This is a genomic window from Paraburkholderia sp. Ac-20342, assembly GCF_017104985.1.
Classification (GTDB): domain Bacteria; phylum Pseudomonadota; class Gammaproteobacteria; order Burkholderiales; family Burkholderiaceae; genus Paraburkholderia.
The window spans coordinates 1-51,721 of sequence record NZ_JAAGPQ010000062.1; the positions used below are offsets into that span (position 1 = coordinate 1).

40 protein-coding genes, 5 tRNA genes and 3 pseudogenes are annotated in these 51,721 nt (G+C 63.0%); 20 read left to right on the forward strand and 28 right to left on the reverse strand.

Features of this window, described 5'->3' with window-relative positions; all coding sequences use genetic code 11:
• On the reverse strand, nt 1–617 hold a 617-nt coding region (gene tsaB / locus G3N58_RS22920), incomplete at its 3' end, for a tRNA (adenosine(37)-N6)-threonylcarbamoyltransferase complex dimerization subunit type 1 TsaB (RefSeq protein WP_206000297.1).
• Nucleotides 618–903: 286 nt separating this feature from the next.
• Between tsaB and G3N58_RS22925 the strand changes: the two genes are divergently transcribed.
• From G3N58_RS22925 to aceA, 3 genes are all read left to right on the forward strand, one after another.
• Nucleotides 904–1,173 carry an acyl-CoA-binding protein gene (locus G3N58_RS22925; RefSeq protein WP_167045161.1) on the forward strand — a complete coding sequence of 90 codons (270 nt, stop codon included), beginning with the start codon at nt 904–906 and terminating at the stop codon, nt 1,171–1,173.
• Between the two features lie 519 nt (nt 1,174–1,692).
• A complete protein-coding gene (locus G3N58_RS22930; protein ID WP_206000298.1) occupies nt 1,693–3,315 on the forward strand; it encodes a DEAD/DEAH box helicase in 1,623 nt (540 codons plus the stop codon).
• Between the two features lie 466 nt (nt 3,316–3,781).
• Nucleotides 3,782–5,086: an isocitrate lyase gene (gene aceA / locus G3N58_RS22935; protein ID WP_205193076.1), complete on the forward strand. Its 1,305-nt coding sequence runs from the start codon at nt 3,782–3,784 to the stop codon at nt 5,084–5,086.
• A gap of 383 nt (nt 5,087–5,469) precedes the next feature.
• Here aceA and G3N58_RS22940 read toward each other — a convergent pair whose 3' ends face one another.
• Complete coding sequence (locus tag G3N58_RS22940; protein ID WP_167282585.1) at nt 5,470–5,904, reverse strand: universal stress protein; 435 nt, start codon at nt 5,902–5,904, stop codon at nt 5,470–5,472.
• A gap of 216 nt (nt 5,905–6,120) precedes the next feature.
• A complete protein-coding gene (locus G3N58_RS22945; RefSeq protein ID WP_206000299.1) occupies nt 6,121–7,023 on the reverse strand; it encodes a LysR family transcriptional regulator in 903 nt (300 codons plus the stop codon).
• 159 nt (nt 7,024–7,182) lie between these two features.
• Between G3N58_RS22945 and G3N58_RS22950 the strand changes: the two genes are divergently transcribed.
• Together G3N58_RS22950 and aceB are read left to right on the forward strand one after the other, a co-directional pair.
• Nucleotides 7,183–8,058 carry a (S)-2-haloacid dehalogenase gene (locus G3N58_RS22950; protein ID WP_206000300.1) on the forward strand — a complete coding sequence of 292 codons (876 nt, stop codon included), beginning with the start codon at nt 7,183–7,185 and terminating at the stop codon, nt 8,056–8,058.
• Between the two features lie 105 nt (nt 8,059–8,163).
• Nucleotides 8,164–9,756 (forward strand): malate synthase A, encoded by a 1,593-nt coding sequence (gene aceB, locus G3N58_RS22955; RefSeq protein ID WP_206000301.1) that lies wholly within the window; start codon nt 8,164–8,166, stop codon nt 9,754–9,756.
• Between the two features lie 82 nt (nt 9,757–9,838).
• On the opposite strand, the gene G3N58_RS22960 is transcribed toward aceB, so the two are convergent.
• Both G3N58_RS22960 and G3N58_RS22965 read right to left on the reverse strand, forming a co-directional pair.
• Nucleotides 9,839–10,045, reverse strand: a complete 207-nt coding sequence (locus G3N58_RS22960; RefSeq protein WP_206000302.1) for a hypothetical protein — start codon at nt 10,043–10,045, stop codon at nt 9,839–9,841.
• 37 nt (nt 10,046–10,082) lie between these two features.
• Complete coding sequence (locus G3N58_RS22965; protein ID WP_167045146.1) at nt 10,083–10,484, reverse strand: gamma-glutamylcyclotransferase family protein; 402 nt, start codon at nt 10,482–10,484, stop codon at nt 10,083–10,085.
• A 406-nt stretch (nt 10,485–10,890) separates the two neighbouring features.
• Here G3N58_RS22965 and G3N58_RS22970 point away from each other — a divergent pair, with 406 nt between their 5' ends.
• The gene (locus tag G3N58_RS22970; RefSeq protein WP_206000303.1) at nt 10,891–11,790 is read left to right on the forward strand and encodes a helix-turn-helix transcriptional regulator; all 900 of its coding nucleotides are present in this window, start codon (nt 10,891–10,893) and stop codon (nt 11,788–11,790) included.
• A 161-nt stretch (nt 11,791–11,951) separates the two neighbouring features.
• Here the strand turns inward: G3N58_RS22970 and G3N58_RS22975 are convergent, their stop codons facing one another.
• On the reverse strand, nt 11,952–12,416 hold the full coding sequence (locus tag G3N58_RS22975) for a GNAT family N-acetyltransferase (RefSeq protein ID WP_167045142.1): 465 nt from the start codon (nt 12,414–12,416) through the stop codon (nt 11,952–11,954).
• Between the two features lie 285 nt (nt 12,417–12,701).
• Nucleotides 12,702–13,844, reverse strand: a complete 1,143-nt coding sequence (locus G3N58_RS22980) for a PepSY-associated TM helix domain-containing protein (protein ID WP_206000304.1) — start codon at nt 13,842–13,844, stop codon at nt 12,702–12,704.
• A gap of 958 nt (nt 13,845–14,802) precedes the next feature.
• Between G3N58_RS22980 and G3N58_RS22985 the strand changes: the two genes are divergently transcribed.
• Nucleotides 14,803–16,914 carry a TonB-dependent siderophore receptor gene (locus G3N58_RS22985; protein WP_241017214.1) on the forward strand — a complete coding sequence of 704 codons (2,112 nt, stop codon included), beginning with the start codon at nt 14,803–14,805 and terminating at the stop codon, nt 16,912–16,914.
• Between the two features lie 87 nt (nt 16,915–17,001).
• On the opposite strand, the gene G3N58_RS22990 is transcribed toward G3N58_RS22985, so the two are convergent.
• A complete protein-coding gene (locus G3N58_RS22990) occupies nt 17,002–17,904 on the reverse strand; it encodes a LysR family transcriptional regulator (protein WP_205989108.1) in 903 nt (300 codons plus the stop codon).
• Nucleotides 17,905–18,263: 359 nt separating this feature from the next.
• Between G3N58_RS22990 and G3N58_RS22995 the strand changes: the two genes are divergently transcribed.
• The gene (locus tag G3N58_RS22995) at nt 18,264–19,187 is read left to right on the forward strand and encodes a LysR family transcriptional regulator (RefSeq protein WP_167282713.1); all 924 of its coding nucleotides are present in this window, start codon (nt 18,264–18,266) and stop codon (nt 19,185–19,187) included.
• Between the two features lie 34 nt (nt 19,188–19,221).
• Here the strand turns inward: G3N58_RS22995 and G3N58_RS23000 are convergent.
• From G3N58_RS23000 to G3N58_RS23030, 7 genes and pseudogenes are all read right to left on the reverse strand, one after another.
• Nucleotides 19,222–20,670 (reverse strand): annotated as a pseudogene (locus G3N58_RS23000) (alginate export family protein).
• Between the two features lie 131 nt (nt 20,671–20,801).
• Nucleotides 20,802–21,497: a YoaK family protein gene (locus tag G3N58_RS23005; protein WP_205989109.1), complete on the reverse strand. Its 696-nt coding sequence runs from the start codon at nt 21,495–21,497 to the stop codon at nt 20,802–20,804.
• The gene (locus G3N58_RS23010; protein ID WP_206000306.1) at nt 21,494–22,408 is read right to left on the reverse strand and encodes a glyoxalase; all 915 of its coding nucleotides are present in this window, start codon (nt 22,406–22,408) and stop codon (nt 21,494–21,496) included. The genes G3N58_RS23005 and G3N58_RS23010 overlap by 4 nt, the downstream gene beginning before the upstream one ends.
• Before the next feature lie 40 nt (nt 22,409–22,448).
• On the reverse strand, nt 22,449–22,892 hold the full coding sequence (locus G3N58_RS23015; RefSeq protein ID WP_167282569.1) for a DoxX family protein: 444 nt from the start codon (nt 22,890–22,892) through the stop codon (nt 22,449–22,451).
• Between the two features lies 1 nt (nt 22,893).
• The gene (locus tag G3N58_RS23020) at nt 22,894–24,783 is read right to left on the reverse strand and encodes an amidohydrolase (RefSeq protein ID WP_206000307.1); all 1,890 of its coding nucleotides are present in this window, start codon (nt 24,781–24,783) and stop codon (nt 22,894–22,896) included.
• Between the two features lie 28 nt (nt 24,784–24,811).
• Nucleotides 24,812–24,979, reverse strand: coding sequence for a DUF1427 family protein (locus G3N58_RS23025; RefSeq protein ID WP_205989112.1), 168 nt, complete (start codon nt 24,977–24,979; stop codon nt 24,812–24,814).
• A 4-nt stretch (nt 24,980–24,983) separates the two neighbouring features.
• Complete coding sequence (locus tag G3N58_RS23030; RefSeq protein ID WP_167045117.1) at nt 24,984–25,670, reverse strand: hydrolase; 687 nt, start codon at nt 25,668–25,670, stop codon at nt 24,984–24,986.
• A 315-nt stretch (nt 25,671–25,985) separates the two neighbouring features.
• On the opposite strand from G3N58_RS23030, the gene G3N58_RS23035 reads away from it, so the two are divergent.
• Nucleotides 25,986–26,261, forward strand: a complete 276-nt coding sequence (locus G3N58_RS23035; protein ID WP_167282565.1) for a XapX domain-containing protein — start codon at nt 25,986–25,988, stop codon at nt 26,259–26,261.
• 131 nt (nt 26,262–26,392) lie between these two features.
• Here the strand turns inward: G3N58_RS23035 and G3N58_RS23040 are convergent, their stop codons facing one another.
• Entirely contained in the window at nt 26,393–27,010 is a 618-nt protein-coding gene (locus G3N58_RS23040) for a TetR/AcrR family transcriptional regulator (protein WP_240159111.1), read from the reverse strand.
• A 157-nt stretch (nt 27,011–27,167) separates the two neighbouring features.
• Here G3N58_RS23040 and G3N58_RS23045 point away from each other — a divergent pair, with 157 nt between their 5' ends.
• Nucleotides 27,168–27,938 (forward strand): alpha/beta hydrolase, encoded by a 771-nt coding sequence (locus G3N58_RS23045; RefSeq protein ID WP_205989122.1) that lies wholly within the window; start codon nt 27,168–27,170, stop codon nt 27,936–27,938.
• 364 nt (nt 27,939–28,302) lie between these two features.
• Here G3N58_RS23045 and G3N58_RS23050 read toward each other — a convergent pair.
• The 6 genes from G3N58_RS23050 to gltX form a co-directional block, all read right to left on the reverse strand.
• Nucleotides 28,303–28,379 (reverse strand) — tRNA-Asp (locus tag G3N58_RS23050).
• Between the two features lie 91 nt (nt 28,380–28,470).
• Nucleotides 28,471–28,546, reverse strand: a tRNA-Glu gene (locus tag G3N58_RS23055).
• 60 nt (nt 28,547–28,606) lie between these two features.
• A tRNA-Asp gene (locus G3N58_RS23060) sits at nt 28,607–28,683 on the reverse strand.
• A 91-nt stretch (nt 28,684–28,774) separates the two neighbouring features.
• Nucleotides 28,775–28,850, reverse strand: a tRNA-Glu gene (locus G3N58_RS23065).
• A 170-nt stretch (nt 28,851–29,020) separates the two neighbouring features.
• A tRNA-Ala gene (locus G3N58_RS23070) sits at nt 29,021–29,096 on the reverse strand.
• A 133-nt stretch (nt 29,097–29,229) separates the two neighbouring features.
• Nucleotides 29,230–30,639: a glutamate--tRNA ligase gene (gene gltX, locus G3N58_RS23075; protein ID WP_167045106.1), complete on the reverse strand. Its 1,410-nt coding sequence runs from the start codon at nt 30,637–30,639 to the stop codon at nt 29,230–29,232.
• A gap of 680 nt (nt 30,640–31,319) precedes the next feature.
• Here gltX and G3N58_RS23080 point away from each other — a divergent pair.
• Nucleotides 31,320–32,264, forward strand: a complete 945-nt coding sequence (locus G3N58_RS23080; RefSeq protein WP_167045103.1) for a patatin-like phospholipase family protein — start codon at nt 31,320–31,322, stop codon at nt 32,262–32,264.
• Nucleotides 32,265–32,426: 162 nt separating this feature from the next.
• Here the strand turns inward: G3N58_RS23080 and G3N58_RS23085 are convergent, their stop codons facing one another.
• The 6 genes from G3N58_RS23085 to G3N58_RS23110 form a co-directional block, all read right to left on the reverse strand.
• Nucleotides 32,427–33,098 carry a C40 family peptidase gene (locus tag G3N58_RS23085; RefSeq protein WP_167045100.1) on the reverse strand — a complete coding sequence of 224 codons (672 nt, stop codon included), beginning with the start codon at nt 33,096–33,098 and terminating at the stop codon, nt 32,427–32,429.
• Between the two features lie 137 nt (nt 33,099–33,235).
• Complete coding sequence (locus G3N58_RS23090; RefSeq protein ID WP_206000308.1) at nt 33,236–34,876, reverse strand: dipeptide ABC transporter ATP-binding protein; 1,641 nt, start codon at nt 34,874–34,876, stop codon at nt 33,236–33,238.
• Nucleotides 34,873–35,979, reverse strand: coding sequence for an ABC transporter permease (locus G3N58_RS23095; RefSeq protein ID WP_206000309.1), 1,107 nt, complete (start codon nt 35,977–35,979; stop codon nt 34,873–34,875). Before G3N58_RS23095 ends, G3N58_RS23090 begins: the two co-directional genes overlap by 4 nt.
• Complete coding sequence (locus G3N58_RS23100; RefSeq protein ID WP_167045091.1) at nt 35,979–37,016, reverse strand: ABC transporter permease subunit; 1,038 nt, start codon at nt 37,014–37,016, stop codon at nt 35,979–35,981. The genes G3N58_RS23095 and G3N58_RS23100 overlap by 1 nt, the downstream gene beginning before the upstream one ends.
• Before the next feature lie 98 nt (nt 37,017–37,114).
• Nucleotides 37,115–39,010 (reverse strand): extracellular solute-binding protein, encoded by a 1,896-nt coding sequence (locus G3N58_RS23105; protein WP_240162719.1) that lies wholly within the window; start codon nt 39,008–39,010, stop codon nt 37,115–37,117.
• Nucleotides 39,011–39,346: 336 nt separating this feature from the next.
• Complete coding sequence (locus G3N58_RS23110) at nt 39,347–39,691, reverse strand: hypothetical protein (RefSeq protein WP_205989115.1); 345 nt, start codon at nt 39,689–39,691, stop codon at nt 39,347–39,349.
• Here G3N58_RS23110 and G3N58_RS23115 point away from each other — a divergent pair.
• The 9 genes and pseudogenes from G3N58_RS23115 to G3N58_RS23155 all read left to right on the forward strand — a co-directional run.
• Nucleotides 39,691–39,942 (forward strand): hypothetical protein, encoded by a 252-nt coding sequence (locus tag G3N58_RS23115; RefSeq protein ID WP_206000310.1) that lies wholly within the window; start codon nt 39,691–39,693, stop codon nt 39,940–39,942. The genes G3N58_RS23110 and G3N58_RS23115 overlap by 1 nt on opposite strands.
• A 232-nt stretch (nt 39,943–40,174) precedes the next feature.
• A complete protein-coding gene (locus tag G3N58_RS23120) occupies nt 40,175–41,461 on the forward strand; it encodes an MFS transporter (RefSeq protein WP_167045082.1) in 1,287 nt (428 codons plus the stop codon).
• Between the two features lie 18 nt (nt 41,462–41,479).
• A complete protein-coding gene (locus tag G3N58_RS23125; protein WP_206000311.1) occupies nt 41,480–43,936 on the forward strand; it encodes a glycoside hydrolase family 31 protein in 2,457 nt (818 codons plus the stop codon).
• A gap of 199 nt (nt 43,937–44,135) precedes the next feature.
• Complete coding sequence (locus tag G3N58_RS23130) at nt 44,136–45,320, forward strand: porin (RefSeq protein ID WP_206000312.1); 1,185 nt, start codon at nt 44,136–44,138, stop codon at nt 45,318–45,320.
• Between the two features lie 388 nt (nt 45,321–45,708).
• Nucleotides 45,709–46,154, forward strand: a pseudogene (locus G3N58_RS23135) (type VI secretion system tube protein Hcp).
• Nucleotides 46,155–46,163: 9 nt separating this feature from the next.
• Nucleotides 46,164–46,484: a DUF3592 domain-containing protein gene (locus tag G3N58_RS23140; protein WP_206000313.1), complete on the forward strand. Its 321-nt coding sequence runs from the start codon at nt 46,164–46,166 to the stop codon at nt 46,482–46,484.
• 218 nt (nt 46,485–46,702) lie between these two features.
• On the forward strand, nt 46,703–47,128 hold the full coding sequence (locus G3N58_RS23145; RefSeq protein ID WP_206000314.1) for a hypothetical protein: 426 nt from the start codon (nt 46,703–46,705) through the stop codon (nt 47,126–47,128).
• A gap of 955 nt (nt 47,129–48,083) precedes the next feature.
• Complete coding sequence (locus G3N58_RS23150; RefSeq protein WP_241017213.1) at nt 48,084–50,978, forward strand: bifunctional YncE family protein/alkaline phosphatase family protein; 2,895 nt, start codon at nt 48,084–48,086, stop codon at nt 50,976–50,978.
• Between the two features lie 265 nt (nt 50,979–51,243).
• Nucleotides 51,244–51,721 (forward strand): annotated as a pseudogene (locus tag G3N58_RS23155) (hypothetical protein); the annotation flags it as partial.

The window sequence follows — 51,721 nt, forward strand, 5'->3', positions numbered from 1 at the left end:
AGCGGCAACGCATGCGGCAGCGCCTCGCCGTCGACCGTCCGTGCGGCGACCACGGCCGGCAGCCGCGCACCGAACGCCGCAGCCGCGTTGCCGGCGAGCGTGAACGGCGCGTCGGGCAGCACGAGCCGCTCGGGCGCATCGAGCGATGCCGTCTGCACGACGCGCCATTCGTGTTGCGCGTCATCCCACGCGTAGTCGGCCCAGTAAATTTCGTCCATGCGCGCGTCGAGCGCGGCGAGCACGCGCGTCACCGAAGGATCGCGCAGACGCGCGCTTTCGGCGCACGCGAGCAGGGTGCCGATCGGCACGACCGGCAGATTCAGGCCGAACGCGAGGCCTTGTGCGACGCCGGTCGCGGTACGCAGACCGGTGAACGAGCCGGGACCGGCACCGAACGCGATCGCGTCGCAGTCCGCGAGCGCGAGGCCGGCTTCGGCGAACAGCTCGCGGATCGCGGGAAGCAGCCGCGTGCTGGAGACCGCGCCGGTCCGTTCGTGGCGCACCCAGACGCGGGGTTCGGCAGTGGGCCGGCCAGTGGTATCGACGCTCGCGGACACGAGCACCGCCGAACAGAATTCGGTCGAAGTATCGAGGGCAAGGAGCACTGTTTGAGTCATGGACCGTATTGTAATCGGCGCCGTGCACGGGGATGGTGGTTTGCGGCCTCGCGGCGCACGCGGGCCGGGTGGTCGCGTGGCCGCCGCTGCTCGCTACCCGCCACCCGCCGCTTGGTGTCGCTTGGTGCCCCTTGCCCCGTTGCCCCTCGGTATCGCCCTCGCGCGCCTTGCTGCCGCTTGCCGCCCCCCGCCGCCGTTTGGAATAAGCCCTCGGCCCCGCGGCCGCACTCAATTGTTATGATTTTCGGCCGATCCCATCCACGCCCGCCCAGCGGGCCACACGACCATGACCGACATCGATACCCAGTTCGCCCAGGCCCAGCAAGACGTCAAGCAGTTGCCCGAGCGCCCCGGCAATCTCACGCTGCTGCGTCTTTATGCGCTCTTCAAGCAGGCCAGCGAAGGCGACGTGCACGGCGACAAGCCGGGCTTCACCGACATCGTCGGCAAATACAAGTACGACGCATGGGCCGCGCTCCAGGGCACCGCGCAGGACGCTGCGAAGCAGCAATACGTCGAGCTCGTCGAATCGCTGAAGAGCGGCGCGGCGGCCTGACACACCAGCGGCCTCAACGAGAGCCGCGAAATCGCCGCAACAAGGCCGCCCGACCGGGAAAAACGGCCTCGCGGCGATTCCCGAACCGCGAACGCCACGCCCGGCCGACTCACCCGCCCTACCCGTTCCGGCACACTTTTCCGATCAGACGATTCCGAATAGTGGCGCAGTGCAGCAAATACCTATATAATGCGGCCTGCACTTCATCGCTAGTGCTGCTTTCCCGAGCGGCTCTGGCGACGCAGCGCCTCGTAGCGTTTAGCTCCAATCCAGTTTAGAACCTGTCCCCTCCTGCCTGGCCCTCTACGGGCGTCAAGTCCAAGGCTGGCGGCACGCCATGTCGGCATGTCGCATCCGATACAGCTTCTAACGAAAAGCTCGCCTTCATTGCTGCGAGCTGCCCCCGTTTTTCGATTTGCTCGCTGCTTCTTTGCTCGCTGAATCCGACGACTTGGGTATGCCGATTGGCGTTGACGTTTTAACTCCCTGAATTTCCCAGGATCGTTTTCAAGGATTCACATGACTTCGAGCAATTCCTCCGCCAGCCCGTTGAACGCCATCGCCGACGAAGCACTCGGTCTCACCCCCGAGGCTCCCGTCGCGGCCGCTCCGGCTGACGCCAAACCGACCTTCGCGTCGCTCGGCCTGTCCGCGGAAGTCGTCTCCGCGCTGACCGCCGCCGGCTACGAGCACCCGACGCCGGTGCAGCAGCGCGCGGTGCCGGCCGGCATCGCCGGCCGCGATCTGCTGGTGTCGAGCCCGACCGGCTCGGGCAAGACCGCCGCCTTCATGCTGCCCGCCATCGAGCGTTTCGCGCAGCTGCAAAAGACCCAGGCGAACCAGCCGCGCGAACCGCGCCCGGCCGACGGTGGCCGCGGCCGCCGTCCGCAGCCGGTCGCGCGTCCGACCATGCTGGTGCTGACCCCGACCCGCGAACTCGCGATGCAGGTCACGACCGCCGCCGCCACCTACGGCAAGCACCTCAAGCGCCTGCGCACCGTCAGCATTCTCGGCGGCGTCGCCTACGGCCAGCAGCTGATGCTGCTCGCCAAGAACCCCGAAATTCTCGTCGCCACGCCGGGCCGTCTGATCGACCACCTCGAGCGCGGTCGCATCGATCTGTCGCAACTGCAGATCCTCGTGCTCGACGAAGCCGACCGCATGCTCGACATGGGCTTCATCGACGACATCGACACGATCGTCGCCGAAACGCCGGCCACGCGTCAGACCATGCTGTTCTCGGCCACGCTCGACGGCAAGATCGGCTCGCTGACCGGCCGTCTGCTGAAAGACCCGGAGCGCATCGAGATCGTCCAGCGCATGGAACAGCGCACCAACATCGCGCAAACCGTCCACTACGTCGACGACCGCGATCACAAGGACCGTCTGCTCGACCATCTGCTGCGCGCCGAAGGCCTCGACCAGGCCATCGTCTTCACGGCCACCAAGATGGACGCTGATCAGCTCGCGGGCCGTCTGGCCGACGCCGGTTTCGAATCGGCCGCGCTGCACGGCGACCTGCCGCAAGGCGCGCGTAACCGCACGATCCGCGCGCTGCGCGAGCGCCGCGTGCGCGTGCTGGTGGCGACCGACGTCGCCGCTCGCGGTATCGACATCCCCGGCATCACGCACGTGTTCAACTACGACCTGCCGAAGTTCGCCGAAGACTACGTGCACCGTATCGGCCGTACCGGCCGCGCGGGCCGCTCGGGCGTCGCGGTGAGCCTCGTGCATCATGCGGAACAGGGTGCGCTGAAGCGCATCGAGCGCTTCGTGCGCACGCCGCTGCCGGTCAACGTCGTCGAAGGCTTCGAGCCGCGCAAGGCGCCGCCTTCGGGCAACGGCCGTCCTGGCTTCGGCGGCCGCGGCCGTCCGGGCGGCAACGGCCGGCGCTTCGGCAACGGTTCGGGCAAGCCCGGCGGTTACGGCAACGGCGGCTCGCGCAACGGTAACGGCAATGGCAATAGCAACGGCAACAGCTGGGGCAACCGGTCGGCCGGCGGCGGTTCGCGTGACGGCTACAACAACGGCGGCTCGCGCGAAGGCTACGGCGGTTCGCGCGACGGCGGCTACAACGGCTCGCGTGACGGCTACGGCGCGCGTCGCAACGACGGTCCGCGTACGGCGCGCCGTGGCGGCTAAACAGGCGGGCTGAGCGTCGTTGATCGCGGCGCGGCGTGTTTCGAAAGAACCCGCCCGCGTTTGCCGTTCAGGACACGCAGCAGGACCCGGACAGCGCCCCGCTGTCCGTCGGTCCGGAAAAACCGGTGCTCAGGCACCGGTTTTTTTTCGTCTATCGCTCGCCACCGAAAATTTCACGATATGAAAAAATTTTTTGTGTCGTAAAAAATCATGTTGCAAGGCACAAGACGGCCTATTGCAATAGGGGAAATATCGTTTCTCAATACGAAATTACAAGTTCAATGCATTGATTTTATTGAAAAATAAATATTGGAAAAACGCTTTGTGGCGCCTGTTGCGCGACCTTCGATTTGCCTAGACTCTTATATAAGACTTCACGAACCAGAACGCCCAGCCGGGCCCGACGCTTCGAGAAGACAGAGTCACCCATCCCCCATAACAGGCCTAGAAGGAGCACATCATGACCATGACCCGCGAACAGCAAGTGCAGCAACTCAAGCAGCAATGGGAAACCGATCCGCGCTGGAAGGGCGTCAAGCGCACCTACTCGGCCGAAGACGTGGTGCGTCTGCGCGGCTCGGTGCAGGTCGAGCACACGCTCGCGAAGCGCGGCGCGGAAAAGCTGTGGGCCGCCGTGAACAACGAGCCGTTCGTCAACTCGCTCGGCGCGCTGACCGGCAACCAGGCGATGCAGCAGGTCAAGGCGGGCCTCAAAGCGATCTATCTGTCGGGCTGGCAGGTGGCGGGCGATGCGAACGTGGCCGGCGAAATGTACCCGGACCAGTCGCTGTATCCGGCCAACTCGGTGCCGCTCGTCGTGAAGCGCATCAACAACACGCTGACGCGCGCCGACCAGATCCAGTGGTCGGAAGGCAAGAACCCCGGCGATGAAGGCTACGTCGATTACTTCGCGCCGATCGTGGCCGACGCGGAAGCCGGCTTCGGCGGCGTGCTGAACGCGTTCGAACTGATGAAGGCGATGATCGAAGCGGGCGCCTCGGGCGTGCACTTCGAAGACCAGCTCGCTTCGGTCAAGAAGTGCGGCCACATGGGCGGCAAGGTGCTCGTGCCGACCCGAGAAGCCGTCGCCAAGCTGACCGCCGCGCGTCTCGCCGCCGACGTCTCGGGCACGCCGACCGTGCTGCTCGCCCGCACCGACGCGGAAGCCGCCGACCTCGTGACCTCGGACATCGACGACAACGACCGCCCGTTCCTGACCGGCGAGCGCACCGTCGAAGGCTTCTACCGCACGCGGCCGGGTCTCGAACAGGCGATCTCGCGCGGCCTCGCCTACGCGCCGTACGCCGACATGATCTGGTGCGAAACCGGCAAGCCGGACCTCGAGTTCGCGAAGAAATTCGCCGACGCGATCCACAAGGAGTACCCGGACCAGCTGCTGTCGTACAACTGCTCGCCGTCGTTCAACTGGAAGAAGAACCTCGACGATGCGACGATCGCGAAGTTCCAGCGCGAACTCGGCGCGATGGGCTACAAGTTCCAGTTCATCACGCTGGCCGGCTTCCACGCGCTGAACTACTCGATGTTCAACCTCGCGCACGGCTATGCCCGCAACCAGATGACCGCCTTCGTCGAAATGCAGCAGGCGGAATTCGCGGCGGCCGAAAAGGGCTTTACGGCCGTGAAGCACCAGCGCGAAGTCGGCACCGGCTACTTCGACGCGGTGACGCAGACGGTCGAGCGCGAAGCCTCGACGACCGCGCTGCACGGTTCGACCGAAAACGAGCAGTTCTTCGACAAGAAGGTGGCCTGAGGCTCACCCGCCGCGAAGTCGAAGTAGCGGACCACGCGGACCGGGCGGTGTCGCCGGTCCCATGCGTGGCCCGGGAATGATCCGGGAATGGCCCTGGAATCGCAGCAACGATCGGCAAACGGCAGGCGGCAGGCGGCAGGCGGCTCCGTCAGAGAGCCGTCGCCAGAGGGAGGGACCGCGACGCCGGGGGCCGACAGTCGAGCCGAAGCCGGCCCGCAACCGGCTCCCGGCGGCCGGGGCACAACAAGACAGAAAAATTCCGCAGGAAAAAATCTCGCAGCAGGGGGAAATCCGCACAGCGCATCGTGCGGCAACAAGAAGCGCGCCGGCCTTATCGCTGGCGCGCTTTTTTTTCGACGCCGGCACAACGTTCAACGCGATATTCAGCGATACACGATCACCGGAATCTTCGTGTGCGTGAGCACCCGTTGCGTTTCGCTGCCGATCAGCAGGCTGCCGAGCCCGCGCCGCCCGTGCGAGGCCATGAAGATCACGTCGCAGCCGCCCTGCTCGGCCGCCTCGATGATGCCGAGGTAAGGCGCCGGATGCACGCTCGTGCGGCTGTCGACGTGTACGCCGACCCGGTGCGCGGCCAGTTCCACCTCGCGCAGATGCACCTGCGCCTCGCGCTCGCTGCGCTGCAAAAACTCGCCCGGCGGCTCGACCGCGATGTCGGAGAACGGCGAGTACGGATATTGCGGCAGACATGCGTACGCGGTGATGCGCGCGCCGACGGCCTGCGCGAGATCGATCGCGCCCGCTATCGCCTTGCGTGACAGATCCGAACCATCGGTCGGAACCAGGATGTGCCTGAACATGATGCCCTCCGTCGCCGGCTGCGCGCAGCGCGGCGTCAGCGTTCAACGAAGCCCGCCGGGCAGGCTGTTCGAATGATTGTAGTGCGTGCCGATACGGGCGGAGACCGGCCAAGGGTCTGTCCCGATGCCGGGACCGGCGGGCGCTTGCGCGTCGGTCTCCGCGATTGGTCTCGGCAGTGGGTCTCGGCAGTGGGTCTCCGCTGTCCGTCCCCGCCTTCAGTCCCAGTAACCGGGCTCGCCGTACGTATGCTTGAGAAAGTCCAGAAACAGCCGCACCCGCAGCAGCAGATGGCGGCGCTGCGGAAACACTGCGTGGATGCCGATCGGCGGCGCGGCGAATTCGTCGAGCACGGTGACGAGCCGGCCGGCCGCGAGTTCGTCGCCGACCTCCCACCACGAGCGCCACGCGAGCCCATGGCCGGCGAGACACCATTCGTGCAGCACCGCGCCGTCCGAGCATTCCATTGTGCCGGACACCTTGATCGACACCACCTTGCCGTCCTGCTGGAACATCCAGCCGCGCTGCTGGTTCGCGCTCGCGCCGAACGCGAGGCAGTTGTGGCGTGCGAGATCGGCGAGGCTATGCGGTGCGCCGCGCCGGCTCAGATACGCGGGCGCGGCGACGCACACGCGCCGGTTTTCGGCGAGCTTCAGCGAGACCAGCGAGGAATCGGGCAATTCGCCGAGCCGCACCGCGCAGTCGAAGCCCTCGTTGACGAGATCGACGAGGCGGTCGGACAGATCGAGTGTGATCGACACGTCCGGATGCGCGACCGTGAACGCGGGCACGAGCGGCGCGACATGGCGGCGCCCGAAGCCGGCCGGCGCCGACAGCCGCAGATGGCCGCTCGCCTTCACACCGCCCGCCGACACGCTCGCCTCGGCGTTCTGCATGTCGTGAATGATGCGCTGACAGTCTTCGAGAAAAGCCGAGCCTTCGAAGGTCAGCGTGAGCTTGCGCGTCGTGCGCACGAGCAGCTTGACGCCGAGGCGCTCTTCGAGCGCATCGATGCGCCGACCGATGATCGCGGGCGCGACGCCCTCGGCGAGCGCCGCCGCGGACAGGCTGCCCTTGGCCGCGACGGTGACGAAAGTCTCGATCTGCTTGAAACGGTCCATGAACGGTGCGCGCCGCGAGCAGGAGCAAGGGGCGGAAATAGGGCGATGGGCGTCAGATTAGGTATATAAAAGTAAAAGATCAAGTGATCTTTAGCCTATTTTTTAGCACCTAAGGTCACCAATACAATCGATCCCGACCTCTGACAGGAGCGCACGGCAATGTCGGCCACAACGACACCTTTCCCGCGAGCAGTGATCTTCGACGCCTATGGCACGCTTTTCGACGTGCATTCGGTGATCGCCGCCGCCGAGCAGTTGTTCCCCAGCCACGGCAATGCGCTCTCGCAGTTGTGGCGCCAGAAGCAGATCGAATACACGCAACTGCGCACACTCGCCGCGCGCATCGACGCTCCCGGCGAACACTACCGCCCGTTCTGGGATATCACGCTCGACGCCCTGCGCTTCGCCGCGAAAAAACTGCAGCTCACGCTCGGGCGCGTGGCCGAAAAGCGTCTGATGGACGAATACGCGTGCCTGTCCGCCTTTCCCGATGCGGTGCCGGTGCTGCGCGCGTTGCGCGAGGCGGCGTCGAACCCGAACCCGAGTCTGAACCCAGATCAGAACCCAGCCCCAAGCTCCGCGAGCACCACAGCCGCGGCAACCACGCCTCATGTCGGGCTCGCGATCCTCTCGAACGGCAATCCGCAGATGCTCGACATCGCGGTCAAGAGCGCGGGCATGAGCGCGCTCTTCGATCACGTGCTGTCCGTCGACGCCGTGCGCGCCTACAAGCCCTCGCCCGCCGCCTATGCGCTCGGCCCGGCCGCGTTCGGCGTGGCCGCGCGCGAGATCGTGTTCGTCTCGTCGAACGGCTGGGACGTGGCCGGCGCGACGTGGTTCGGTTTCACGACGTTCTGGCTCAACCGGCAGAACGCGCCGCTCGAAGAACTCGGCGTCACGCCGCATGGCACGGGCAGCAGCATGAACGATCTGCTGGCGTTCCTGCGAGCGCCTGATTCGCCCTCGCCCCATATCGGCCAGCCTGAAAAACCGCGCGGCGGCGGCACCCGCAAGCGCGCCGGCCCGCGCGCCTGACGAGCGCCCGCGCGGCGATCCGGCCAGCGCCATCCACTCACTGCTTTTCAACCTCCGCCTTTCCGCAATCCGACTTTCTGCAATCTGACCGACCAAGGAGAAAACATGACGAATTCGCTGTCGCTGCCGCAAGGCATGGAAATCACCGGCGAGATCAAGCCCGGTTTCGAAGCGATCCTCACACGCGAAGCGCTGGAACTCGTCGCCGCGCTGCATCGCACGTTCGAGCCGAGCCGCCAGCAGTTGCTGCAGGCGCGCGTCGAACGCACGCGGCGGCTCGACGCGGGCGAGCGGCCCGACTTCCTCGCCGCCACGCAGAGCGTGCGCGACGGCGACTGGCAGATCGCGCCGCTGCCGCAAGACCTGCAATGCCGCCGCGTCGAGATCACGGGGCCGGTCGAGCGCAAGATGATCATCAACGCGCTGAACTCCGGCGCGGATTCCTACATGACCGACTTCGAGGATTCGAATGCGCCCAGCTGGGACAACCAGATCACCGGCCATATCAATCTGAAGGACGCGGTGCGCCGCACGATCTCGCTCGAACAGAACGGCAAGTCCTATAAGCTCAGCGAGCGGACCGCGACGCTGATCGTGCGTCCGCGCGGCTGGCATCTCGACGAGAAGCACGTGAAGGTCGACGGCAAGCGCGTGTCGGGCGGCATCTTCGATTTCGCGCTGTACATGGTCCACAACGCGAAGGAGCTGGTCGCGCGCGGCTCGGGTCCGTACTTCTATCTGCCGAAGATGGAGAGCCATCTCGAAGCGCGTCTGTGGAACGACCTCTTCGTCGCCGCGCAGGAAGCGGTCGGCGTGCCGCGCGGCACGATCCGCGCGACGGTGCTGATCGAGACGATCCTCGCCACGTTCGAAATGGACGAGATCCTGTACGAGCTGCGCGAACATAGCTCGGGCCTCAACGCGGGCCGCTGGGACTACATCTTCTCGGCGATCAAGAAGTTCAAGAGCGACCGCGACTTCTGTCTCGCCGACCGCTCGCAGATCACGATGACCTCGCCGTTCATGCGCGCCTACGCACTGCTGTTGCTGAAGACCTGCCATCGGCGCAACGCGCCGGCGATCGGCGGCATGAGCGCGCTGATTCCGATCAAGAACGATCCGGCCGCGAACGAAAAAGCAATGGGCGGCGTGCGCTCGGACAAGGCTCGCGATGCCGGCGACGGCTACGACGGCGGCTGGGTCGCGCATCCGGGCCTCGTGCCGGTCGCGATGGAAGAGTTCGTCAAGGTGCTCGGCGACCGGCCGAACCAGATCGGCAAGCAGCGCGACGACGTGCTCGTCAGCGCCGCCGATCTGCTCGACTTCCGCCCGGAAACGCCGATCACCGAGGCGGGTCTGCGCAACAACATCAACGTCGGCATTCACTACCTCGGTTCGTGGCTCGCGGGCAATGGCTGCGTGCCGATCCACAACCTCATGGAAGACGCGGCAACCGCCGAGATTTCGCGCTCGCAGGTGTGGCAGTGGATTCGCTCGCCGAAGGGCACGCTCGACGATGGCCGCAAGGTGACGGTCGAACTCGTGCGTGAGCTGTCGGCGCAGGAGCTCGACAAGGTGAAGCAGACGGTGGGCGGCGACACGCAGCCGTATGAGCGCGCGGCGCAGATTTTCGAGCAGATGTCGACGGCGGAGCAGTTCACCGACTTTCTGACGTTGCCGCTTTACGAGGAGATTTGAGGCTGCGGGTCGGGTGGCCGGGTTGATGTACGGTTCGATGCGCGGTTCGATGTACATCTGGCCCGGACGATCGCCCGATCTGTTACGACTCGATAGATAAAAGAATGGCGCGCCACGCGGTCAGCGGCGCGCCATTTTCCATGGTGCTTTGCACATCTCGTTTCGGGCCATGCTTTTTGCCGTGCGTCTTGCCATGTTTCGTGCCGTACTTCGCGCTCCGTCTCTCGCGTGCCGCCTTTGCGCGGACCCACCACGCGGACGCGATGGGCAGGACACGATGCGCAAACATCGCGCCCTTTCACCCACTCGGTCTTTCGCGCGCCCGGTCACCGCGTGCGGCGATACTCGACCCAATCGCCCGACCGGATCTCGGGCAGCCCCTTCACCGCGCCCGGCGTGACCGGATAGAAGCGGCAGTTCACGACGTTGCCGTCCACCTTCACCATGACCTCGCGGGCGAGGAAGCGGTCCTCGACGCCGGGATAGACGGCTTCGATTTCGTCGAGCACGGCAACGAGCGCATCGTCGATTTCGTAGACGTCGCCGCATACGTCGACGCCCGCCTCGTCGACCACGAGCCCCGGGTACAGGCCAAAGTCGAACAGATGGCCGCGCACGCTCGCGGTGCCGAGCAAGGTCGGCGCGGGGATGTCGTTACGCGCGGCGGCTTCGCTGATGTCGTTCGCTTCACCGGCACGCAGCGTGCCGTAGACAAAGACGGTCTGCATCGTCGTAGGGTCTCCTTGAGGTGAGGGGTCGGGCCGCGTTAGCCGCGCCTGTCGCGGGCTGTGTCGCGATCCGGTTGCGGCCCCGTGGTGATTTCAATGCAGTGATTGCAATCCTGCGGTTTCAATCCCGCGTTTTATCCCGTGGTTTATCCCGCGCTACGTTCGTCACGAACACGCCGGACAGTCGCGACATTATGCAACGCCAGAAAACGGGCAACCTCGGTCGCGAACCCCCGCGGCCGCGTCACGCTGCGACTTCCGCAGGCCGTTCATGCGCGCCCGCCTCGCTCTCGACCACGAGACCGCAACGCAAGGCAGCCGCCCTCTACAATGACCGCACTCGCAGTGATTCGCGGCGGCCGGCCCGCATGCCGGCCGTCTCCCGTCATCCGTACCGGGCTTCGCCATGACTTCGTCCGCCGACTCCGACCTGTTGAGCCGCATCCGCTTCGCCGACATTCCGCCCGAGTCCGCGCCGACCGAGACGCATCCGATCCGCGTGCGCTCGCGGCCGATGCCGGCCGGCTGGCGCATCCCGCGTCATACGCATGCCTGGGCGCAGGTCGCGTATGCATCGCGCGGCGTGCTGCGCGTCGCGACCACCGGCACCACGTGGATGGTGCCGCCCTCGCGCGCGATCTGGGTGCCGCCGCACGTGTCGCACGAGGTGTTCTCCGTCGAGGACGCGTTCCTGCGCACGCTCTACATCACCGAGAGCACGGTGCCGGCCGGACTCGACACGCCGCGCGTCGTCGAAGTGTCGAACCTGCTGCGCGAAGTGATTGCCGCGCTCGACATGCCGGGCCTGTCCGCCGCGCGCGAGCAGTTGCTCGGCGCGCTCGCGCTCGACGAACTGACGCGCTCCGAGCCGCTGCCGCTGTCCGTGCCGATGCCCAACGAAAAGCGCTTGCGCGCGCTCTGCGAGGCAGTGATCGCGGACCCGACGCATGGCGAGTCGCTCGAACAATGGGCGTCGAGCGTCGGCGCGAGCACGCGCACGATCGCGCGGCTGTTCCGTCAGGAACTCGGCGTGAGCTTTTCGCAATGGCGTCAGCAGGCGATTCTCGCGCGCGCGATTCCGCTGCTGAGCCAGGGACGGCCGCTCTCGCACGTAGCGCGCGAGTTGGGCTATCAGAGCCAGAGCGCCTTTTCCGCGATGTTCCGCCGTGCGTTCGGCGCGAGCCCGCGCGCGTTTATCGAACGAGGCGCCGAGCATCGCGTGGACAACGGCGAGGCCGGTGAACCGCCGGCGGACGAAGAGACGGCACAGGATCGCGCGAATCCGGCGGAGCCAGCCGGACGCTGAATCGCGACGCAACGGCCCATGCCCTGAATACGCGGCGCCGCATTGGAGACGGCGAGCCCGGCACCACGGCACCGGCGCCACGCGTGTGAGGATCGTCTGAGAAGTCGCCGCAGAACGTGTGAATAACGTATAAAGCGCGCGCCGTATGTCTCGCGCCGCGCTCAAACCCGCCGCGCCAGATGACGAATTGCGCCGAGCTGCGCGAGCCGCGGCCCGGCGAGCCGGTAGCCCTTGCGCTGATACAGCCGCGCCGCGGGATTATCGACGAACACGCGCAGTTGCAGCTCGTGCAGTCCACGCTCGCGCGCCCATTGATGCGAGATGTCGAGCAGATAGGTGCCGGCGCCGAGCCGCCGGTATCCCTCGGCAATCTGCACGTCGCGGATATGCAGCGAATCGCCTTCTTCCGTGATGCGCAGCACGCCCATCGGCACGCCATCCACTTCGAGAATGAAATTCTCCGACTCGCGCCAGCTGCCGAGAAACAGATCGCTGCGCCAAACCAGATGATGCCGGCGATAGTAGCCGCCCATGTTGTTGCGCGTCAGGGCCTCGGCAAACTCGAAATCATCCATGCTGGCGTGGCGCAGATGAAACGGTGACAAGGCTTCGGTGGGATCAAACATGACGGGACCGCGAGGATGAGTCGGATCAACGGTAAAACAGGCTGCGCCCGCTGGCAATGGCTGTTTGTCCCGAGCGGGTTGCGGCGCGGCGCAAGGCGCGGGCGAAAAGAATACGCGGAAGAAGGCGGAAATCGGAAAAAAACCGCTTGAGAATGCCGCTTTTTGCAAGCGGGCTTTGCCGGTCTGAAGATCCCGCTCCGGCCAGGCGTGCGGGGCTCGAACCGCTGTCAGCACGCGCGCCGGGACACATCGGCCGACGGCGGCGCCATGAACGGCCGCCCTTCCTCATTCGACGGCCCCGCCCCGATGACTCGCACGGGCGCGCGACGATGACGCGACTCGCCTCGAACGGCGCCACCACAGCCACAACCCACTCCCGCTCATGGCCGCGAGCGCGAGGCCGCCCAGCATCACGAGCGCTTCGAGCAGCGGACCGCCGAGCGCGCCGGTATGCAGCGGATAAACCACCGAGACAGCCCGCGCGCCGATATCGGCCTGATTCCAGCGCTGCGCAGCCAGTACCTTGCCCGTCACCGGATCGACCCAGAGCAGCGTGCGCCCGTTCGGATGCGGATCGTCAGGGAGATGCAGCCGGACATGTACGGGCCGATCCGCCTTCGCCGGCGTCTGGACGAGGTAGACGCGCCCATCCGGAAACACCGCGCGCGCCGCCGCCACGAGCGTATCGAGAGGCAGCGTGGCCTCGCGTCCGCGCGAGGCCACGGGCAATGCTGGCGCATGCAGCGGCGTGGCGCCGCTGATCGTGGTGACGAACTTGCGCAGCGGCTGCCAGCCCATATAAGCGCCGGTCGCAACCGATACGGCGATCACGACCCCGAGCGTGGCACCGGCGACCCGATGCAGATCGAAAAGGCTGCGAGTCAGTCCTTTGTGCAACTCGATGCGCCACCCCACTCTCCAGTCGCGCGGCCACCATAAGACGAGGCCGCTTGCCAGAAGCAGCAGATAACCGAGCGCGACGATCGCCAGGATCGACCGGCCCACATCATCCAGCATCAGCGAACTGTGCAGTTTGAACAGGAAGTTGACGACCCCTTCGCTCTCGCCACGCCGCCCCAGTTCGGCGCCGCTGAACGGATCGAGATAGAGCGTGCCTCGCCACGGGCCGCGCACGATAACCGACAGGCTGCCGTCCGCTTCGCGAGGCGGCAGAAACGAGAAGCTCGCCTTCTCGCCGAATCCGGCACGCAGCTTCGATCTGATCGTTTCGAGCGGGAGCGCCTCGCGATGGGCGTGGGTGTCGTGGGTGTAGGCCGGCACCCTGAACAGTTGCGGATGCAATTGTTCGTCGAGAGGCGGCGCGATCACGAGCAGCGCGCCGCTCAGGCCGATGAGCCCGAGTATCCAGCCGAGACTCAGCGCGAACCACCGGTGCGCGCTGAGCCAGAGGTTACGCAGCCGTCGCATGCCGGACTCGTATCGTAAGGAAAGCCAGGTTCATCGCTACGTCAATCAAGGAGTGTCCTGCCTATGAAGCGCCGCGTGTAGTGTCGGGTTGACGATCGATGAGCGGCGTCAGTCAGCAACGGCCATGGTTGCGTGTTGTCTTCGTCGCTCGAACGCGGCTCACGCTGAGCGTGTGAGTGGCGACGGAACGTTTCGCCCCAAGAAACGAGCGCATTATAAATACGAATGGTTACCATTTTCAATGGTAATTTCTCGTCCGTAAATCATGACCTATCTGCTGTTTAAGTTGAAAAAATACGGCAAATTTACGTATTTTACCTAGCCAGAACCACCCAACACCTCTCGAAATCATTACACAAACTTTTCAACTTGTGAAATAATGCAAATCATTCGCATTTGCATTTTCTTGAAAGTTGTGGCTCGCGCTCTTGCCTGAAGCGCTTCCAGCATGTCAGGCACTGCGGGTCCTTTCCGCGGTTGTCATCGTTTCCGGTTCTTCACATGATTCATTATTTAGTTAGCCATACTGAATTCCATCTCCACGACGTGAAACGCCGTCCATCGCGGACGCAAGCGGAAGCACGCCCCGTCATGCAGCGATAGCGCGATCGAAATGGACATCGCAGGGCGTAGCGGCTTGCGCCGGTATTCATCGCAGTCCTGGCCGCTTAGCCGCATCGCGCCAAACGCAGGACCGCTTTCCGCACCCGCGCATCCCTCTCTCCCTGTGCTGTTCCGGACCCAGGCGTCAACCGCGTTCGCGTCGTGGCGCCTCATCCGTATGCATGCTCGCCCGCCCCATTCGCTGGACTGCCGATGAACGGCCGCTGACTCCGCGGCGGACTTTGCGCCTGTCTGCACACCCGATCTCTCACCACCGACGTCCCACTTCCTCAGGAAAAGAAGAATGATTCGCTACAAGCGCCTTACCGTGGCCATGGCTTTGTTGCCGTTCGGCATGCCCGCCTATGCCGCCGACGCCGACGCGCCCGAGCCGGCGAAGGAGAACGTGCTGGAATCCATCAAGATCACCGGCAACTGGCTAGGCAGCCCGACCGAGCAGAAGCTGCTGGAACATCCGGGGGCTCGCACCATCGTCGAGCGCAAGGAGTTCGAAGAGCGCGGCGCCATGAACGTGCGCGATGCCCTGCGTGGAATTCCCGGTGTGCAGGTTCAGGATAGCAATGGCACGGGCGGCAGCGATATTTCGCTGAACGTCGGCGTGCGCGGCTTGACCGCGCGCCTCTCGCCGCGCTCCACGATTCTGATGGACGGCATTCCGCTCGCCTACGCGCCTTATGGCCAGCCGCAGCTGTCGCTGGCGCCGCTGTCGCTCGGCAACCTGGAGATGGTCGACGTGGTACGCGGTGCCGGTTCGGTTCGCTATGGTCCGCAGAACGTGGGCGGCATCATCAACTTCGTGACCAGGCCGATTCCCGAGCAATTCACCGCAAACGCAGCGGTCGGCACGGAGATTTATAGCCACGGCGGCGACGTGAAGACGATGCCCAGCGCGTTTATCGGCGGCACCAACGCCAAGGGCCTCGGCGGTGCGATTCTCTACTCCGGCACGCATGGCAACGGGTATCGCGAGAGTAACGACCGCATCGATATCGACGATGTGATCCTGAAGGGCGCCTATAAATTCACGGTCAACGACGATATCGCCGTCTCGCTGCACCATTTCGAAGGACAGGGACGCATGCCCGGCGGCCTCACCACGCAGCAGTACGCCGACGATCCGTTCCAGTCCACTCGCCCCTACGACGACTATACCGGCCGGCGCACCGACGGTTCGATCAAGTACACACACAAGGATGCGCTCAACAGTTTCGAACTCCTTGCTTATTACACGGACTCGTTCCGTGGCAGCCATATCGAACAGGAAGGCAGCGGGGCCACGGCCGGGCTTCGCCGCCTGACTTCCGCGCCGCGCGGCTACCATACTCTCGCGATCGAGCCACGCTATTCACGGCTCATCGACATGGGCAGCATCGTGCAGGAAATCAGCGTCGGCTACCGGTTCCTGAACGAAGCCAGTTCGGAGACGGCCGCCCGTACCGCGTATTACGATCCGAATAGCGGAATCGATGCGCGCACGCTGGCGTCACAGGCCTATCAAACGAGCCAGGGCGGCACGACCGCCAACGCGTTCTATATCGACGACCGTATCGACATCGGGCGCTGGACCATCACGCCGGGGGTGCGCTATGAAATCATCCGCACCTTCAACAACGTGACGAACCTGAGCAACGGCGCCGTGACGAGCGCGCTGTATCCGAAGATCGATTCGCACGTGGCGCTGCCGATGCTGTCGGTGCTGTATCGCGTGCAGGACAACTGGTCGCTGTTCGCCAATGTCGGGCAGTCATTCGGACCCGAGCAGTATTCGCAGCTCGCCTCGACGACGCAAGGGCTTCATCCCGAGAAGGCCACGACCTATGAACTCGGCACGCGCTTTAACGGGCCCACGTGGGGCGGCGAGCTGACGCTGTTCAATATCGACTTCGATCAGGAACTGCAATTGAGCCGCTCGATCGTCGGCGACGGGATATGGACGGACCTCGGCGCGACGCGTCATCGCGGCGTCGAGTCCGCCGTGCACTACGACATCGGGAGCCTCGTACCGGCACTGAACGGGCTGTCGGTCTACGCGACCTATACGTACACGCAGGCGATTGCGAAGGCAGGTGTATTTGCCGGACGCGACCTGCCGCTCTACTCCCGGCAGGTCGCAACGCTCGGCGCGACCTACCGGCGCAATCAGTGGACCTTCAATGCCGACCTCTTCGCCCAGACGAAGCAGCATTCGCCGGGCGACCCCAACGCCGGCGCGACGTACGTCACGCAGGAAGATCCGACGGGACGCCTTGGCGACATCCCCGGCTATGCGACGGTGAACCTGCGCGCGGCCTACCATTTCGGCAAGGAACTCAACAACCTCGACGTGGCGGTGGGCGTCAAGAACCTGCTGGATCGCCGCTACTTCACGCGCTCGACCGATAACAACGGCGGGAAGTACGTGGGGCAGCCGCTCACGGTCTATATGCAGGCGTCGCTTTCGTACTGACCTTGAACGTGATGCCTGAAGATGCCGGCGCGACCCGTCGCGCCGGCATCGCGGTGCGCGACATCCTCGCGCTATGTCAGCGATCGCCTACGGTGTGGACAACAAACTTTGCGACAGATAGTCGAGCAATGCCGCAACACGCGCGGAGCGGATAACCTGCGACGGCGTGACCAGACTCAGATAGACCTGCGCTATTTTCCATTCAGGCAGCAGTTCGACCAGCTCGCCATGCCGCAAGGCATCCGCCACGACGAACTCCGGCTGTAGCGCTATCCCCATGCCGGCCAGTAGCGCCGGGATCAACGACTCGGCATTGTTGGTCCGCATCCGGCCGTCGATCGTCACACTGCATTCCTCACCGGATGCATGCTGGAAACGCCAGGACAGAGACGTCGAATGACTCGCGTAGCACAGACACGCATGCGCGCCGATTTCCCGCGGGTGGTCGATCGGCCCGTGTTGCGCAAGATATGCCGGACTGGCGACGAGTATGCGTCGCATGAGGTACAGATTGCGGGCGCGCATGGACGCGTCTTCCGGCTCGGCAATCCGGATCGCCACATCGAAACCGCCCCCGACTATATCGACGACGGCGTCGTCGAACGATACTTCGATCTTCACCTCAGGATAGCGCGCGAGAAACCCCGGTATCAGGGGCGCCACATACTTGAGGCCGAACGACATCGGCGCCGAGATGCGTAGCAGCCCCTTGGGCGCCCGCGCATGCGCCGACGTTTCCGCTTCGATCGACTCGAACTCCCGGACGATGTGTTTGGCGCGCTCCATCACGCTGAGGCCCGTCGGCGTGAGAGAGATTCGACGCGAGGTTCGATAGAGCAGCGTCGCGCCGAGTCGCTTCTCCAGCCTGATGACCGCCTTTGAAACCGTGGGTTGAGACATGCCGAGCGTTTCGGCCGCTTTCGCAAAAGAGCCTGTTGAGGCTACGCGCGCGAAAATCGCCCACGCTTCTAGATCGGGAAGACTTTGCATGCAATTGTTCTGAGGGTGGATTCCACTTGTTCTATTGGCCCGCCCTGGCAATCGGGTACAGAAGGCACTGCATACTGCCAACAGATGAAAAACGCTTCCAGGTGAAATGTTATCGGACCCGAAGCCAACTACAAATAGAACAAATGGAATAGAAGACATTCCATATCTGTCGCGAGGTGAAGGCTTTCGCGCCCGCAACCCTGGCGCGCCACACCCATTCGCAGCACCCCGCCCCGGCGCCTGAAAGTCGGCATGCAATCGCGCGGTATCGCGATACCATATCGGCTTACGTGATTTTCCCGACATGGCTTTCCCGACATCTTCCCGAAAGAACAGAACGGTATCCGCTCTCTTTTTCCATGCCAACACTCCCTGACCTCGAAGCGTGGGCCATCTTCGCGCGCGTCCTCGAAACCGGCTCGTTCGCGAAGGCGGCGGACTCGCTGGGCATTTCTCAACCGACCGTGTCGAAAGCCATTTCCCGCCTCGAACACAGGCTCGGCACGGCGCTCCTCTACCGCAATTCGCGCCAGCTTTCGCTCACACCGACCGGCGAGGTAGCCAAGGCACGCGCCATTCGCATCCTGAGCGAAGGGGAAGCCGTGGAAGCCGAGACATCGGCTCAGGTGATTCAGCCGCGCGGCATGGTTCGTATCACCGCACCGATGTCATTCGGAATCCGTTACTTCGCGCCGTTGATTCCCGCGTTCCTCGAACGCTATCCAGAAGTGGAAATCGATCTCGTCCTCACGGATCAGATCGTCGATGTGGTGGCCGGCGGTTTCGACATGGCGATCCGCATTGCGGAGCTTCCCGATTCGTCGCTGCGCTCGCGCCGGCTTTGCGTCGTGAATCGACCGCTCGTGGCAACGCCCGCGTATCTGGAACGTCACGGGCGCCCCGCTCACCCGCGAGACCTCGCCCACCACGCCTGTCTGATCTATACGAATCTGCCGACCCCCGAGCTATGGCAATTCCAGCATGTCGTGTCCGGTGAAAAATGCGCGGTGCCGGTGAAGGGCCGCATTCGCAGCAACAACGCGGATGTGATCGGCCCGGCGCTTCTGGCGGCACAAGGCCTCGCGCTCCAGCCCGAATTCATCGTCTGGGACGCGCTCACGCGAGGAGAACTGATCGATGTGTTTCCGGACTGGCGAATCAGCCAGATCAACGTGAACCTCGTGACGCCGCCCAACATCCTGCGCCCGGCGCGCGTTACCGCCTTGCTGGACTATCTGGCGGAATGCCTGGCTTCGGCGCCGTGGGCCACCGTCGTTCCCTGAGTTGTCCTTCGAGTTATCCCCTGCGCTGCGCGGCCTACCACTGGTACTTGAGTTCGACGCCGGCGTAGTCCGCGTTGTGTCCGCCCGCGTGGCGAATCGAGTTGCCCACCTGGAAATGCACGGCTTCGATCGATCCGGTCAGGTTTGAGACGATCGTCCAGTCCGCTCGCAACTGGAGGTACATCCCGGTCCACAAGCTGCCTCTGCCCGCCGTGCCCGGCACGGCCTGATTGGCCTGCTGATACACGGCGTCGCCGGTCGTCTCGCGCCACTGGAAACCCAATGCGCCGAGTAGCGCGAGACTCGCCGTGGGTTTGAGCGTGATAGACGGTTTGACGTGAATGAGGTTCGCGTAGCCCGTATAGCCGGCCAACGTGAAGTAATAGCCGTTCGGAAACAGCGCATTGAAGGTTTCAATCCGGCCATCGCGTGGATGCCGGTCGCCCGAGGCGGCATCGAGTTGCAGTGCAACGCGCGGCGACCACGGCATATCGAGCGTGTAGCCGGCAATCGAGCCGATCGCCCATGCAAGAATCGTGTTGCTGCCGACCGTTCCAGTCTGCAGCATGCCTTCGACGTCCCAATCAAAGTGCTCATGCGTGCCGGAATAGCGCAGATCCCAGACATCGCGGCGCTCGACACCGCTCGCGTCGAGGAACTGCGCGTTACTACGGTCATAGCGCGACCACTAGCCGGAAAGATCGCCCGGCCCCACCGATTGCCGCTCGACACGCACGCCGCTGAAGGTGAGATGGCGATTCGACACATCGTCGAATACCGTAGCGTCGCGGTTCTGCACGGGCTGCGTCGCATAGGCAATGAAACGCCACTTCTGGTATTCGTAATCGGCCCAGAGTGCATCGAACGACTGACGCACATTGGGACCGTCACGCACGGAAATGAAACGCTGCAGGTCGAACGCCATCTGTTGACGCCCGACGCGAAGCTTGAGCGTACCGCCGCCGACCACGCTGGTGTAGGTCACGAAGGCCTGTTCGAGATCGAGCGGATTCTGGTCCACGGGCGTCACCACGTTCTTGCCGAATGCACGTGCGTCTTCGAGTTGCACGAAGAACTGCCAGTGTTCGGCGAGACGTGCATCGGCCTGGACCTCGATACGCTGGATCAGATACGTGTCCGCCTGCGCGGAGCCGATGCCGAACAGGGGTGCGTTATTGCTTTCGACACGCTCGCGCAGATTCGCGCCGAGCGTCAGCCACGACACAGGATCTCCGCCGAGCGGGACGTACTTGAGCGTATCGAGCGGTTCGCGCGGAACACAGGGATTAGCGAGTACCGACCAATCTTCCTGCCAGCGGTTGAACATCACGACCGGCCGTTTGACATCGCACGCGGCAGCCGATGTGTCGGCGCTGACCGCGGTACTGACCTCGGCATCCGCGTATGCCGCGTCCGCGGCAACCAGCAGTAGTCCTGATATCACCGCGATACAGATAGCCGTTTCGCGGCAACGCCTGCGCATCGTCGCCGGCTCGACGCTTGGCTCGACGCTTGGCGCAACGATTGGCGCGACGATTGCGGCCACGCGCTTATCGTTGCGTAGCCGTGCACGCCACGGCCAGAATCCGCGCCGCCGCACCCTCTCGCCCTCCCTCATGCGCGACCCGGCGTGGCCACGCGCTCGTGCTCTCCGGTCGTCAACGACAATCCCACGAGCGCGCAGGCGGGTACGAGCAGTGCCCAGAATCCCGCGTAGCGCAGTCCCATCGCCCCGGCCAGCGCGCCTGCCGCGAACGCGACGATCGCCAGCATCGTCTTCGCGAATCGCGCTCGCACCGCCGCGTGCATGGCCTCGTCCGCGCTTGCGGATAGCATGTCGAGGGCATCGAGGATCGCCTGGGTGACGTTGCCCGTCATCACGGTATGGGGCACACCGGGGCGTTGAATCAGCCGCGAATGCGCATTCTGCACGCCCATCGCGAGCGCGCCGATCACGCCCGTTGCGATGACCGGCAAGCTGTCGGACTGGGTAATCGGCGCCACCGACACGCCCGCGAGGCAAAAGCCGAACATGAGCACGGCCTGTACCGCATGAAGCACGCGCGCGCCCTGTCGGGCATGCCGCGCGGGAAGCGCTCGCACCAGCAGGCTGCTCAGCACGACACCGCAGACAAACGCGGGGAACACGGCCAGTTTGAGCAGAACGCCTGTGCCGAAGCCGGCGAGCGCGGCACCGATCAATACGAAATTGCCCGTCACGTGCGCCGTGAACAACCCGAAGAGCGCGGCGAAACCTAGCGTATCGACGAACCCGGCAATGGCGGCAAGGATCGTGTCCTCGTATTTCATTTCGACGCAACGGCGTGGATTTCGGCGATGTAGCCGCCGGGGAACTGCACGATCGCGGCATCGCGCCCGTCCGAAGTGAACGGCGGCACGAGTACGGTCGCGCCGGCAGCCTTCGCCTTCCCCACCGTCTCGTCGAGATTCGATACGTCGTACCCCGTCGTTTCCCGCCCGAACGGATAGGGCAGATGACCATCCGTCACGAGCACGGTCATCTTGCCGAAGCCGGACTCGATCCGGATACGACGGTAGGTATCGTTGGGCCGGCCGATTTCGACGCCCGGCGCCCTGGGCTCATCGGACACCACCTTGCCGTGCGAAAATTTCACGAAATCGTGCACCAGCTTGTGCACGCTGTGCGGAGAAACGTAGACACGGTTCTCGGGCACGGTCTGCAACGCCGCGTAGTGAGGTGCCTGGGTATGCCAATAGATCTGCATGTTCACGCCATCCGCCCACGACAGGATCGCGTCGCGGCCGATCGGATCGGGGAACGTATCGACGATCACATCCGCGCCATGCGCGCGCGCCGCCTTCACGGCCGCATCCATGTCGGTCACGAGATAACCGGTACGCTCCGCGCCGAAAGGAGACGGGATGGGTGTCTTGAAGCCGAATACGGAAATCGTGCCCACCGGGGTGAACACGAGCTGCGACATGGTCTGACTGGGCGTTGGCGTGACCTGAAAAACGCCCTGCTGCGACTTGCTGCCGCCGAACGTCGCCACGAAGCTGTCGGTGAAGCGGTCGAAATCTTCCGGCGCGACGTAGACGTGCGTCGTGTCGTACTGCGGCGCCACGGCGACGGACGGAGTCTCGGCCTCCATCGCCGGTGGCTTCGCGAACGACACCGACGCGGCAGCGAGTCCGCACACGAGCATCATGCCAAGCAACGTCGAGCGAAGGGTTTTCATAACGGAATGTCCTTGTTGTCGTGTCGAGATGTTCGATCGGTCAGGTGTCCTTTACAGCGGCGCTTGCGGAACCGCCGGACATGACCACGAGCACGCAGGCAGCAATCAGGCCAAAATGCTCGAAAAAACTGTTGAGCGCCGTGAAGCGCGCAGCGCCCGTTTGATTCCAGAAGTCGTTCGCAACCAGCATCGCCACGGCCGTCAACATGCCGAGGCCGCCCGCGCCGAGCCACGTATATCGGCGAAATATCACGCACAACGAACCGGCGATTTCCACGACGACCGCCAGTGCCGCGTACAGTGCAGGCGGATGCAGGCCGAAATGCGCCTGCTCCGCGATTGCGCTGTCGAAGTGCAGCGCCTTGTCGACGCCACCAATCAGCCACGCCGACACGAGCGCCATCCGCACGAGCAATCCGATCCACGGCGGTTCAAGAAGCGCGCGGACCCAGGCGGGGTTGCCGCGCCCGCTCGTTGCCGCCATATCAGACCGCCCAGCAGGAACAGCCGAACGCCCCCCAGAAGCCCTTCGCGTCCGAAGTCGGCAAGGCGCTGCTCCATGCGCGCGCATGCGCATGGCCGTGCACCCCGCAGGCACTCGCGCAGCCGCACAGCGCCGCCGCGGCGGCACGTTGCAACGGCGCGCCGCCGCGTGACGCGGCGCCCCAGCCGCCATAACCACCATACTGGCGAACCGGCGACCAGTCGGGCATCGCCGGCGGAATCGGCGCATCGTACGAAGCGAACGGCCCCGCCCCCCAGACTATCCTGCCGCCCACGACCGTCAGCAAGGCGGTGGTGTCGGCGATATCGTCCTCGGCGCACGAAAAGAAGTCGCGGTCCGGCACCATCAGATCGGCAAGCTGTCCGGGCGCGATGCAACCTTTTCTGCCCTCTTCGTTCGAGAACCACGTCACGTACTCCGTCCACATGCGCAACGCCGTTTCGCGATCAGGCAAATTGCGCCGGGGATACATGCGCAGGCCGGCGATCGTCTTGCCGCTGACCAGCCATGCGAGCGAGACCCACGGGTTGTACGACGCCACACGCGTCGCGTCGGTGCCGGCCGACACCTTGATGCCGTTCTCCAGCATCTTCGCGATGGGCGGCGTGGCCTCCGCCGCCTGCGCACCGTAGCGCTCGACAAAATACTCGCCCTGATAGGCCATCCGGTGCTGCACCGCGATGCCGCCGCCCAACGCGGCGATGCGCTCCATCGAACGTTCGGAGACGGTTTCCGCATGATCGAAGAACCAGTGGATGCCGTCGAGCGGAATGTCTCTCGCGACCTTTTCGAACACGTCGAGCGCACGGCCAATGGTTTCGTCATAGGTGGCATGCAGCCGCCACGGCCAGCGATTCTGCGCAAGCACGCGCACCACGCCTTCGAGTTCGTCCTCCATCCCGGCCGGCAATTCCGGACGCGCGACGCGGAAGTCCTCGAAGTCGGCCGCCGAAAACACCAGCATCTCGCCCGCGCCGTTGTGGCGAAAATAATCCGTGCCGTCGTGATACCGGCCTGCGCGGGTCCAGTTCACGAAGTCCTCCTTCTCGGCCTTCGGCTTCTGGGTAAACAGGTTGTACGCGACACGCACGGTCATTTCGCCTGCATCGTGCAGTTTGCGAATAACTTCGTAATCCTCCGGATAATTCTGCGAACCGCCTCCCGCGTCGATCGCACCGGTCACGCCAAGGCGATTGAGCTCGCGCATGAAATGGCGCGTCGAATTGTATTGATACTCGGGCGGCAGCCTAGGCCCTTTCGCAAGCGTCGCATAGAGAATCGCGGCGTTCGGATTGGCCAGCAGCAAGCCGCTGGGATGGCCCATGTCGTCGCGCTGAATCGTGCCGCCGGGAGGCTCCGGCGTATCCTTCGTATAACCTACCACGCGCAGCGCGGCGGCATTGAGCAGTGCACGGTCGTATAGATGCAGGATGAACACGGGCGTATCGGGCGCCGCCTCGTTGAGCTCCGCAATCGTCGGCAAGCGCTTCTCCTCGAACTGATGCTCGGTAAAACCGCCGACCACCCGCACCCATTGCGGCGCGGGCGTGATCGCGACCTGCCGCCTGAGCATCTCCATCGCGACGGCGAGCGAGCGCACGCCATCCCAGCGCAGTTCCATGTTGTAGTTCAGGCCGCCGCGAATCAGATGCAGATGATTGTCGATCAGACCCGGCAACACGGACCGCCCGGCGAGATCGATAACCTGCGTCGCGTGGCCCGCGAGCGGCATCACGTCCGCATCGCTGCCGACCGCGACGAAGCGGCCATCTGCAATCGCCACCGCGCTCGCGCTTGGGTTCGAGCGATCGAGCGTGGTGATGCGTCCGTTATGCAGAATCAGATCAGGTTGGCTGCCAGTTGTGCTCATGTGCGTATCCTCGCTTCGCTCACTCCGACTAAAGGCCCAGCAACGGCTTGAGAACCGGGACAGCGTGCGCGCCGATCAACATGCCGAGCAGGCCGACGAGCGCAACCAGTGGCGGCGCGGGCGAGCGAACCTTGATTGCGCTATAGATCACGCCGATCAACACGCCCGCACCCAGTGACACCAGATACGGTTCCATGCGATCACTTCGCCGGCACGGCGGGCAGCGCCTCGTGGGTGGACGCCGTGCGCTGCGGTGCCTTGTGGACCATCGTGTAGGCATAGTCGATGCCCATGCCATAGGAGCCCGAATGCTCCTTTGCGATCTTCATGACGGCGTCGTAGGTTTCACGGCGCGCCCAGTCCCGCTGCCATTCGAGCATGACCTGCTGCCAGGTGACCGGGACGACGCCCGCCTGAATCATGCGCTGCATCGCGTAGTCATGCGCTTCCTTCGAGGTTCCCCCCGAGGCATCGGCCACCATGTAGATTTCGTAGCCGCCCTCGAGCATCGCGCACAAGGCGAACGTGTTGTTGCAAACCTCCGTCCACAGGCCCGACACGATCACCTTCTTGCGGCCGTTGGCGGCCAGCGCGTCGCGGACCTTCTGATCGTCCCACGAGTTCATCGACGTGCGCTCGAGCAGCTTCTGGCCTGGAAATACGTCGAGTACTTCGGGATACGTGAATCCCGAGAAGCTCTCCGACTCGACTGTCGTGATCGTGGTCGGAATGCCGAACACCCTGGCCGCCTTCGCCAGGGCGACGACGTTGTTCTTCAACGTCTGCCGGTCGATAGACTGCACGCCGAAGGCCATCTGCGGTTGCTGGTCGATAATGATGAGCTGGCTGTTCTGCGGAGTGAGTACTTCAAGCTTCGGATTACTCATGACGTGTTTGTCCTCTGATCCGGAGATAAAAGAAGACCGCCTCTCCGTAACGATAGAGAGGAGCCGAAGAGGTGATGCGCCGGGAAATTCCGTCATCCAGCCCCAATCATTTAACACGCAAATCCGGCAAAAGAACATCGAACAAATGGAATCGAAACTATTCCAGAAATTGCGTATTAAATCGTCGTGCTGACTCTTTTCTTATTCGCGCAAAGCCGATACGCTTTAAAAAAAATCGCGGCGTAACAGTGTCCACACACTAGGTGCCCACACGCCAGTGGACGCCGCCACTCGGGCGTCAATGAGATTCGTGTCATGAAACCGTATGCATTCTCGCTGCTCGCCGGCATGCTCGCCGGTTTCGTCTACTACGCGATTGGCGTGCAGTCGCCGGCTCCGCCCGCCATTGCGCTAATCGGCCTGCTCGGCATGCTGGCCGGCGAACAGATCCTGCCAGTCTCACGCCGCATGCGTGCGGGTCTCAAGCTGAAAGCGGCGTGGGGCGAAGCGAAATGCAATCAACACATGTTCGGTACCCTGCCCGGTGCTCACGTGCCAGATGCGATCGCAAAAGATCGGCCGCCATCGTGATACGCCGTCATGTGCCGGCCGCGGCGAGTCGATATCTGGACGCGCTTTACATCACCGCAAGCAACTCATCCCCCCACGGAAAAAACGAGGCGACTCCTGCCTGCATCGGGGCGGCAGGCATGGGCCTCGCCTCAGGCAGATCGCGTGCGTTTGCGCGTCTTCACCAGTCTTTCCACCGCGCTCCCGGTCACGTCCTTGAATAACTCAACGTTGCCATAGGCCCGCGCGGCAAGCATCGCACCGTAGACCAGCGAGACGAGCATGGCCGCCTCGGTTTGAAACGACGAGCCCAATTTGATGAGATCGCTTTTCACGCCCGACTCGAGCACCTGTTCGAGCCACACAGTCAGATTATCGAAGAACGCTGTCACCACTTGCGCCACCTCTTCAGGCAACGATGGACGTTCGGCGCCAAGCATGCCCGCTACGCAGAACGGAGCCGTGTCGTCCGCAATGCAGCGCTCCCAATGACCGATATAGGCACGCAACTGCGCCATGGCATCGGCGCCGCTTTCCTGAAGTAGCGCCACGTCGGCGTCGAACGCTTCTTGCCATTCGTTCAGCACGGCGATCACGAGGTCCGTTTTTACGGGGAAGTGATGGTGAATGCTCGCCTTGCGAATGCCGATCGCTTCCGCGATGTCGGCATAGCTAAACCCGTTGTAGCCGCGACGCATGATGAGTTGCCGTGCCGCTGCCATGATCCTGTTTGCCGTCAGGTCGCCTGTTACTGTCATTTTGCCTACCATCTAGTCGGTTTGTTGTCAGGAAGTTTACGCGGAGAGAAACGCAATTTCCAGTTGCAAAAATTTTCTTGCATCCATTCCATCCTACTAGTAGGATGGTTACATCGAACAGGCAAAACCCTGTCGATTTCTCCGTTACCTCATCCTCTGGAGCATGAAAATGAAGATTGCCTCATACGTCACCCGCATCGCCGCCGCCGTTGCCCTTTCCGCCGCCGCTCTTGGCTCGCAGGCCGCCACGGCTGCGCCGATCAGAAACGTCGTCCTCGTCCACGGGTATTTCGCCGATGGCTCGGGCTGGCAAGCCGTGTCGAAAATCCTCACGCATGACGGCTACAAGGTTTCCGTCGTGCAGGAACCGGAAACCTCGTTCGACGACGACGTGAAGGCAACCACCCGCGTCATCGATGCGCAGGACGGCCCGAGCATCCTCGTCGGCCACAGCTACGGCGGCGCGGTGGTGACCGAAGCCGGCAACGACGACAAGGTCGCGGGGCTCGTCTACGTGGCCGCGTTCCAGCCGGACACCGGAGAAAGCCCCCTCGAACTGACCAAAAAGATGCCGCCCGCGACCAAGGCCATCAAGGCGACCGCCGACGGCCATCTGTACATCGATCCGGCCAACTTCCACCAGGATTTCGCCGCCGATCTCCCCGCCGCCGAAGCCGGTTTCATGGCTATCTCGCAGGTGACGCCCGCGGCACAATCGTTCGGTGTGCCAATCACACATGCCGCATGGAGAACGAAGCCAAGCTGGGCCGTCGTGGCGACCGCCGATCGCGCGATCAACCCTGATCTGGAACGCTTCATGACCCAGCGCGCAGGCAGCAAGACCATTGAGATCAACTCGAGCCACGTGGCCTACATGTCGCACCCGACCGAGGTCGCGAAGTTGATCGAGCAAGCCGCGGCGCAGGCCGGCAAAGAATGATGAAACGTCGCATGCCGCCTTCAGCCACGGCATTGAGCGAGGCGGCCTATCACAGTGTCGACATCGACCTGGTGAGCGAGATTGTTCTTTGGCTTGTGCGAGAGGCGGTTACGAAAGAACCGTGGGAGGCGATTGCGTTGGTCCGGTCGTAGGCAATGCGGGCCGATGTCGCTTGCCGCGATCGAATAAGTTGCCATGGCCGGCAGCAATGCAGCAGCCTAGCCTAGCCGATACGGACAATGCGCTTACGAGACGCAATGCGAAAGACAGATTGCGCGCGAGAAACTCAGGACCCAACCATCACACGATGCCCACAAACGACAAAAGGGTTACGCCGATTTCGACGTAACCCTTTGACTTTTTCTGGCGGAGCGGACGGGACTCGAACCCGCGACCCCCGGCGTGACAGGCCGGTATTCTAACCGACTGAACTACCGCTCCAGTCTTTACACCCTAGCTTGCGAGCGTCGGTTAATTCTCTGCAAGCTGCGCCGCTTTACTACTACTCGAATACTAAAGCGACGCTGATGTCTGGCGTCCCCTAGGGGATTCGAACCCCTGTACTCACCGTGAAAGGGTGATGTCCTAGGCCTCTAGACGAAGGGGACAACGTACTGCTTACATCTTTAATGAAAAAGCCCGTTCAGATTTTTTGAACGGGCTTTGTCTGGCGGAGTGGACGGGACTCGAACCCGCGACCCCCGGCGTGACAGGCCGGTATTCTAACCGACTGAACTACCACTCCAGTCTTTACACCCTAGCTTGCGAGCGTCGGTTAATTCTCTGCAAGCTGCGCCGCTTTACTACTACTCGAATACTAAAGCGACGCTGATGTTTGGCGTCCCCTAGGGGATTCGAACCCCTGTACTCACCGTGAAAGGGTGATGTCCTAGGCCTCTAGACGAAGGGGACATAATCTTTTCAGATCTGTCTTTAACTCGCTGCCAACTTACGCTAACTTGTTCAGTTATTTCGTTTCGTCAACTGCGAAGACCGCTACTTTAACTACGTTTCAGTGATTTGTGAAGTCTTTTTTTCTACAACTTTCAGACTTCGTAACCACTTTAACTTCTCTGCTCTGTTGGTGGAGGTAAGCGGGATCGAACCGCTGACCTCTTGCATGCCATGCAAGCGCTCTCCCAGCTGAGCTATACCCCCTTGCAGATCAGAGAAACGAGATTTTAGAGGGCGATCTGCGCTTTGTAAATACCCTTTGAGCAATTACATGCGATTTTTTCGCCGGCACGCAAAACCTTGCACGCGCGCCGAAACGCGTCTGCTCACCAACCGCTCAGGCGAGCGCCTTTTCAATGCGGCTGACGACAGCGTCACGCCCGAACAGCATCAGCACGCTATCGATCGACGGCGTATGCGTCGTGCCCGCCACCAGCAGACGAACCGGCATCGCGAGCTGCGGCATCTTCAGCTTGTGCGCACCGAGCGTGGCCTTCAGCGCGGCGGCAATCGCCTCCTTGCTCCATTCGACGGTCTTCAACGCAGCGGCGAGTTCCGCGAGCGCCGGACGAACCGCCTCGGTCACATGCTGCGCGAGCGATTCGGCATCCGGAGCCGGCACGCGATAGAACATCGCCGCATTCTGCGCGATCTCCTTCACGGTCGATGCACGGTCCTTCATCAGCCCCACCACAGCCGTCAGATCCGGCCCCTGCGCGAGCGTGGCTTCGTCGATACCCAGTTCCGCGAAGAACGGCTTCGCAAGCTCGGCGAGGCGCGCGTTGTCCGCCTCCTTGATGTAGTGCGCGTTGAGCCAGTTCAGCTTGTCGTGGTCATACTGCGCGGGCGATTTGCCGAGATGCTCGAGATCGAACCATTCGACGAACTGCTCGCGCGTGAAAATCTCCGCGTCGCCATGCGACCAGCCGAGGCGCGCGAGATAGTTGACCACCGCTTCCGGCAGATACCCGCCGTCGCGATACCCCATCACACTCATTGCGCCGTGCCGCTTGCTCATCTTTTCGCCCTGCTCGTTGAGCACGGTCGGCAGGTGTGCATAGACCGGCGGCTCGCCGCCGAGCGCGCGCAGGATGTTGATCTGGCGCGGCGTGTTGTTGACGTGGTCGTCACCGCGAATCACGTGCGTGATACGCATGTCGAGGTCGTCAATCACGACGCAGAAGTTGTAAGTGGGCGTGCCGTCCGGACGCGCAATCACGAGGTCGTCGAGTTCTTCGTTCGAAATCTCGATACGGCCTTTCACCGCGTCGTCCCACGCGACCATGCCCGCCAGCGGATTGCGGAAGCGCAGCACCGGCTGCACGCCCGCGGGCGGCTGCGGCAGCACCTTGCCCGGCTCCGGGCGCCAGGTGCCGTCGTAGCGCGGCTTTTCGCCGGCTTCACGCTGCCGCTCACGCAGCGCATCGAGTTCTTCGGTCGACATGTAGCACGGGTAGACGAGCCCCGCATCCTGCATCTGCTTGAGCACTTCGCGATAACGGTCCATGCGCTGCATCTGGTAGAACGGGCCTTCGTCGAAATCAAGGCCGAGCCATTGCATACCCTCGAGAATCGCGTCGACGGATTCGGTGGTCGAACGCTCGACGTCGGTGTCCTCGACCCGCAGCACGAAGGTCCCTTTCATCTTGCGCGCGAACGCCCACGGATAGAGCGCGGAGCGGATGTTGCCGAGGTGGATGAAGCCGGTGGGACTCGGTGCGAAACGGGTACGAACGGAGGTGGTCATTAGCGATTACTCGGAAAACAGGCGCCAGCGCCCGAGCGAACAGCCCGCAAGGCGCGGCAGCGGACCGTGCCCATGCGGCGCACGACGCTGCGCATGAACACGAGGGAAATAAGTGCAAGGGTCGAATTATACCTTCCGCACACGCGTTGCCGCCCTCGTCCGAATGGCCAGGGGCGTTTGCGCAGAAGCTGTCCGAAGAGGTTTCCGAGCGCTCGGAAGCCCCTGCCGGAGGATAGTTCGAAGCATTTGCGATTGACGGCGAGCTGCCGGCTCGGGCGCGGACATCGCGGCCTGCGTGCAAGACAAAACCGTGCGTCCACGCAGGCCATCAGCGGTCATTGCGAATCCGGGTAATGCTACGCATGCCCCGGCCTCCACACGCGAGACTCCCCCGAAAACCGCGCTGCTCACCTCGCCCACCACACCCGAATACTTCCTCTGCAACGTTTCATTACAGCGCGCCGCGCGAGCCGATCCTTTGCTTTATGATGTGCGCGCTGCAATCGGACACCCAGTCGGAAAAGCTCGATTGGACGTCATCACGCAGCGCGCAATCGCCGTCGGCGATCCGTTGCGCCCGAGGTCCGGCGGCAAGCTCGCCTGAACCCAGTTCGCCCCTCGGGCTGATCGCGGCACGCGCGGCGCCACCGCGCTGCCCGCGCCGTTGCTGGAGAATCCTGTTGAAACCGTCATCCCTCCGTTTGAGCCGCCGCAACTTCTCGCTGGCGGCCGCATCCGCGGTGCTCGCCGCCTGCACCACGACCGGCAGCACAGTCGATAGCACACCGGTCGCCGCCACGCCCACCACTCCCCCGCCGCCCGAAAAAGCCGAGAAGCCTCTGCGCGTCGCGCTCGCGCTCGGTGGCGGCGCCGCGCGCGGCTTCGCGCATATCGGCGTGATCAAGGCGCTCGAGGCGCGCAATGTCCAGATCGATCTCGTCGCCGGCACCAGCGCCGGTTCGGTCGTCGGCGCGCTGTACGCGTCGGGTATGAACGGCTTTGCGCTGAACAAGCTCGCGCTCGCGATGGACGAAGCCTCGATCAGCGACTGGGCCATGCCGTTTCGCACGCGCGGTTTCCTGCAAGGCGTCGCGCTGCAGAACTACCTGAACACGACGCTGCACAATCGCCCGATCGAAAAGATGGTCAAGCCGCTGGGCGTGGTCGCGACCGATCTGCAAACCGGTCAGCCGATCCTGTTCCAGCGCGGCAACACCGGCATCGCGGTGCGTGCGTCGTGCAGCGTGCCGTCGATTTTCGAGCCGGTGAAGATCGGCGGTCACGAGTATGTGGACGGCGGTCTCGTAAGCCCGGTGCCGGCGTCGTTCGCGCGCAAGATGGGCGCGGATTTCGTGATCGCGGTCGACATCTCGCAGCGCCCTGAAACCGGCGTCACCACGAGTTCGTTCGACGTGCTGATGCAAACCTTCACGATCATGGGCCAGACGATCAAGGCCTACGAGCTCGACAAGTACGCCGACATCGTGATCCGCCCGAATCTCGCCGCGATGAGCGGCAGCGACTTCTCGCAGCGCAATGCGGCGATCCTCGCGGGCGAGGAAGCCGTGGCGAAGATGATGCCGGAGTTGCAGCGCAAGCTCGCCGCACGCCGGCTAGGGGCGTAAGCGGTTCGGGTTAAAAGCCGGTACGAGTCGCCGCGTACGATCGTACCGGCATACCGGTGTACCGGCGGGCGAGACCGCATCCCCATCGCAAAATGCGCACATGAAATGCAAAAAGCCTGCTTCAGACGAAGCAGGCTTTTTTATCGCCAATGCGGCGCGGAATCAGTTATTCCCGCCGATCGTCGCGTTCACGCGCTTGCGCAGATCGTCGCCGTCATACGAGGTCTCGATCCGGCGTGCACCCGTGAAGCGCTTTTCCCAGTAGCCGTCATCCAGGTCGTCGACGCGGATCGTGCTGCCGGTGGACGGCGAATGCACGAACTTGTTGTCGCCGATATAGATGCCCACGTGCGAGAACGTCCGGCGCATCGTATTGAAGAACACCAGATCGCCCGGCTTCAGGTCGCTCACGCGCACCTTCTCGCCCACCCGGCTCATTTCCTCAGCGCGGCGCGGCAGCGCGAGGCCCAGCGTGTCCTGGAACACGTAGCGCACGAAACCGCTGCAATCGAGCCCCGAATCCGGCGTATTGCCGCCCCAACGGTAGCGAACGCCGATCATGTTCAGCGCGCCGACCACCACGTCGCCCGCTTTGCCAGCCATGCCGGAAAGGAACGACCGGGTGCTGCCGCTATCGCTGTCGGCCGCTGGGCTTTGAGTCTGGGGAGTGGAGAGGGAGGAAGAATTCGACCCGCTGGTGGTCGAATAGGAGGCGTTCTGATTGAAACTGCCGGGTTCGTCGGCGAACGCGCCGGGAGCTGCTGCCATCAGGACGCCAATGAACATCCCGGCGACGACGCGCGTGCAAGCCTGGGTTAGATTTCCTTGCTGCATTGGTCAGTAGTTTTTGCCTAAAAATCAGTGGACTGCGAAAAAAAGTTTGGTCGATAGTAGCCAGTAAGTATTTGTGTGTCAAAAGAAATAGAAAAAATCAATCGAGATACACTCCCAATTGTTAAAGGAGTGAAAAATCAACGGTCAAGCGCTGCTTTCAGCAGCTTTCGCGTGTAAGGGTGCGACGGCGTCGCAAAAACCTTCTCGGCCTCCCCGCTCTCGACGATCGAACCGTTCTGCATCACCACGATACGGTGTGCCATCGCCCCGATCACCTCGAGATCGTGGCTGATGAACACGAAGCCGAGATTGTATTTCTGCTGCAAACCGGCGAGCAGTTTCAGCACCTGCTGCTGGATCGACACGTCGAGCGCGCTCGTCGGTTCGTCGAGGATCAGCACGCGCGGCTCCAGCACCAGCGCCCGCGCAATCGCAATGCGCTGCCGCTGGCCGCCCGAGAATTCATGTGGATAGCGATACAACGCCGTACGGTCGATGCCGACTTCGCGCAGCACCGCAATCACCTTGTCGCGCCGCGCCTCGGGCGTCATCGTCGGCCGATGCAGCGCGAGCCCCTCGCCGACGATGCGCTCGATCGTCTGCCGCGGCGAAAGCGAACTAAAAGGATCCTGAAAGACGACCTGCATAGTCGAGCGCAAGGCGGTCTTTTCCGCGCCGCGATAGCTGCCGAGCGCCCTGCCCTGAAATTCGATCTCGCCGTGCGCGGTGCGCTGCAGGCCGAGCAGCGCCATCGCGAGCGTCGACTTGCCCGAACCCGACTCGCCGACAATCCCGAGCGTCTCGCCCTGGCGCACCGACAGGTTCGCCGCGTCGACCGCGCGAAAATGGCCGGAGCCGAACCAGCCGCGCAAGCCCGGCAGCTTCGTTCTGAAATCGACCGAGACCTCGCGCGCTTCGAGCAGCACGGGCGCGATCGGCATCACCGGCACGACCGAGCGCTGCGGCCGGCTCGCGAGCAGGCGCTGCGTATACGGATGCCGCGGCGCCTCGAACAGCTGTTCGACCGGCCCGCTCTCGACGAGCACGCCCTGCTCCATCACCGCGACGCGCTGCGCGAAGTGGCGCACGAGGTTCAGGTCGTGCGTAATCAGCAGCACGGCCATGCCGCGCTTCTGCGCTTCGTCGCGCTGCAGTTCGAGCAGCAGCTCGACGATCTGCGCGCGGATCGTCACGTCGAGCGCCGTGGTCGGCTCGTCGGCGAGCAGCAGACGCGGACGGCACGCGAGCGCCATCGCGATCATCGCGCGCTGCCGCTGGCCGCCCGACAGTTGATGCGGATAGCTGTTCGCACGCTTGCCCGGCTCGGCGATGCCCGTGCGCGCGAGCAGCTCGACCGTGCGCCGCGCCGCCTCGCTCGCACTCGCGCCGTCATGCGCGACGATCGTCTCGGCAATCTGGTCGCCGATCGTGTAGAGCGGATTGAGCGCCGTCATCGGCTCCTGGAAGATCATCGCGATGTCGGAGCCGCGCAGGCCGCGCATCGCGCGCTCGCTTTTCGCGAGCAGGTCCTCGCCGTCGAAGCGGATCGTGCCGCTCACCTGCGCGTCGGCCAGCAGCCGCAGCACCGACAGCGCGGTCACGCTCTTGCCCGAGCCCGATTCGCCGACCAGCGCGACGCGCTCGCCGCGTCCGATCGCGAGCGTCACGTCGTTGACCGCGACGGTATCGCCGAACGTCACGCGCAGATGATCGAGTTCGAGCAGCGGCTTCTCCGCCGCCGCCGCGTCTTGCGGATTACCTGGCAACGTGGCGCTCATTGCTGACCTCCGGCACGCATCGCATCGGAGATGCGCGTGTCGAGCGCATTGCGCAGCGCGTCGCCCATGAAGGTCAGCAACAGCAGCATCGCCACGAGCACGCCGAAGGTGGACACCGAGATCCACCACGCGTCGAGATTCGCCTTGCCTTGCGCGAGCAGTTCGCCGAGGCTCGGCGTCGGCGCCGGCACGCCGAGACCGAGAAAGTCGAGACTCGTCAGCGCCAGAATCGCACTGCTCATGCTGAACGGCAGGAACGTGATGACCGGCGTGAGGCTATTCGGCAGAACATGACGCCAGATGATCTGCCAGTGCGAGAGGCCCATCGCGCGCGCGGCGCGCACGTAGTCCTGCTGGCGATTACGCAGGAATTCGGCGCGCACGTAATCGGACAGGCCAATCCAGTTGAACAGCGAGAGCAGCACGATCAGCAACGCAAAGCCAGGTTCGAAGATCGACGAGAAGATGATGAGCAGATAAAGCTGCGGCATCGCGTTCCAGATTTCGATGAGGCGCTGCCCGACGATATCGGTTCGTCCACCGAAATAACCTTGCACGGCGCCGGCGGCAATGCCGAGTATCGTGCTGATTACCGTGAGCACGAGGCCGAATTCGACCGACACGCGAAAGCCGTATAGCAGCCGCGCGAACAGATCGCGGCCGCGGTCGTCGGTGCCGAGCCAGTTTTCGCGCGACGGCGGCGCCGGGTTCGGCGACGTCGAGAAGTAGTTCAGCGTGTCGTAGTAGTAATAATTCGGCGGATACAGCGCAAAGTTGCCCGGCGCGTCGAAGCGATGTTTGATGTACGGGTCGAGATAGTCGGCCGGCGTCGGGAAGTCGCCGCCGAAAGTGGTTTCCGCATAGGTCTTGAACATCGGGAAATACAGGTGGCCGTCATAGCGCGCAACGAGCGGCTTGTCGTTCGACCACAGCGGCCCGGCGAGGCTCGCCGCGAACGCGACGAGAAAGATAACGAGGCTCCAGTAGCCGAGCCGCTGCTGGCGAAAACGCCGCCACACGCGGCGCGCGGGCGTGGGCGACACGAGCGCGCGCGGCAATTCGCTGCGCGCCGTCGCATCGGCGGAAAGGCGGGCTCGATTCATCAGCGCTCCAGTTGTTCGAATTGGATGCGGGGATCGACCCACACATAGCAAAGGTCGGAGATCAGCCGCGTGACGAGGCCGATCAGCGTGAACAGATACAGCGTGCCGAGCACGACCGGATAGTCGCGCCGCATCACCGATTCATACGACAGCAACCCGAGCCCGTCGAGCGAAAACAGCGTTTCGATCAGCAGGCTGCCGGTGAAGAACGCGCCGATGAACGCGCCCGGAAAGCCGACGATCAACGGCAGCAACGCATTGCGGAACACGTGCTTCCACAGTACGCGCCGTTCCGACAAACCTTTGGCGCGCGCGGTCAGCACATACTGCTTGCGGATTTCGTCGAGGAACGCGTTCTTCGTGAGCATCGTGACGACCGCGAAGCTGCCGACCACCGAGGCCGTGATCGGCAATGCGATATGCCATAGATAGTCGAGGATCTTGCCGAACAGGCTCAGCTGGTCCCAGTTGTCGGACGTGAGGTTGCGCAGCGGAAACAGCTGCAGGAACGTGCCGCCGCCGAACAGCACGAGCAGCAGCACGCCGAGCACGAAGCCCGGAATCGCATAGCCGATCAGCACGACGAGGCTCGTCGCGATGTCGAAGCGCGAGCCGTTGCGCACGGCTTTCGCGATGCCGAGCGGCACCGATATCAGATACGTGAGGAAGAACGTCCACAAGCCGATGCTGATCGACACCGGCAGCTTCGAGACGATCAGCGACCACACGCTTTGATGGCGAAAGTAGCTTTGCCCGAGATCGAAGCTCGCGAAGCGCCTGAGCATCAGCACATAGCGTTCGAGCGGCGGTTTGTCGAAACCGTAGAGCTGCTTCAGTTGCGCGACCTGTTGCGCGTCGACGCCGCTATGCGCGCGCAGGCCGAACGGCGCGGCGCCCTCCGCGCCCTTGCGCAGCTCGTGCTGCATCTGCTCGACCGGTCCGCCCGGCACGAACTGGATCACGGCGAAGGTCAGCGTGAGCACGCCGAGCAAGGTCGGGATCATCAGCAGCAGACGTTTGAGGATGTAGCTCCACATAGGCGGTGTTCCGGTGCGACAGCGTTGAGGTGAACGGACGGTCGGTGATGAAATCGAAATCGGCGAGGCGCGAGCAACGCGGCGCTGCGACGAAGCGGCTACGGTTTCGGCTGCGGCTTCGGCGACGCGCCGGCGGACGGTGGCGTTTGTGCCGGTGCCGGCCGATCCGTTTGCGGGTCCGCTTGCCCACGTGCCCGCGGGTCTTCGTACCACCACATCGACGTGATCCAGCCTTCCGCGCCATAGTACAGTGGCAAGGTCTTCGGCCAGGCGAGCCCGCGCTTGAACGCGACCCGGTGCGTGCCGCTGTACCAGTGCGGCACGACGTAATAGCCATGCATGAGCAGACGATCGAGCGCGTGCGTGGCGTCGGTCAGTTGCTCGCGCGTTTGTGCATGCACGAGCGCGTCAAGCACGGCATCGACCGCCGGCGACTTCACGCCGATCGCGTTGTCGGAACCGGGCGTATCGGCGGCCTTGCTGCCGTAGCGGTTGACCTGCTCCGAACCGGGCACCTGAACATCGGGCATACGCAGCGTCGTCACGTCGAAATCGAATGCATCGAGGCGCTTCTGGTAGACCGCGAAATCGGCCGTGCGGAACGTCACGGTAATGCCGAGCTTCTGCAGATTGCGCGTGAAGGTCGCGATGATCGGCTCCATCGACGACGCCGAGCCCGAATCGTCGAGAATCTCGAAGCGGAACGGCTCGCCCCTGGCGTTGCGCAGCGCGCCGTCGCGATAGACCCAGCCGGCCTGCTGCAACAGATCGCGCGCGCGCAGCAGATTGGCGCGCAGCGAACCGGGCGGATCGGTATCGGGCTGCGTCGGCATCGGACCGAACACGGCTGGGTCGAGCTTGTCGCGAAACGGGTCGAGCAGCTTGAGTTCGCCCGGCGACGGCAACCCTTTCGCCTGCCATTCGGTATTGGCGAAATAACTGTCGATACGCGTGTACTGATTGAAGAACAGTTGCCGGTTCAGCCACTGGAAGTCGAGCGCGAGATCGAGCGCCTTGCGCACGCGCACATCCTGGAACAACGGCCGCCGCGTGTTGAGGATGAAGCCCTGCATGCCGGAGCCGTTGTGCTGCGCGAATTCGCGCTTGACCAGCTCGCCGCTGTCGAACTTCTTGCCGATGTCGCGCCGCACCCAGTTGCGCGCGATGTATTCGACGAGTGCATCGTATTCGCCGGCCTTGAACGCTTCGAGCCGCGCGGTGCTGTCCGCGTAGAGCTTATAGACGATGCGCTCGAAGTTGTCGGTGCCGACGCGCACCGGCAGATCGGCGCCCCAGTAGTGCGGGTCGCGTTTAAACGTGATCGTGCGGCCGTTGTCGTAGCTCTCGATCAGATACGGGCCGCTCGCGATCGGTTTTTCGAACGCGAGCTGGTCGAACGGAATCCGGCGGCCGTCCGGCTTCATCCCCCACTTGCGCGAGAACACCGGCATGCTGCCCGCGACGAGCGGCAACTCGCGATTGCGGTCGCGAAACTCGAAGCGCACCGTCTGCGGATCGACGACGACCGCACGCGTGATCTCGCCGAAAATCGATGCGTATTGCGGCGCGGCCTGCGGGCTTTTCAGCGTGTCGAACGAGAACTTGACGTCGTCGGCGGTGACGGGGTCGCCGTTCGAGAAACGCGCGTGCGGGTTGATGTGGAACGTGACCGAGAGACCGTCGGGCGCGACGACGATGTCGTCGGCGAGCAGCCCGTACGCCGATGCGACTTCGTCGCCGCTGCCGGTCGTCAGACTCTCGAACATCATTTCGAGGCCCGGCGCCTGATTGCCGCGCAGCGTGAACGGATTGAACTTGTCGAAGCTCGTCAGGCGGCTCGGGTTCGCGAGCACGAGCGTGCCGCCCTTCGGCGCATCGGGATTCACATAGTCGAAGTGCTTGAAGCCGGCCGGATATTTCGGCTCGCCGTATTGCGCGATCGCATGGACCGCTTGCGCCGGCGCCGCCGCGAGCAGACCCGCACAGGCCAGCATGGCAGCGAGCGCGGCGCGCAAGGGTCCATGAATCACGTGGTGCAGAAATACATGAGGCGTTCGAACCCGTCGCGAGCCAGTTGTCATAGAGGTCTTGCTGATGAGTGGGCAATGGCGGTGCGGGGCATTCTACCCAATTAATCCGCGCAATCTGCTCGACTCGTGCAAGGCCATGCGTTGTGGTTACAAACGCTCGCACCAAAGAAAAACCGCCCTTGCGGGCGGTTTCCGTTTTGCGCTGCCGGTTAAGGAGCGTAATGAGCTGCGCAACACGCAGCGTGATGCCTGACACCGGCTCAACGCCGCAGCACCAGGCGGCGCTGACTCAGTGCCGACTCAGTGCCAACCGCGATGATTGCCGCGATCGTGTCCATAGCCGCCGCGTCCCGGCGGATGGTGGCGATACCAGTCGTCACGCGCCCAGTAGCGATGGCCGTCCCAGTAACGGTCGCCATGCCAGCCGATCACGATCTGCGGACCACCGTAATAAGCAGGCGCCGGCTGATAGACGACGGGCGGCGGCGGGGGCGGCGGCGGTGCGTAGACCGGAGCCGGCGCAACGTAGACCGGAGCGGGAATGCCGATATTGACGCCGACGTTGAGGCCACCGGCCATCGCCGCACCCGACGCGGCCAACGTCAACACCCCGAGCACAAGCGGAACAAGACGAGCGGACTTCATTGATCACCCTTTATGGAAACACGTTTTGTTGGCGGAAATATAACGCAAGGTCGCGTCGCGCGTATTTCAACTTTGTAATAACTGATGCTGAAAATCGCGTGCTCACGCAACGGGTAACGTCTGGTTACATCGGACATAAAGCGGTGAAGAAGGCGGCAAAAAATGGCCTCGCCCGCCGCTTGCGGCGCTTCGAACCGGTTCGCTTTACCGACACCAAAAACGAACATTACGATGTTCGAAAGAACATATAAACCGGTCGAACAAAAAATAAGTCATCAGATCACATTACGATCTGAAATGAGAAATCTCCAAATTATCCCGGAAAATCAAGGAAATTTTGAGAAATCGACATGGTTTTCCCTGGTATCTCGGCCCATTGCAAGTGGTAGGATGACTGTCACCGAAAATCAACAAATGTTCGAATTCGCGCATCAGCGAGCGCCGCCACCCGCGTGGCGTTTCGCCGCGCCACGGAGACTGATTTTGAAAACGATCAAGGGATTGCGCTGGTGGATCATCGCCCTCGTCTGCCTCGGGACGATCATCAACTATCTGTCGCGCAACGCGCTCGGCGTGATGGCCCCCGAGCTGATGAAGCTGCTGCACATGAGCACACAGCAATATTCGTATGTCGTCGGCGCGTTCCAGGTCGGCTACACGGTGATGCAGCCGATCTGCGGCCTCATCATCGATATGATCGGCCTGCGGCTCGGCTTTGCGCTGTTCGCCTGCCTGTGGTCGCTGACCGGCGTGTTCCACGGTTTCGCAGGCAGCTGGTTTTCGCTCGCGGCCTTGCGCGGCTTCATGGGCCTCTCCGAAGCGGCCGCGATTCCGGCCGGCATGAAGGTGGTCGCCGAATGGTTTCCCGACCGCGAAAAATCGGTCGCGGTCGGCTACTTCAATATGGGGACCTCGCTCGGCTCGCTGCTCGCGCCGCCGCTCGTGGTGTTCCTGTCGCTGCGCTACGGCTGGCAGAGCGCGTTCGCGGTCACCGGCGCACTCGGCTTCGTGTGGGCCGCCATGTGGTATCTGATGTATCGCTCGCCCAACGAACACAAGCGCGCCAGCGATGCCGAACGCAGCATGATTCTCGACGGCCAGGCGCCGCCCGCCGCGCAGCGCGCGAGCGTGCGCGAGGTGCTGCGCACGCGCCGCTTCTGGGCGATCGCGCAGGCGCGCTTTTTCGCCGAGCCCGCCTGGCAAACGTTCAGCTTCTGGATTCCGCTCTATCTCGCCACGCAGCGTCATATGGATCTGAAGCAGATCGCGATGTTCGCCTGGCTGCCGTTTCTTGCCGCCGACCTCGGCGGCCTGTTCGGCGGCTACCTGTCGCCGTTCCTGATGAAGCATCTGCGCGTGCCGCTGATCTGGTCGCGCATCGCCGGCGTCGTGCTCGGCGCGCTGATGATGCTCGGGCCGGCGTCGATCGGCTTCGTCTCGTCGCCGTATCAGGCCATCGCGCTGTTCTGCGTGGGCGGCTTCGCGCACCAGATGCTCTCCGCGCTCGTCAACACGCTCGCCGCCGACGTCTTCGACCCGGGCGAGGTCGGCACCGTCGCCGGCTTTGCGGGCATGGCCGCGTGGATCGGCGGCCTCGGCTTCTCGCTGATGGTCGGCGCGCTCGCCGATTCGATCGGCTATACGCCGCTGTTCGGTGCGCTCGGCGTATTCGACATCATCGGCGCGACGCTGCTGATCATCCTGATGCGCGGCGTGCCGCGCCATGGCCGCGCGCGCCGCGCCGAACTCAACGCCGGCACGGCCGCGTAACCTTCCTCGAGACCCATCATGCCCTCATCGACCACTCTCAGGCATCCGCCGCGCTTCGCGCTGTCATCCACGGCCGGCAACCCGATCGTGCTGACTGCGCAACCGAACTGCCGCATCGAACTGTTCGTGCTCGCGGACGACATCATCCGCGTGCTCGTGCTGCCGGACGGCGAAACGCGCGGACCACGCACGTGGGCGATCGCGCCCGGCGCCGACGACGTGCCGCTCGCAGGCCGCGAGCGGCACGACCTGAGCGGCTTCACGCCGCCGCCGTTCACGGTCTCGGAACAGGCCGGCCACGTCGTGATCGAAACCGCGCGCGTGCGCGTGAGCGTGGCGCTCGAAGGCGGCACCTGCGCATGGGACATCCTGCACGAGGGCACGTGGCATCGCGTCATGAGCGATCGCAAAACGCAGGCGTACAACTTCGGCTGGTGGGACTCGCACGTCTATCACTACCTCGAACGGCGTCGCGACGAAATGTACGTCGGCCTCGGTGAGCGCGCCGGCTCGCTCGATCGCGCGCAGCAGAGCTACGAAATGCGCAACATCGACGCGATGGGCTACAGCGCGCGCACCACGGACCCGCTCTACAAGCACATTCCGTTTTACGTGACATGGCAGCCGCAGACGTCGACGGGCTTCGGGCTCTTCTACGACACGCTCGCCGATTGCCGCTTCGACATGGGCCGCGAGCTCGACAACTATCACGGCCACTATCGCCATTTCATCGCCGAGCATGGCGATCTCGACTATTACTTCATCGCCTCGCCGGGCACGCCGCTCGACGCGGTGCGCCGCTTCACATGGCTCACCGGCCGTCCCGCGTGGATGCCGAAGTGGGGCCTCGGCTACTCCGGCTCGACGATGAGCTACACCGACGCGCCGGACGCGCAGCAGCAGATGGGCGAATTCATCGAGCGCTGCCGCGAGCACGACGTGCTGTGCGATTCGTTCCATCTGTCCTCGGGCTATACGTCGATCGGGCCGAAGCGCTACGTGTTCAACTGGAATCACGAGAAGTTTCCGGACATCGACGGCTTCGTGCAAAGCTATCTCGATCACGGCGTGCGGCTGTGCGCCAATATCAAGCCGTGTTTGCTGCAAGACCATCCGAAGTTCGGGGAAGTCGCGCAAGCCGGTCTGCTGATCGCAGCATCCGACGGCGAGCCCGCATGGGTGCAGTTCTGGGACGAAGTGGGCGCCTATCTCGACTTCACGAATCCGGCGACGATCGACTGGTGGAAAGCGCGCGTGAAGGACGCGCTGCTCCGGTACGGCATCGCGGCCACGTGGAACGACAACAACGAGTTCGAGATCTGGACGCCGAATGCGCTCGCGCATGGCTTCGGCCGTGCCTATCCGGCGCATCAGGCCAAGGTGTTGCAAACGCAATTGATGATGCGCGCGTCGCACGACGCGCAGCGCGAACATGCGCCAGACAGGCGGCCGTTCCTCGTGTCGCGCTCGGGCGGCGTCGGCATGCATCGCTACGTGCAGACATGGTCGGGCGACAACTACACGTCGTGGGAAACGCTGCGCTTCAATCTGAAGATGGGCCTCGGACTCGCGATGTCCGGCATCTCGAACAGCGGACACGACATCGGCGGCTTCGCGGGTCCGGCGCCTGGAGCGGAACTGTTCGCGCGCTGGGTCGCGTTCGGCATCTTCCTGCCGCGCTTTTCGATTCACTCGTGGAACGACGACGGCACCGTCAACGAGCCGTGGATGTACCCCGAGGTCACGCAACAGGTCGCCGATCTGATCAAGCTGCGCTACCGGCTCATCCCTTACCTGTACGAACTGCTGTGGCAATCGCACAGCGCTTACGAGCCGGTGTTGCGGCCGATGTTCGCGGAGTTTCCGCACGATCCGCGCTGCCTCGCCGACGGCGACGACATGATGCTCGGCCCGTCGATACTGGTCGCGCCGGTGGTCGACGCGAACCGGACCACGCGCGACGTGTATCTGCCGTCCGGCACGCGCTGGGTGTCGTACTGGAGCGGAGAAGCGTTCGCTGGCGGCCAGACTGTCACGCTGCCGGCACCGTTCGAGCGGCCCGTGTTCCTGCTGCGCGAAGGCAGCGTGATTCCGCTGAACGTCGCCGAGCAGCACTTCGGCCGCCCCGCCGACGAACGCGCGTTCATCGCGGTGCCGTATGCGGGCATGGGCACCGCGCAAGGCGGCTCGATCGAAGACGACGGCGAGAGCGAGGCATGGCGCAACGGCGAGCAAGGGCGCTGGAAGGTCGCGCTATCGAGCGACGATACGGGCACGTTGCGCATCGCGGTCGAGCGTCCGGGCTGGCTGCCGCAATCGCAGGTGCAAGCGCAGGTGCAAGCGCAGGTGCAAGCGCAGGTTCGCATCTTCGTGCCGATGAGCGAAACGCGCGCGATCGTCTGCGCAAACGGCACGCTGGCCGACGACCATGTCGCGGACGGCTGGCGCTGCCTGACAGTTTCACTGCCGCACTGAGGTATCGCGAGACACTCGCCAGCACCACGAGGCACAAACGAAGCACAAAAGACGAAGTACCGCGCAGCACGAAACAACAACCGCAGCGGCCTGAGAGATCGATGAACGCCCTATCAACTCCGACCCACTCCGATCGAGAACTGATTGAGCGCTCATCGATCTCTCAAGCCTATTCATCCAGTCTGGAGACACGTCCATCATGAATCCCATCCAGCACGCGCGTACTCGCGCGTTCGTCCTCTGCTGCCTGCCGTTCGCGGGCGCCGTATTGTCGACCAGCGCATCGGCGCAAAGCAGCGTCACGCTGTATGGCGTCGTCGACAATGCGTTCAGCTATGTCAGCAACCAGAAGGGGCATTCGAACTTCTATATGAGCCAGGGCAACCTGCAGGCGAGCAAGTTCGGCCTGGTCGGCTCGGAAGACCTCGGCGGCGGCACGAAGGCGATCTTCCGGCTCGAAAGCGGCTTCAATTCGCTGACCGGCGCGCAAAGCACCGCGGGCTACCTGTTCAACCGGCAAGCCTATGTCGGCCTCGCCAATGACCGCTACGGCACCGTGACGCTCGGCCGCCAGTACACGCCCTACTTCAACATGGTCGGCGCGCTCGGACCGACCGGCGTGCTGACCGGTGCGACCGGCGCGCACCCCGGCGATATCGACGCGCTCGACACGACGCTGCGCTTCAATAATTCGGTAACCTACTTATCGCCGACGCTCGCGGGCCTGCAGATGAGCGCGCAATACGCGCTCGGCGGCGTGCCGGGCAGCGTCGCGAACGGCAGCAATTTCAGCGCGGCGTTCCGCTACGACTATCAGCCGGTGTCGATCGCGGCCGGCTACGTGAAGCTCAAGGACGTCGCGACGAGCGCGGCGCTCGGCAGCTTCGCGATCAACTCGCCGGTGAACAACGGTTATGCGAGCGCGCGCAGCGCGCAACTGTTCGCGGCGGCGGGCCGCTATAGCTGGCACGATCTGATGGTCGGGCTCAACTACTCGAACGTGCAGTACGCGCCGGGCAACGGCTCGCTCTTCCTCGACAAGGCCGTGTTCAACACCTACGGCGTGATTGCGACCTACCGGGTCACGCCGAGCGTGACGGTCGGCGGCGGCTATAGCTTCACGCAGCAGAGCAAGGCGAACGGCATCGACGATCCCGCGCACTACCAGCAGATTTCGTTCGAGCAGACGTACAACCTCTCGACACGCACGACGCTCTATGCGCTCGAGGCATATCAGCATGCGAGCGGCAAGGCGCTGATCGCGGCGGGCAGCGGCGTGAGCATTGCCGACGCGGTCGCGGTGGTGGGCGACTCGCAGAACACGACGCCGTCGTCGGGGCCTTCGCAGTTCGTCGGGATGGTGGGGTTGCGGCACGCGTTCTGATTGAACGTCATTGGAGCGGGTACTGCTCTTCGTCCATGACATGGGTTGACCGAGGCTTCCCGATTGGATAAAACGACGCAGCATGATCGCTCGCGCCCGAGTCGCGAAACCGATCTGTTTGCACTGTCATAGCCACTTCAACTGCAATGACCGACAGGCCTGCCGGAGCAATCCCGCGCAGGCCTTTGGTTTTGATTTCGATCTCACAATCCCACTTTTCGGAGTTATCCCATTCCAATTGAAATGGACTTTTCCGAACATAGCCTGGCACGGCACATCTACGCGAAACGGACGTACGTGAAAGCGCCGCGAGCGACGCCGAATAGTTGATCGTTTGCTGGCTAACAACAGGTCAAACTCAAATCAAAGTGGAAATGTTGTGGCGGATATGTTTATCAAGATTGACGGGATTACAGGTGAATCTCAGGACGAAGCTCATCGCGGTGAGATTGATGTCGCAAGCTGGCATTGGAAAATGGCCCCGCAGTCCGTCATGTTGTCGGGAAGGCTACAGTTTGCGACCTCGAATTTGTCCACCAGATCGACCGCGCAAGTCCCAACCTCATGCGCTACTGTCTGACGGGTCGGCACATTCCCAATGTCGTGCTCTCTTTGCGAAAGACTGGAGGTACGCCACTCGATTTTCTAAAGATCACGATAGGCGATGTGATCATTACGGGCGTGGAGCCCAATGCGGCGACCAGCACCTACTGGGAGCACGTAACGCTCCCGTTCGCCAGGGTGAAGCAGGAATACACCGTACAAAGTCAACTCGGCGCGAGTAAGGGAACCGTCACCGCATTGTTCGATATCAGAGAAAACATCGACAGATAATCAAAGTACATGCGGAAATTCAACTACCTGGCTTTGGGGATCGGTGCTTGCTTTGCGATGGCGGGCATCTATTCAACCTATGACACGCTGGACTTTCTGGGTTCATCTGTCGTCACTGAAGGGTTAGTCATCAGGACACCTTTCGGACCACATCATCCAGAGATTGCCTTCACAGCCCTAAACGGCGATGCGATCGAGTTTTCGGGCAACGGTTTCATCACCCAGCATATAGGCGACCGGGTACGCGTTCGATACCGTCCAGATCATCCTCGACCGAGTGCGCAAGTCGACAAGTTCGGAAGTATCTGGGAGGGCTCGTTGACATACTGAGGGATGGCCCTTCTGTGGATTCTTGCCGGTCTCCGCAACCTTCCCTTCAAAAGCGGGAAGTCTCAAATATGAATCTGGAATTGCGAAAAAGTCGCTGGACCTTTGATACGAGTGCCGGCGGCGGCGGATAGTCTTGGCGCATTCCTCGTATCCGTTGGACTTCTGGTTCTGGATGACCCTGAAGGCAAACGCCGGCAGTTCAATATGCCGGATTTGGGATGGGTATCTCCGTCCCGATTCCGAAACTGCTGCACAGAAAACTAACCTTGCCCAAAATAACCCTCAAAGGACGGGAAATCGCTGGAACCGGATCAACAACCGACTTCCCCAGCAACGGCATCGTCTATGAAACAGCAGCATGTCATGGCAATCTCACGCCACAAAAGTTGGAAGGTGGTGCGATCTATTTTGACGGCAGCGCTGGCCTGCTCTACGGTACGGATGTGACGGTTTTGCTTTGTGGCATAAAACCTGAGCTACTGGAAATGGCGATCATGATTCAGTCGTTCATGGCCCTGGCTGTCAATGCCGCCCCTGCCGTGATCGTTGTTCGCGGCGTTAACGAGGGACTACAGGAAGGCTTAGGCGGGGGTCTCATGCCCGGACAAATCATATGGAAAGGCACCTATGACAACGACAGCTAAACGGGACTCGGCAGATACCTGGCCTAAGCGGAAATCCGTTCGGACCAGCCACCTCTCTTTATTAAAATGAAAGAATATGAAAATACATTTGAAAGATAGGTCGCTTCTCAATATGCTATGCATCGGTCAATAGTCACCTGTTAAAACTAGAGTCGATGCATGGCATGCATACCTAAAATGGCGGAAGATCATATAAAAAGTACTCAAACAAAGATCATCATTTCTCGAATAAATTTCACCCCTCTGTCATGCAAGAGTTGTAGGCTTGATTCCTTGTGAAAATCGACCGGCATTGAACATTTCAATACCGTCGATTTTGGCCGTGCGGTTTACCGATTCAGAATCCGATGTTCTGATCGTTTAGAGCGTCACGCAAGCGGCATCTCTAACGCGGTACGGCCTCTCATTCCGCTCACGCCTTCGCCACACCCGCTCTCGCCCTCGCACCTATCCCACCGCCCGGACCATGCCTACTCCGGGCGACACATGTCTCCAACGAACGCCTCCGCCGATCCGTCTCGAATCACGTCTCGCCCACCTATTCCTCTGACAATCACGACGAAATAGCGAACCATTTCGTGAAGTTTCATTTAATTCAGGATGACAGATAAACACATGACAGTCATATAAGAATTAATTTTTGCATAACGTGATAACGATTCTTATTCGTCGCACTCCAGATTTAAACGCGTCATTCGATTGACACTTGCCGATGACTAAATATCGCCGTGCTGACAGCGCAAGAGCAGTGCTGTTATGCGTCTCGCGTGAATCGACCGTCAGCACATCTGAGCAATCAGGGGCGATATCTCTACCAAATGATTCCGTTTGAATCAGATCAACAATTCTGTTTTGAATTCTTTGGAGAAGCACGATGAATCGAAAGCTCGTTCAGTCCGGCATTGCTTTAAGCCTATTAACCAGCTGCGTGGCCTTCGCGACTCCGCAGAGCAACATGGCGCTTCTGCCCACCGGCCAGTTCATTTCCCCGATGGCCATCCCGGGTGCCGCGCAACAACTGCTGAATCCGCAGCTGTCGGCCAAGCCGACCCAGGTGGTCAGCGGCGCCATCAAGTCGCAGCTCAGCCCGGACGGCAATACGCTCGCGGTCATCACCGCCGGCTACAACACCGTCTACACGGGTACCAACAACAACACGCTCGACAAGGCTGACTCGACCCAGTACATCTTCATCTACGATGTGTCGGGCGCCAACAAGGCCAACCCGCAACTCGTGCAGGCCATTCATCAGAACAATGCGTTCGATGGCCTCGCGTGGAACGGCAACCAGACCCTGTACGGCACCGGCGGCGCCGACGACAAGGTCTACGTGTACGGTCGCGCTTCGGCCGCGCCGTCGGCCCAATGGGCGCAGACCGCAGCCATCGCGCTGAATCACACCACGGGTATCGGTTCGGGCGTGAAGCCGAACGCCGGCGGTCTCGCCGTGTCGGCCGACGGCAGAACGCTGGTCGTGGCCAACAACTACAACGACTCGATCACCCTCATCGACACGACGTCGAACACGGTCACCTCGGAATACGACCTGCGTCCGTTCAACACGTCGGGCGCGCAAGGCGTCGCCGGCGGCGAATACCCGTGGGCCGTCTCGCTGAAGTCGGACGGCACCGCGTTCGTTTCGTCGGTGCGCGACCGTGAAGTCGTGGTGCTGAACCTGTCGAACCCGGCCGCGCCGCAATTCATCACGCGCATTCCCCTGCAAGGCAATGCCTACGGCATGACGCTCTCGCCGGATCAATCGAAGCTCTACGTCGCCGTGTCGAATGCCGACCAGGTGGCGGTCATCGATACGTCCAGCCGCAAGGTCCAGAAGACGATCGACATCGCCAGCCTGTCCGGCGACGATCAGGACGACGACGATCACGATCATGGTCACGGCAACGATCACGGCCATGACAACGATCACGGCCACGGCTGGGGCAACGACAACGATCAAGGCCACGGCCATGGCAACAGCAAGAAGTACAGCGGCCGCGATACGGTCAACGTGACCGTGTCGAAGGACGGCAAGACGCTGTACGCGGTCAACAACGGCGATAATTCGATCGCCGTGATCAACCTCGACGGCCAGAACGGCTACCACGTCGCCGGCCTGATCCCGACCGCCTATGCGCCGAAGGACATCACGCTGAGCGCCGACGGCTCGCAGATGTACATCATCAACGGCAAGTCGAACACCGGCCCGAACCCGCTCTACACGCCGGGCGGCGCCACGGCCCAGTACCAGTTCGGCCTGGAGCAGAGCAGCCTCATCAGCGCACCGGTTCCGCGCGGCGAAGTGCTCGAGCGCCTCACGAACCAGGTGGAAGAAAACAACCACTACTCGGTGAAAGAGTCGCAAAGCGATCGTCAGACGATGCAGTTCATGCACGATCACATCAAGCATGTGATCTATATCGTCAAGGAAAACCGCACGTTCGACCAGATCCTCGGCGACCTCGGCAACGGCTCGAACGGCGATCCGACGCTCACGATGTACGGCAAGGCCACGACGCCGAACTTCCACAACATCGCCAGCAACTTCGTCACGATCGACAACTTCACCGATCCGGGCGACGGCTCGATGGACGGCTGGTCGTGGGTCCAGCACGCGCACGTCACGCCGACCGAAGAAGTCTCGCAGCAGGAAAACTATGCGGGCGTCACGCGCGGCATGTCGTACGAATCGGAAGGCAGCAACCGCGGCGTGCCGGTCGGCCTCGCGACGACCGCCTTGCGCGATGCCGGCACGGGCGGCAGCTTCACGACGGGAACGTCGTCGCTGCCGGGTGGCACGGCCAACGTGCTGCCGGGTATCGCCGACATCTCGGTGCCGGATGCGCCGTTCGGCTACCAGAAGGCCAACATCTACGATGCGGTGCTGCAAGCCGGCGGCTCGGTGCGCGACTACGGCGGCATGGTCAACAACACGGGCTCGATCGGCACGATCGCGAGCCCGCTGCTCACGCCGTTCGCCTCCAACATCATTCAGGTTCACCCGGTCAAGCCGACGCTCGTCAATCTGACGGACCCGTACTATCGCGGCTTCGACCAGTCCTATCCGGACACCTTCCGCGAGCTCGAATGGAACCGCGAGTTCCAGCAGTACGTGGCGAACGGCAATCTCCCGTCGTTTGAATTCGTCCGCATGGGCTCCGACCACACCGGCAACTATGCGCAGAACGTGGGTCAGATGGCCTCGGCCGAGCAGGAAGAAGCCGATAACGACTTCGCCGTCGGCAAGCTGGTCGAAACGGTCGCGAACAGCCCGTACGCGAAAAATACGCTGATCGTAGTGGTCGAGGACGACTCGCAGGCCGGCTCCGATCACGTCGACTCGCACCGCGCTCCGGCGTATGTCGTCGGCGCGTATGTGAAGAAGCAGGCGATCGTCAGCACGCCGTACAGCCAGGTCAGCGCCGTCCGTACGATGGAAGATGTACTGGGCACCCAGCACATCGACCTGAACACGGCCTACGCGAAGCCGATGGCCGACCTCTTCGACACGCACTCGAATGGTTCGTGGACCTACACGGCCGTTGCCTCGACGATCCTGAAGGGCACGAACGTGGGTAACGTGGCCACCGGCCCGACGTCGGGCGGTAACGACGGCAACCAGTACGCGCAGGGTCCGGACATTCATCCGCTGCACGGCGCGACCTACTGGGCGAACGCAACGAAGGACTTCGACTTCTCCAAGGAAGACCTGATTCCGCCGGCGCTGTTCAACCAGGTGCTGTGGAAGGGTGTGATGGGTGACAAGCCGTATCCGACGCCGCATTCGATCTATTCGAAGGTCGCGGCGGACGGTACGAAGACGGTCGCCGCCTCGGACGACGACGACGATTAAGTCGGTCGCGCTGTCGTTCGCCCCTGGCGCAGACGGGTTGCATGACCCCGACGCGCCGGGTACGCGGTAACGGGTAGCGGCGGGCGGCGGTCTTTCGGGACTGCCGCCCGTTGCCATCGGCGCCTCGCCACGAGCCGGCATGCCGATAGGCGCATGGCGATGACCGATGCCCGCTTCCTGCTGTTCCTGATCCTGAGTACCTTGAATTTGCGTCAAGCGATGTGCCTGGGTTCGCACCGGATTGCCGGGGCGAAGGTTCGTCTGAATGAATCGCCTGAATCGGGTCCACAGCATGCAGATTTCGCATCCCCTTTATTCGGTCCGCGCACCGGCATTGCCCGGGCGGCTGAACGTCCGGGCAACGAGCGCCATCGTCGTGGCTGTCGGCATTCATGTGGTGCTGCTCGCGGCAGTGCTGAACCATCGCGACGAACCCATGCCGTTGTTGGCTGAGCCGCGCACGATCACCGCCGAACTGTTGCCGCCCGCGCCGATGACCGCGTCCGCGGTCGTGCAGTCGCCCCCTGTTTCGCACCCTGCCTCGCCCCCGCAGCGTGCGGTTCCCGTCGAGACGGCGAAGCCCAAGGCACCGCCCATAACCCCGATAACCATCAGTAAAACGAATCATCCGGCAACGCCGACGCATGAACCCGTGACACCCTCACCAGGCAGGCTTGCCGCGGCCGAGCCCGCTGCGACGACAGCGGCCGCGGCCACGTCATCGCCCGCCGCGACCACAGCCG

Bases quoted from the DNA above. Each gene is read 5' to 3' on its own strand.
- G3N58_RS22970 (WP_206000303.1), top strand. From the start codon at position 10,891: ATGACTTCGTCCGCCGACTCCGACCTGTTGAGCCGCATCCGCTTCGCC.
- aceB (WP_206000301.1), top strand. From the start codon at position 8,164: ATGACGAATTCGCTGTCGCTGCCGCAAGGCATGGAAATCACCGGCGAG.
- G3N58_RS22975 (WP_167045142.1), bottom strand. From the start codon at position 12,416: ATGTTTGATCCCACCGAAGCCTTGTCACCGTTTCATCTGCGCCACGCC.
- G3N58_RS22995 (WP_167282713.1), top strand. From the start codon at position 18,264: ATGCCAACACTCCCTGACCTCGAAGCGTGGGCCATCTTCGCGCGCGTC.
- G3N58_RS22990 (WP_205989108.1), bottom strand. From the start codon at position 17,904: ATGCAAAGTCTTCCCGATCTAGAAGCGTGGGCGATTTTCGCGCGCGTA.
- aceA (WP_205193076.1), top strand. From the start codon at position 3,782: ATGACCCGCGAACAGCAAGTGCAGCAACTCAAGCAGCAATGGGAAACC.
- gltX (WP_167045106.1), bottom strand. From the start codon at position 30,639: ATGACCACCTCCGTTCGTACCCGTTTCGCACCGAGTCCCACCGGCTTC.
- G3N58_RS23125 (WP_206000311.1), top strand. From the start codon at position 41,480: ATGCCCTCATCGACCACTCTCAGGCATCCGCCGCGCTTCGCGCTGTCA.
- G3N58_RS23010 (WP_206000306.1), bottom strand. From the start codon at position 22,408: ATGAAAACCCTTCGCTCGACGTTGCTTGGCATGATGCTCGTGTGCGGA.
- G3N58_RS23045 (WP_205989122.1), top strand. From the start codon at position 27,168: ATGAAGATTGCCTCATACGTCACCCGCATCGCCGCCGCCGTTGCCCTT.
- G3N58_RS22985 (WP_241017214.1), top strand. From the start codon at position 14,803: ATGCCCGCCTATGCCGCCGACGCCGACGCGCCCGAGCCGGCGAAGGAG.
- G3N58_RS22945 (WP_206000299.1), bottom strand. From the start codon at position 7,023: ATGGACCGTTTCAAGCAGATCGAGACTTTCGTCACCGTCGCGGCCAAG.
- G3N58_RS23150 (WP_241017213.1), top strand. From the start codon at position 48,084: ATGGCGCTTCTGCCCACCGGCCAGTTCATTTCCCCGATGGCCATCCCG.
- G3N58_RS22950 (WP_206000300.1), top strand. From the start codon at position 7,183: ATGTCGGCCACAACGACACCTTTCCCGCGAGCAGTGATCTTCGACGCC.
- G3N58_RS23020 (WP_206000307.1), bottom strand. From the start codon at position 24,783: ATGAGCACAACTGGCAGCCAACCTGATCTGATTCTGCATAACGGACGC.
- G3N58_RS23085 (WP_167045100.1), bottom strand. From the start codon at position 33,098: ATGCAGCAAGGAAATCTAACCCAGGCTTGCACGCGCGTCGTCGCCGGG.
- G3N58_RS23025 (WP_205989112.1), bottom strand. From the start codon at position 24,979: ATGGAACCGTATCTGGTGTCACTGGGTGCGGGCGTGTTGATCGGCGTG.
- G3N58_RS23095 (WP_206000309.1), bottom strand. From the start codon at position 35,979: ATGAATCGAGCCCGCCTTTCCGCCGATGCGACGGCGCGCAGCGAATTG.
- G3N58_RS22965 (WP_167045146.1), bottom strand. From the start codon at position 10,484: ATGCAGACCGTCTTTGTCTACGGCACGCTGCGTGCCGGTGAAGCGAAC.
- G3N58_RS22940 (WP_167282585.1), bottom strand. From the start codon at position 5,904: ATGTTCAGGCACATCCTGGTTCCGACCGATGGTTCGGATCTGTCACGC.
- G3N58_RS23145 (WP_206000314.1), top strand. From the start codon at position 46,703: ATGGGTATCTCCGTCCCGATTCCGAAACTGCTGCACAGAAAACTAACC.
- G3N58_RS23105 (WP_240162719.1), bottom strand. From the start codon at position 39,010: ATGCTGGCCTGTGCGGGTCTGCTCGCGGCGGCGCCGGCGCAAGCGGTC.
- G3N58_RS23140 (WP_206000313.1), top strand. From the start codon at position 46,164: ATGCGGAAATTCAACTACCTGGCTTTGGGGATCGGTGCTTGCTTTGCG.
- G3N58_RS23015 (WP_167282569.1), bottom strand. From the start codon at position 22,892: ATGGCGGCAACGAGCGGGCGCGGCAACCCCGCCTGGGTCCGCGCGCTT.
- G3N58_RS23035 (WP_167282565.1), top strand. From the start codon at position 25,986: ATGAAACCGTATGCATTCTCGCTGCTCGCCGGCATGCTCGCCGGTTTC.
- G3N58_RS23100 (WP_167045091.1), bottom strand. From the start codon at position 37,016: ATGTGGAGCTACATCCTCAAACGTCTGCTGCTGATGATCCCGACCTTG.
- G3N58_RS22925 (WP_167045161.1), top strand. From the start codon at position 904: ATGACCGACATCGATACCCAGTTCGCCCAGGCCCAGCAAGACGTCAAG.
- G3N58_RS22980 (WP_206000304.1), bottom strand. From the start codon at position 13,844: ATGCGACGGCTGCGTAACCTCTGGCTCAGCGCGCACCGGTGGTTCGCG.
- G3N58_RS22960 (WP_206000302.1), bottom strand. From the start codon at position 10,045: ATGTTTGCGCATCGTGTCCTGCCCATCGCGTCCGCGTGGTGGGTCCGC.
- G3N58_RS23090 (WP_206000308.1), bottom strand. From the start codon at position 34,876: ATGAGCGCCACGTTGCCAGGTAATCCGCAAGACGCGGCGGCGGCGGAG.
- G3N58_RS23110 (WP_205989115.1), bottom strand. From the start codon at position 39,691: ATGAAGTCCGCTCGTCTTGTTCCGCTTGTGCTCGGGGTGTTGACGTTG.
- G3N58_RS22930 (WP_206000298.1), top strand. From the start codon at position 1,693: ATGACTTCGAGCAATTCCTCCGCCAGCCCGTTGAACGCCATCGCCGAC.
- G3N58_RS23030 (WP_167045117.1), bottom strand. From the start codon at position 25,670: ATGAGTAATCCGAAGCTTGAAGTACTCACTCCGCAGAACAGCCAGCTC.
- G3N58_RS23005 (WP_205989109.1), bottom strand. From the start codon at position 21,497: ATGAAATACGAGGACACGATCCTTGCCGCCATTGCCGGGTTCGTCGAT.
- G3N58_RS23040 (WP_240159111.1), bottom strand. From the start codon at position 27,010: ATGGTAGGCAAAATGACAGTAACAGGCGACCTGACGGCAAACAGGATC.
- G3N58_RS23130 (WP_206000312.1), top strand. From the start codon at position 44,136: ATGAATCCCATCCAGCACGCGCGTACTCGCGCGTTCGTCCTCTGCTGC.